The sequence below is a fragment of the Streptomyces sp. NPDC054872 genome, from assembly GCF_053610705.1.
In genome coordinates this window covers 1-57,671 of record NZ_JBSGYY010000046.1, presented here as the reverse complement: position 1 = coordinate 57,671, position 57,671 = coordinate 1, and the positions used below count along the sequence as shown (strand labels likewise).

Sequence of the window (57,671 nt, the reverse complement as noted above, 5' to 3'; positions counted from 1 at the left end):
GCGGAGAGGGCCCGGCGCGGGCTTCGCCCGGACATGCACCGTCAGCTCCACCGTCGGCACCCATCCGGAGATGCCCAGCTCGAAGGCGGTCGGCGGCAGCGCGTCCACCGCGAGCAGCAGCGACAGCGGATCCGCGTCCCGGCCGTCCGCGAGGCCGAACCAGGCGCGCATCTCCCCCTTGCCGGAGGGCTGGCCGAGGGCCCACCCCAGGGTGGAGGGGTCCAGCTTCAGGAAGAGCCGGTCACTGATCGCGGAGCTGCCGGGCACCGGCCGGTGGTCCGGAGCGTCCTGGGGGCCGAAGCACTGCTCGATCGGCGGCAGCGCGGGCGGCTTGGCCGTCGTACGGACGTCGTCGGGCAGCCCCGCCAGATCTCCGTACGAGGCGAGCACACGGATGCGTTCGACCTCGCGCCCCTCCTCGTCGTACTGGAAGAGCGAGGCCTGCCCGGTCGACAGGGTCCGCCCGGCACGTGCCGTGTCCGTGCGGATCACGGCGGGCCCGGGGTGGGACGCCGTCAGGTAGTGCGCGGAGACCGTGAAGGGGTCCGCGTGCGGCAGCGCGTCGGCGAGCGCGCGGCCGAGGACCGCGAGGAGATAGCCGCCGTTGACGGCGTTGATGATCGTCCAGCCCGCGGAGAGATCGATGTCGTAGACACCGGGCTCCCGCCGGGTGACCGCGGTGTCGCGATCGAACTCGCTGTCGCCGATGCTCGCGGGCACCGCTGCCGCTAGGGATGTTGCCTCTGCCATACCAGCAACGTACAACAAGTAATTACTGAGCGGTAGCTTTTTCTGCCGGACCGATGCTCCGACCCGCTGCCCGGTATCCCGGTACGCAGGCATCCCGTCCCGCTGTCCCGCTACCCCGCTTCCTCCACCTCGACCGCGGTGGACCGCCGGTGCCAGGCCCGGGGCGCCCGCCAGTGGTACCGCAGCGCGAGCAGCCGCAGGACGAAGGTCGTGATCACGGCGAGAGTGCTGGTGAAGGCGTTCACCATGTCGTAGTTGATGCAGAGCGCGACCATCGCGGATCCGACGATGGCGGGCACGGCGTACAGGTCACGGTCCCAGCGCACCAGCGAGGGCACCTCGTTGGCGATGATGTCGCGCAGCACACCACCGCCCACCGCGGTGGCGAGCCCAAGGGCCGCCGACGCGGTGAGGCCGAGGCCGTAGTCGTACGCCTTGGTCGTGCCGGTGACGCAGAAGAGGCCGAGGCCTGCCGCGTCGAAGACGTTCACCGCGAGCTGGGTGCGCTCCACCTCCGGGTGCAGGAAGAAGACCAGGGCGGCCGCGAACAGCGGCGTGATGAAGTAACCGAGGTCGACGAAGGCGGCGGGCGGCACCGCCCCGATGACCACGTCACGGAAGATCCCCCCGCCCAGCGCGGTGACCTCGGCGAGCACGACGATGCCGAAGACGTCGAAGTTCTTGCGTACGGCGAGCAGGGCGCCGGAGATCGCGAAAACGAAGATTCCGACGATGTCGAGCGCGTGCTGGACGGAGGGACTGAACAGATCCTGGATCACGCGACATTCTTACCTGCCCGCCGTCGCGGGCCTCACCAGGGCGGCACCGCGCGGCGGCAGCGCCGCGGGCGCCGCTACAGGGCGGGCTTGCCCTTCGTGAACAGCCACGTCTCGAACAGCGCGTCGAGCTGCTTTCCCGAGATCTTCTCGGCGAGCCGGATGAACTCGGCGGTCGTGGCGTTGCTGTAGCGCTGCTGCGCGGCCCAGGCGGGGAGCAGCTTGAAGAACGCCTTGTCGCCGATGCGCTCGCGCAGAACCTGGAGCGTCATCGCGCCGCGCTGGTAGACGGCGGAGGCGAACATCGTGTCGCGCTGCGGGTCGCCGACGGTGATCTGCCAGAAGGCCGAGTCGGCGGGGCGCGAGTTGTAGCCGGCGAGGAAGGCGTCACGGGCGGACTGGGTGCCCTTGTGCTCGCTCCACAGCCACTGGGAGTAGGTCGCGAAGCCTTCGTTGAGCCAGATGTCGTTCCACTTCGCGGGCGTCACGGAGTCGCCGAACCACTGGTGGGCGACCTCGTGCGCGATGGTCGACTCACTGCGGATCGCGGAGTAGACCGGCTTGGTCTGCGTCTCCAGGGAGAAGCCCGCCTGCGGCATGTCATCGACGATCGCGCCCGTCTCCTCGAAGGGGTAAGGACCGAAGATCTTCGACCAGTAGTCGGTGACCTCGGCCGTGACGCCGTACACGTCGACGTTGTTGCTGTTCTCGAGAACGGGGTCGATAGCGACGTAGATCGGGGTGCCCCCCGGGGTCCTGCCCTTCTTCACGTCGAACTTGCCGATGGTCGCGGTCGCGAGATACGTCGCCATGGGCTTGGACTCGCGCCAGTGGGCGACGGTCTGTCCGCCCTTGGTGTACGTGTCGACGAGCCGGCCGTTGGAGACCCCGGTCAGGCCCTTGGGCGCCTTGATGCGGATGTCGAAGGCGGCCTTGTCGGAGGGGTGGTCGCTGGAGGGGAACCACGTCGAGGCGGCGTTGGGCTCGCAGGCGACGAAGACGCCGTCGGTGGTCTTCATCCAGCCGTAGTCGGAGCCGAAGACGATGGGGCCGCTCAGCGGCTCGGGCACGCCGCCGTAGGTGACGGTAACGGTGAACGTCTTGTTCTTGCGCAGGCTGTCGCGCGGGCTGATGCGTATCTCGTCGCCGTTACGCGTGAACTTCGCGCGTCTGTCGTTCACCTCGATCTTCGTGACCTGCAGCTTCTGGAGGTCGAGGTCGAAGGAGGAGAGGTTCTGGGTGGCGCGCGCGGTGATCGTGGTGCGGCCGTCGAGGCGGTCGGTGTCGGGGTTGTACGCCACGTCGAGGCCGTAATGGCGTACGTCGAACCCGCCGTTGCCGAGCAGCGGAAAGTACGGGTCGCCGACGCCGGGCGAGCCGGGGTGCGGTGCGGGTGCGGCGGCGATCAAGCAGAAAGAGGCGGCGGCGGTGGCCAGTGCCCCCAGACGTGCCGAACGGGAGAGTGCCATGAGTCATCCCTTCGCGCGTGTTCCGATGAGACGGACACGCAGACTCTGCACTCTCCCGTATGGGCGTGTACATGACCTGGTGACTGATTTTTACCAAGTCATCAGGCGTTACTTGTCAGTTGACTCCTGACCCTTGGCTTCCGCTTCGGGGGCGTCCTTGTCGGGAGCACCCTTCGCGACGGTCTTCTTCGGGGCAGCGGCCTCCTCGGCCGTCTCCTCCGCCTTGCTCACCACCGACACCACGTCGATCGCCTCCTTGGCGACCTGCAGCAGCTTGGTGTCGCCCGGCTGCTGGTCCTCGGCGTTCTCCGGGTGGTGGCACGCCACCTGGTGACCGGAGGCGAGAGGGATCAGCGGCGGCTCGGTCTTCGCGCAGATCTCCGTCGCCTTCCAGCAGCGCGTGTGGAAACGGCAGCCGGTGGGCGGGTCGATCGGCGAGGGGACGTCACCGCGCAGCAGGATGCGCTCGCTCTTGGCGCCGCGCCGCCTGGGGTCGGGCACCGGCACCGCGGAGAGCAGCGCCTTGGTGTACGGGTGCATCGGCGTGGAGTAGAGGTCCTTGCGGTCCGCCAGCTCCACGATCTTGCCGAGGTACATCACCGCGATGCGGTCCGAGACGTGCCGGATGACCGAGAGGTCGTGCGCGATGATCACGTACGTGAGACCGAGCTCGTCCTGCAGGTCGTCCAGGAGGTTGACCACCTGCGCCTGGATGGACACGTCCAGGGCGGAGACGGGCTCGTCGGCCACGACCAGCTTCGGCCGCAGGGCGAGCGCACGCGCGATGCCGATGCGCTGGCGCTGACCGCCGGAGAACTCGTGCGGGTAGCGGTTGTAGTGCTCGGGGCTGAGCCCCACCCGCTCCAGCATCTCCTGCACGTGCTTCTTCAGGCCGCCCTCGGGCTTGACGCCCTGCAGCTTGAACGGCGCACCGACGATCGTGCCGATGGTGTGCCGTGGGTTCAGCGACGAGTACGGGTCCTGGAAGATCATCTGCACGTCGCGGCGCAGCGGCCGCATCTTGCCGGTGTTCAGGTGCGTGATGTCCACGCCCTCGAACTCCACGCGGCCCGCGGTCGGTTCGAGCAGACGGGTGATCAGGCGGCCCATCGTCGACTTGCCGCAGCCCGACTCGCCCACGACGCCCAGCGTCTCACCGGGACGCACGTCGAAGCTGAGCCCGTCGACGGCCTGGACGGCCGCCACCTGGCGCTTCAGCAGCCCCTTCTTGATGGGGAAGTGCTTCACCAGGCCTTCGACCTTGAGCAGCGGTTCGACCGAGCTCTTCGCCTGTGCCGGGATCGTCATCTCCTGGCCCTCCGCCTGGTCTTTCGTGTCGTCTTTCACAGGTTCGGCGCAATCTCTTCGGTCCAGATCCGGGTGCGCTCGTCCTGCGACATGTGGCAGGCGGTGAAGTGCCCGGGCTCGACCTCACGCAGGTCGGGGCGCTCACGGCGGGTGATCTGGTCCTTGGGGATGTCCGCGTACGGGCAGCGCGGGTTGAAGGCGCAGCCCGTAGGCAGGTTGATCAGGCTGGGCGGGGAGCCCTTCACCGGCACGAGACGGTCGGTCTGCTCACGGTCGATGCGCGGCATCGACCTCAACAGGCCCCAGGTGTAGGGGTGCTGGGGCTCGTAGAAGACCTTCTCCGCGGTGCCGCGCTCGACGCAGCGCCCGCCGTACATCACGAGCAGCTCGTCCGCCATCTCGGCGACCACGCCCAGGTCGTGCGTGATCATGATGACCGCGGAGCCGAACTCCTTCTGCAGATCGCGGATGAGGTCGAGGATCTGCGCCTGGACGGTGACGTCGAGGGCGGTCGTCGGCTCGTCCGCGATGAGCAGCTCGGGGTTGTTCACCAGGGCCATCGCGATCATCGCGCGCTGGCGCATGCCACCCGAGAACTCGTGCGGGTAGCTGTCGACGCGCTTGTCCGGCTGGGGGATGCCCACCCGGTCGAGCATCTCGACGGCACGCCTGCGGGCGACCTTCTTGTCCACCTTGTGGTGGACCCGGTACGCCTCGGTGATCTGCTGGCCGATGGAGTAGTACGGGTGCAGCGCGGACAGCGGATCCTGGAAGATCATCGCCATTTCGCGGCCGCGCAGCTTGCGCACCTCGTTCGGGTCCGCGCTGAGCAGCTCCGTGCCGTTCAGCCAGATCTCGCCGGAAAGACGCGGCTTGCGACTGCCGTACTGGCCGGCGGTGTGCAGGCCGAGGATGCCGAGCGAGGTGACCGACTTGCCGGAGCCGGACTCGCCGACGATGCCGAGGGTCTTGCCCTTCTCCAGCTTGAAGCTGAGCCCGTCGACGGACTTGACCAGGCCGTCGTCGGTCGGGAAGTGCACCTTGAGATCGCGTACTTCGAGGAAGGCGGTGGGAGCGACCGAGTCGGCTGTGACGTCGGTGGGTTCACCGACCGCCGCTCCGGTCTTGTGCAGTTCGGTCATCCCAGCCTCACTCGCGGGTCGATGACGGCGTACAGAAGGTCGACGACGAGGTTGGCCAGTGCGATCGCGAGCGACGCGCACAGGGTGACACCGAGGATCACCGGCAGGTCCTTGTTGCTGATGGCCTTGACCGCCTCCAGACCGAGCCCCGGCAGGTTGAACGTGGATTCGGTGAGGACGGCGCCGCCCATGAGCACACCGAGGTCCAGGCCGAAGACGGTGAGGATCGGCGTCATGGCGGAGCGCAGCGCGTGCCGCCTGATGACGACGGCCTCACCGAGGCCCTTGGCGCGCGCGGTGCGGATGTAGTCCTCGCCGAGGACTTCCAGCATGGTGGCGCGGGTGAGTCGCGCGTACATGGCGGCGTTGAGGAACGCGAGCACGATCCACGGCAGGATCAGGGTCTCAAACCAGATGTTGATCGGATCGTCCGTGGTGAGGGTGTCCTCGATCTCCACCCAGCCGAGGGTGTGGACGAAGAGCCCCATCGCGATCATGCCGGTGAAGAAGACCGGAAGCGAGACGCCACCGAGGGCGGTGATCATCGCGGAACGGTCCCAGATGGTGCCCCGCTTGAGTGCGGAGAGCACACCGGTGGCGACACCGGCGACCAGCCACAGCACACACGCGCCGGCGGCGAGCGCCGCGGTGACGGGCAGGGCGTCCTTGAGGGTCTCCCAGACGGGCGCCTCGGTACGGAAGGAGTATCCGAAGCAGGGGGCCGGGCAGTGGGTGACGTCGTTCCCGTTGGCGTAGTCACGCCCCATCGGGATGCCCTTGACGAAGTCCCAGAACTGGACGAGCAGAGGGTCGTCAAGACCCAGTTTGATCCGGATGCCCGCGAGCTGCTCGGCACCGGACGACTTCCCGGCGAAGAGGACGGCGATGTCCTGTCCCGCCCATTTGGGCAGCATGAAGAAGACGGTGAAGGTCGCGAGCAGTACGACCAGCACCATGATGACGACGGCGATCAGGCGCCGGATGAGATAAGCAAGCACTGTGCGCGGCCCGGCGGTGGCCGGAGCCCCCTCGTGAGGAGCTCCGGCCATCGCCCGGGGCCATCACCTGCCCTTCGGACTGGCGGGATTCGGCGGGTGGGACTGCCTTGCGGCGGGGACTACTTCTTGTCGTTCACACCGAGCGAGATGTAGTCGTAACGACCGCTGTACGCGGCGGACGAGTAGACGTTGGTCGCCCGCGAGGAACGCCAGGAGATGTTCTTCTCGTAGATGAAGGGCATCCAGTACGCCTTGTCGACGATCTCGTGGGCCAGATCGGTGTAGATCTCACCGGCCTTGTCGGGGTCGACCGTGCCGATCGCGTCGTCGAAGTACTTGTCGATCTTCGGCTCGTCGATCTGGGACTCGTTGTAGTTGCCGTTCTCAGCGATGAAGCGGCTGTCGAACAGCGGCTGGGCGTAGCCCTGGCCGGTCGGGAAGTCCGGACCCCAGCCCGCCATCGTCATGCCGATGCCGCGCTTCTTCACCACCGAGGGAGAGCCGGTGATGCTGGAGGAGTCGGCGCCGTCGATCTGGTCGACGTCGGCGTTGATGTTGACCTTCTTCAGCTGCTCCTGGAGCGCCGTGGCGGCGTCCACCTCGCCCGGCTGGTTGGTGCGCGCCGAGATCTTGGTCGAGAAGCCGCCCGGCTTGCCGCACTCCTTGAGCTGGGCCTTGGCCTTGGCGACGTCCGGCTTGCCCTTGCGCTCCTTGATGCCGTACGGGTCGTAGTCGTCGTGACCCTTGATCGACTTCGGGAAGACGTTGGTGGCGATCTCACCGGCGGCGAGCTCACCGCCACGGGTCTTCTGCAGGCTCGCGAAGTCCGTGGCGTAGAAGACGGCCTTACGGCAGGCCTCGTTGTCGAACGGCTTCGTCTTGGTCACCAGGGCGACGTAACGGACGAAGTCCGTCTGCATGTTGTCGACGTTGTCCTTGTGATCCTGAATGGCGGTGGTACGACCCGACTGGGTCATGCCCGTGCCATTCATGTCGATGTCGTAGTCGCCTTCCATCAGGCGCTTGTCGTTCTCTTCGAGGTTCGCCGAGATGGTGACCGAGATCTTGTCCGGCAGCGCGGGACGGACCGGGTCCGACGACTTCTTCCAGTTCTTGTTGCGGACGAGCGTGATGCTCTTGCCCGCGCTGTAGTTCTGGAACTTGTACGGGCCGGAGGAGAACGGGCGCTGGGTGTACTTGGCGCCGGTGTCCTCGGACTGCTTCACCGGGGTGCCCGACGGCATCGCGAGCATCTGCTCGAAGTCGCCGTTCTTCTTGGGCAGCTTGAAGATGATGGTGTTGTCGTCCGGCGTCTCGATCGCCTTCAGACCCAGCTTGTCCTTCGACTTGTCGTCGTAGGGGCCCTTGTACTCGCCCTTGGGGTCGAGCGTCGTCTTCAGGTACGAGGGACCACCGGTGATGACCTTGGTCGCCCAGATGCGCTCGATGCCGTACTTGATGTCCTTGGAGGTCAGCTTCGAGCCGTCCTCCCAGGTGAGACCGTCACGCAGCTTGTACGTGTAGGTCTTGCCGTCGTCGCTGATCTTCGCCGTGGACTCGGCGAGGTCGGGGACGAGCTTGTTGGACGCGGCGCCCGGCTTGGTGTCGTACGTGATCAGCGTGCGGGTGTAGTACCGCATGAAGTCCCACGTCATGCCGTAGTAGGCGCGCTGCGGGTCCGCCGAGTCCAGGTCCTGCTTGGCGATGAACTTGAGCGTTCCGCCCTTCTTCGTGGACTCGTTCGCGACCTTGCCGATGGCCGCGTTGTAGCCCGCGCCCTTGCTGTCGTCGTCGTCGCTGCCGCCGCCGCACGCCGTGGTGGTCACCAGCGCCGCCACGACGAGGGCCGCGCCTGCGGTCAACCGTCGTTTAGAGGAACCTGTGGGCATTTCTCGCATCCTCCGAGATTCGCGGTCCTAGGCTTTGACTGCCTTGAGAACCATGGGAAGAGCCACCTGACGCTGCGGCAGGGGCAAGCCAGTTGGAGCTGTTTAACGAGTTCCCTTGGGGTCCAGGGCGTCGCGCAGCCCATCACCGAAGAGGTTGAAGGCAAGCACGGTCACGAAGATCGCCAGGCCGGGGAAGACCATGAACATCGGATCGTGCTCGTACGTCGCGAGGGCGTCCCGGAGCATGCCGCCCCAGGAGGCCGTCGGCGGGCGTACACCTGCGCCGAGGAAGCTGAGTGCCGCTTCGGTGAGGATGTTGGTGGGGATCATGAGCGTCGCGTACACGGTGATCGGTGCGACCAGGTTCGGCAGCAACTCACGGAAGAGGATGTGCCGTTGGCCGCCGCCGAGGCTGCGGGCCGCCTCCACGTACTCGCGTTCGCGCAGGCTGAGGGTCTGGCCGCGGACGATGCGCCCGACGTAGGGCCAGCCGAAGAAGCCGATCACCAGGATCAGTACGGCGATGCGGACGCCGCTGCCGGTGAGGCCGAGCAGGTCGTCGGGGAGCACCGAGACCAGGGAGATCACGAAGAGCAGCTGCGGGAAGGCGAGCAGCACGTCCATGACACGGCTGATCGTCGCGTCGATCCAGCCGCCGAAGTAACCGGCGATGATGCCGAAGAAGGTGCCGAGCACCACGGCGACCACGGCGGCGAGGAACGCCACCAGGAGCGAGATGCGGGCTCCGTAGACGATGCGGCTGAAGACGTCGCGGCCCTTGTTCGGCTCCACCCCGAAGAGGAAGTCCCAACTCATGCCGCCGAACGCGCCCTTGGGCAGGTTCGTCAGGTCTTCCAGCTCTTCCTGATGGAACTCGTTGGGCGGGTGGCCCAGCAGGGAGACGATCAGGGGTGCGAAGACGGCGACAAAGACCAGGACGAGCACGGTGATGCCGCCGGCCAGAGCGACCTTGTCCCGCTTCAGGCGGTTCCAGGCAATCTGCTTGAGGGACCGCCCCTCGACCTTCTTCACCCCTGCATCAGCTGCGGGAGCGACGTCCGCTGTCGGGTCCGCGTCCGCAGGTGTGTCATGCAATGGTGCCGTCATCGTGGCAGGGACCCCTCTCAACCGGTGGTGACCGGCCCGCACTTGCCGCTGTAGCGACGTGATCAGTCCGTCGTACACAGGGGCGAAGCGCCCCTGGTGCGGGAGTCTTCATCGGTGTCGCGATCTGTTACCAGCCTTGACGGGGAAAGGATGCGCAACCGTGATGCTGATCGAGGTGTTCCGTTATCCGGACGCACGTGAACGAGGGGCGAACACGGGGCAGTTGGGTCGCAAGGTGCCACGGGAGCCCATAAACCCCCTCCGCCATCAGAACGGACATCTTGGCGGTCGGGGCAGGTATACGAGCCGCGGTGGCCGGTTCCCGGCCCTCCGGAGCGGGGCCGCGGCGCCGTTTCAGTACTGCGCGGGGTAGCCGTAACCGCCCGCGGGCGCCGGTGCGGGCTGGGCCTCGCGGTCGTAGAACGGGCGTGCGTTGGCGCGCAGCCACATGGCCACCGGGTCGTATCCGTCGGACATCGCGACCGTCGACACGGGCAGGCCGTCGGGGACCGCGGCGATCGACTGCTGCATCATCGTGCGCACCCCGTCGACCGACGCCGGCGAGGTGTCGTAGACGTCGAGGCCGATGGCCAGGTACGGGGCGCCGAGCGCGGGCTGCACCCAGGCGCGGCGCAGCGAGCGGACCGCGGGGGTGCGGTGGGCGTTCTGCGTGAGCAGGGCGTAGAACTGGGGGATCTCGATGGCCGGCTCGGTGAGTCTGAGCGGCCCCGCGGGCAGCAGGTCGAGGCCCGACGCGATGCGCCGCAGGTCGAGCCAGGGGATGCCGACGCCGCCACCGGGGGCGTGGGGGTTGAGCCAGAGGCCGTAGTGGTCGGGGAAGAGGGTGCGGGAGATGTCGAGACCGCCGACCACCTCGTACGAGCGGTTCCAGCCACTGGCGGAGAGCTCCTGGGCGGAGGTCACGCACGGCGCGTACCCGAGGCCCTCGACCTCCATGTTCCCGTACTGCGCGTCGGGGGATCCGGCCTGGCCGTGCCAGAGCAGCATCCACACCTGGTCGGCGGCGAGCGCCCGCAGGAGCGCCTCGTAGGCGTCGTAACGCCCCGGCGTCACCTGGCGCAGCATGTGCTCGACCTGCCCGGCCGCAGCCGTGCCCGACGCACTCACCCTTAACCGCCCCTTCGCGATGACCCGCTGACCCGGTGGAACTCCGGGTCATGAAACCAGCTTAAGCGGCGATCCTGACACCGACTTGACGTACGGCACCCTCACACACGTACCTGCACATGTCCTTACACATGTCCGTGCTCGTGTCCCGGAGTCCGGCCGAAGAAGGGACGGACCCGCTCGCGCATCCAGTCGGCGACCGGGTCCTGGGCCACGTCGAGCAGCACCAGGTTCACCGGCCAGGCCACCGGGGCCTGCCCCAGGGCACGGCCCACGGCCTCCATCGGGAGCTCGCGCGCGTTGCCCTCCCAGGAGGTCAGTTCGACGCCGACGAACAGCGAGGGGTCACCGCCCTCGACGCTCGCCAGGCAGCGGCGGGCGCTCAGGACGATCCCGGTGGCCTCGAACTCGCGCGCGGTGGCGGACAGGAAGTCCACCGGGTCCTCCTGCCAGTCCGGTTCGAAGAGGCGTACGCGGCCGCCGGTCGCGGGCCCGTCCAGCGGAGTGCGCCCGGCGCGGCAGAGCTCGGCGACGGCGGGCGGCGGCAGTGGCACACCGACCGTGCCGTCCGGGTTGACCGCGATACCGAGCTGCGGGGGCAGGCCGCGCGCGAACTCCACGGCGGGCGCCACCGTGCAGCCCATGCGCCCGCCGGTGGCCTGCTGGAACTGCTGCTCGGAGCTGAAGACGGGGACGTAGGCCTGGCCGTCGATCTCCAGCGTGGGCAGGTCGAGGGTGCCGCTGTCCGGTGCCCCGCCGTTCGGCAGCGGGACCCAGACGTGGCTGCGGCCGAGCACCTCGACGATGCGGGCCCCGGCGGACGCCCGGGGCGCGCCGGGAGTGCCCAGGGATGCCGCGAGCACCTCTTCGAGTTCGTTGCCCGGCCATCCTCCGTAGGGATGGGCGTGCGCCTGCGCCGGAATGTCCATCTCTTCTAACCCCTGATCGGTCCCGCTCTGCCTGCGGCACGACCCTAACGCGGCGGGCGGCTCAGCCCCCGAAGCCGATCCCCCGCAGCACCCCGGCCGCCGCCCGGTCGAGGAGCACCGCCGAGCCGCAGCCGCGCGGCAGGTCGCCGCGCTCGGCGGCGCCGACGAGCCGGCCTACCGTCCTGCGGTGCCGCGCGAACGCGTACCGCGACACGCCGCGCCCGCGCGCGAGCTGCCCCTCTATGGCGGTGTCCGGCGGCACGTCGAGCAGCAGCAGGTGCAGGGTCGTGCCGCGCCGCGCCGCCTCGCGGGCCAGCCAGCGGCGCACCCAGGTCTGGGTGCCGCAGTCGTGCACCACGATGCCCTCACCGGAGCGCAGGGCTCTGCGCAGGCCCGCGTAGTGCGCGATGCGGACCAGCGGGCGGTACACCGCGTACGGCAGCAGGCTCGGCATGCGCCCGGCCCAGCGGTCGCGGGTGTCCTGCGAGTCGATGCGCGGGCCCGCGACGGCCCTGCGCATCAGCGTGGACTTGCCGCTGCCCGGCAGACCGGAGACGACGATCAGGTCGCCCTCGCCGAACGTCAGTCGGTGCGGGCTGTGGCCCGTCCGCTGCCGCAGGTCGCGGACGACGGCCGCCGGCAGGGGGCCGCAGCTCTCCCTGGTGGGGGCGGCGGCCTGTTTGGGCAGGGCCACCCCCGTGTTGGTCGCGTAGACGCTCGTCCTGCGCACCGTGATCGGCCTCCCCTTAGCGGTCACGTACCTGCTTCCCGCAGCTTCCCCGGCAAGTGTAAAGAGAAGGTAATGCGGGACAACAGCATTACTGGACTGGCACTGCCCTGTGACGGAGGCGCGTGCAATGATGTGCGCGCAAACTCCATACAGGCCGTTTGAATCCGCGCGGGAGAGTTCCCGGTGGCCGTCGTAGGACGCACCGGGGCGCCGAAGGAGCAAGTCCCTCCCTTGAATCTCTCAGGCCCCGTACCGCGCGGGCGAGGCACATCTGAAAAGCGGGCCGCCTGTGCGGCTCCACCCAAGGTGCAAGTCATGACCCTCATACGTACGGGTCGTGGTGAACCTCTCAGGTTCCGATGACAGATGGGGAGGATCGACCTCGCCCGTCATGCCCCTGGGAGTTCCACGAATGAGCACTGCCCCCCGTCTGACCGCACTCGATGCCGTGCATCGTGCGCTCGGCGCGACCATGACCGACTTCGCGGGCTGGGACATGCCGCTGCGGTACGCGAGCGAGCGTGACGAGCACAACGCCGTGCGCACCAAGGCCGGTCTCTTCGACCTCTCCCACATGGGCGAGATCACGGTTTCCGGGCCCGAGGCCGTGGACCTCCTGAACTTCGCGCTCGTCGGCAACATCGGCTCCATCGGTGTCGGCCGCGCCCGCTACACGATGATCTGTGCCGAGGACGGCGGGATCCTGGACGACCTGATCGTCTACCGGCTCGGCGAGACCGAGGCCCCCGAGTACATGGTGGTCGCCAACGCCTCGAACGCACAGGTCGTGCTCGACGCGCTCACCGCCCGCGCCGAGGGCTTCGACGCCGAGGTCCGCGACGACCGCGACGCTTACGCGCTGCTCGCCGTCCAGGGCCCCGAGTCCCCCGCCATCCTGAAGTCCCTCACGGACGCCGACCTGGACGGCCTGAAGTACTACGCGGGGCTGCCCGGCACGGTCGCGGGCGTGCCCGCGCTCATCGCCCGCACGGGCTACACCGGCGAGGACGGCTTCGAGCTGTTCGTCGCCCCCGGTGACGCGGAGAAGCTGTGGGGCGCGCTGATGGAGGCGGGCACGCCCGTCGGCATGGTCCCGGCCGGCCTCTCCTGCCGCGACACGCTCCGCCTGGAGGCGGGCATGCCGCTGTACGGGCACGAGCTGACCGCGGAGCTGACGCCCTTCGACGCGGGCCTTGGCCGGGTCGTCAAGTTCGAGAAGACCTCGCAGTCCGACACCTTCGTGGGGCGCGCGGCGCTCGCGGCCGCCGCCGAGCGCGCCGAGGCCGCTCCCCCGCGCAAGCTGGTCGGTCTGGTCGCCGAGGGCCGCCGGGTCCCGCGCGCGGGCTTCTCGGTGGTCTCCGACGGCAAGGTCATCGGCGAGGTCACCTCGGGTGCCCCGTCCCCGACACTGGGCAAGCCGATCGCCATCGCGTACGTCGACGCGGCGCACGCCGCCCCCGGCACCGAGGGCGTGGGCGTGGACATCCGGGGCACGCACGAGCCGTACGAGGTCGTGGCGCTGCCGTTCTACAAGCGCCAGAAGTGACACCCCGCACAACAGCCTCGTCCATCAGCACTCCCCCGCGTACAGGAGAATTCAGGTCATGAGCAACCCCCAGCAGCTGCGTTACAGCAAGGAGCACGAGTGGCTCTCGGCCACCGAGGACGGTGTGGCGACGGTCGGCATCACGGAGCACGCGGCCAACGCGCTCGGTGACGTCGTCTACGCCGACCTGCCCGAGGCCGGTGCCGCGGTGACCGCGGGCGAGACGTGCGGCGAGCTCGAGTCGACCAAGTCGGTCAGCGACCTGTACTCGCCGGTGACCGGCGAGGTCGTCGAGTCGAACCAGGACGTCGTCGACGACCCGTCGAAGGTCAACTCCGCCCCGTTCGAGGGTGGTTGGCTCTTCAAGGTACGGATCTCGGAGGAGCCGAAGGACCTGCTCTCCGCGGACGAGTACACCGAGTTCTCCGGCAGCTGAAGCCCCCCGAAGACCCTTAGGGACCACCTGATGTCGCTTCTCAACACCCCTCTCCACGAGCTGGACCCGGACGTCGCCGCCGCCGTCGACGCCGAGCTCCACCGTCAGCAGTCCACCCTGGAAATGATCGCCTCGGAGAACTTCGCTCCGGTCGCCGTCATGGAGGCCCAGGGCACGGTCCTCACCAACAAGTACGCCGAGGGCTACCCCGGCCGCCGTTACTACGGCGGCTGCGAGCACGTCGACGTCACCGAGCAGATCGCGATCGACCGGATCAAGGACCTGTTCGGCGCCGAGTACGCCAACGTCCAGCCGCACTCCGGCGCCTCCGCCAACCAGGCCGCCCTCTTCGCGATCGCCCAGCCCGGCGACACGATCCTCGGCCTGGACCTGGCGCACGGCGGCCACCTCACCCACGGCATGCGCCTGAACTTCTCCGGCAAGCAGTTCAACGTGGTCGCGTACCACGTGGACGAGGCCGGTCTGGTCGACATGGCCGAGGTCGAGCGCCTGGCCAAGGAGAACAACCCGAAGGTGATCATCGCGGGCTGGTCCGCCTACCCGCGTCAGCTGGACTTCGCGGAGTTCCGCCGGATCGCCGACGAGGTCGGCGCGAAGCTGTGGGTCGACATGGCGCACTTCGCCGGGCTCGTCGCCGCCGGTCTGCACCCGAACCCGGTGCCGTACGCGGACGTGGTCACCTCCACCACGCACAAGACGCTCGGCGGCCCGCGTGGCGGCGTCATCCTGGCCCGCAACAAGGACTTCGCGAAGAAGCTGAACTCCGCGGTCTTCCCCGGCTTCCAGGGCGGCCCCCTCGAGCACGTGATCGCGGCCAAGGCCGTCTCCTTCAAGGTCGCGGCCTCGGAGGAATTCAAGGAGCGCCAGCAGCGCACCCTGGACGGCGCCCGCATCCTGGCCGAGCGCCTGGTGCAGGACGACGCGAAGGCCGTCGGCGTCGACGTCCTGTCCGGCGGCACGGACGTGCACCTGGTCCTGGTGGACCTGCGCAACTCCGAGCTCGACGGCCAGCAGGCCGAGGACCGCCTCCACGAGGTCGGCATCACGGTCAACCGCAACGCGATCCCGAACGACCCGCGCCCCCCGATGGTCACCTCGGGTCTGCGGATCGGTACGCCGGCGCTCGCGACCCGCGGCTTCCAGGAGGACGACTTCCGTGAGGTCGCCGACATCATCGCCGAGGCGCTGAAGCCGGGCTTCGACGCGGAATCCCTGAAGGCCCGCGTCTCCGCCTTGGCGGAAAAGCACCCGCTGTACCCCAACCTGTAGCATTTTCGTACGCTTTCTTTCGTACGAACCTTCGGGGCACCGCGCACACTGGGCAGTGAGGACAGTGAGTGCGGTGCCCCGGCCCATGCCCCGCTTTCACGCTTTCCCTCGCAGTTCCTTGCGTAGTTCTCTGCACCACCCCGGCAGACAACGGCGTCTACCAACCACCATTGGAGTTTCTCGTGGCCCTCTCGGTCTTCGACCTGTTCTCGATCGGCATCGGCCCGTCCAGCTCCCACACGGTCGGTCCCATGCGCGCCGCCCGCATCTTCGCGAGCCGCCTCAAGAACGAGGGCCTGATGGCCCACACCACCGCCATACGGGCCGAGCTCTACGGCTCGCTCGGCGCGACGGGACACGGCCACGGCACCCCGAAGGCGGTGCTGCTCGGCCTGGAGGGCGAGTCCCCGCGCTCGGTGGACGTCGAGTTCGCCGACGACCGCGTCGAGCAGATCAAGAGCACCGGACGCCTCAACCTCCTCGGCATGCACGAGATCGGCTTCGACTTCGACGAGGACCTGGTCCTGCACCGCCGCAAGGCCCTGCCCTACCACGCCAACGGCATGACGATCTTCGCGTACGACCATGACGGCGGCCTCGTCCTGGAGAAGACGTACTACTCCGTGGGCGGCGGCTTCGTGGTCGACGACGACGCCGTGGCCGGCGAGAACCCGATCGTGCCGGACGACACGGTCCTCAAGCACCCCTTCCGCACCGGCGACGAGCTGCTGCGCCTGGCCCACGAGACCGGCCTCTCCATCTCCTCGCTGATGCTGGAGAACGAGAAGGCCTGGCGCACCGAGGAGGAGATCCGCTCGGGTCTGCTCGACATCTGGGGCGTCATGCAGTCCTGCGTCTCGCGCGGCATGTCCCGCGAGGGCATCCTGCCGGGCGGCCTCAAGGTCCGCCGCCGCGCGGCCAACTCCGCGCGCCAGCTGCGCGCCGAGGGCGACCCGCTGGCCCGCTCCATGGAGTGGATCACCCTCTACGCGATGGCCGTGAACGAGGAGAACGCGGCGGGCGGCCGCGTCGTGACCGCCCCGACGAACGGCGCGGCGGGCATCATCCCGGCGGTCCTGCACTACTACATGAACTTCATCCCCGGGGCGGACGAGGACGGCGTGGTCCGCTTCCTGCTCGCGGCCGGCGCGATCGGCATGCTCTTCAAGGAGAACGCCTCGATCTCCGGCGCCGAGGTCGGCTGCCAGGGCGAGGTCGGCTCCGCCTGCTCGATGGCGGCCGGCGCCCTCGCCGAGGTGCTCGGCGGCAGCCCCGAGCAGGTCGAGAACGCGGCCGAGATCGGCATGGAGCACAACCTCGGCCTGACCTGCGACCCGGTCGGCGGCCTCGTCCAGATCCCGTGCATCGAGCGCAACGGCATGGCGGCGGTCAAGGCCGTGACCGCCGCGAAGATGGCGATGCGCGGCGACGGCAGCCACAAGGTGTCCCTCGACAAGGTCATCAAGACCATGAAGGACACGGGCGCCGACATGAGCGTCAAGTACAAGGAGACGGCGCGGGGCGGCCTCGCGGTGAACATCATCGAGTGCTGAGGCCCGCTGCCGGGGTGGAGGGCCGAGGCCCTCACCGCGCCACGAACAACGCCTCCGCGCCCACCGGCCGGTACCCCGCCGCCTGGAAGACCCGCACGCTGCGGGCGTTGCCCGGCGACTGCTGAGCCCACACGTGGGACGCGCCGGGCACCAGGTGCCGGGCGGCGAGGGCGAGCGCGCGGCCGAGGCCCCGGTGGCGTACGTCCTCGTCGACCTCCAGGGCCGCCTCCCAGCGCCCGGCGAGCCCCCGGCCGAGGACAAGGACACCGCCTCCGGCGGACGCCCACACCCGTACGTCGTCGCGACGCTTGCGGGCGCGGGCCACCCGGGGATGGTCGGGGTCGTCGATCTCGCGCAGGTCCAGCGCCGGGTCGGGGCCGCCCGGCAGGGCGTCGGCCACGGTCAGGAGGTCGGTGGTGTCCGTCGCGCGTCCGGTCCGCTCCAGGAAGGCGGCGAGGAACCGCGGGTTCATCGTGGCGGCCAGCGGATCGCAGTCGAGCGCGGCGAGGGTGGCGTGCACCCACCGCGGGTCCTCGTCCGTGAAGACCACCGAGTGCGCGGTGAAGGCGAGCACGCCCGCGTCGCGGTGACAGGGCTGTGGCACGACGGTGGTGGTGCCGTCGGGTGGCGGGAACCGCCCGTGGGCCGCCGCGTCGAGAATGGTGCCGAGCGTCGCAGGGGTGCTGGCCATGGGCGTACTCCTTGTGATCGCGGCCTCGGACGGCCGATACCCTAGCTCTCGTCAGCAGTGCACGAAGAAGGGGTGGATCCGGTGGCGGACATCGAGGAAGCGCGCAAGACGTTCGACCAGTTCGACGCGGACGGCGACGGCTTCATCACGGCGGCCGAATGGAAGTCGGCCATGGCGAAGATGGGGGACTTCTACGTCACCGAGACAGTGGCCGAGGCCGTGATCGGCACGAAGGACACCGACAAGGACAAGCGCCTCTCCTTCGACGAGTTCTGGGCGAGCCTGAACAAGAAGTAGCGGAACGCGACGCGGAAGGGGCCCGGCACACACGAGCGCCGGGCCCCTTCCGCGTACCTCAGCGGGCGCGCCGCGGCGCCCGCACGCTCCACCGTCCTTCCGTGCGCTCCAGCCGCACGGGGTGGTCGAAGCACTTGCTGATCTGGTCGCTCGTCAGTACGTCGTCCACGGCGCCGGAGGCGAGCGCGCGACCGTCACGCAGCAGCAGCGCGTGCGTCGTACCCGCCGGGAGCTCCTCCAGGTGGTGCGTGACCAGGACGGTGGCGAGCTCGGGATGCGTCTCGCGCAGGGTGTCCAGGCTTTCGAGGAGGCCTTCGCGGCCCGCGAGATCCAGCCCGGTGGCCGGTTCGTCGAGCAGGACGAGCCGCGGACGCGGCATCAGCGCGCGTGCGATCAGGGTCCGGCCGCGCTCCCCCTGGGAAAGTGTGGGCCAGCGCGCGTCCGTGCGGTGCGCGAGGCCGAGCATGGCGATCAGGCGGTCGGCCTGCTCCTCCTGCTCGGACGTGGGGCGCCAACGGGGCAGCGGTTCCACGCTGTTGGTGAGCCCGGTCAGGACGACGTCACGTACCCGCAGGGACGAGCGCAGTGGATGGCGCGGGTCCACATGCCCCACGTACGCCCGCAGTTCACGCAGGTCGACACTGCCGAGGCGGCGGCCGAGCACCTCGACCGTGCCGTGCGTGGGGTGGGTGACGGCTCCGCAGAGGCCGAGCAGGGTCGACTTGCCGGCGCCGTTCGCGCCGAGCAGTGCCCAGTGCTCGCCGGGGCGGACGGTGAGGGTGACCTCTTCGAGGATGGGGCGCCCTTCGCGGACGACGGTGACGGTGTCGGCGCGCAGGACGGGAGGCGGCGTCACCGGGTGGCCCCCGCCCTGTTCACGGCGGCGAGCACGGCCCGCACGGACGCGGTCAGGAGCGACGTGTCAAGACCTGCGCCCCAGCGGACGGCGTCGCCCACCCGGCACTCCGCGTACGCGACGGCCTCACTGCCGCCACCCTCCTCGACCGCGTGTTCGGAGTAGTCGAGGATGTCGACGGTAATCCCGGCGGCGGCGAGCGCCTCGACGAAGGCGGAGAGCGGACCGTTGCCCACGCCCTCGAAGTCCCCCGCACGGCCGCCGACCTGGAGGGTGCAGACGAACCGATGGGCGCCGTCCGGTGCCCGGTCGATGGTCCACGAGCTCAGCTCGACCTCGCCGCCATCCCCGCTGCCCTGCCCCGGCGCGACGTAGGTCGCGCGGAACAGCTCGTACAGCTCCTCGGCGCTCGCTTCCTGGCCGCTGTCGTCGGTGGCCTCCTGCACCACGCGCGAGAAGTCGGGCCGCATGCGCCGCGGCAGGTCGAGTCCGTGCCGGGTCTGCAGCAGATACGCCATGCCGCCCTTGCCGGACTGGGAGTTGACGCGGATGACGGCTTCGTAGCTGCGGCCGATGTCAGCCGGATCGATCGGCAGGTACGGCACGTCCCAGGGCGCCTGGCTCTCCCCGACCCCCGACTCGGCCGCCCGGCGCGCGTGATGGGCGAATCCCTTGCTGATGGCGTCCTGGTGGGTTCCGGAGAACGCGGTGTGCACGAGGTCGCCCGCATAGGGGTGGCGGGGGTGCACGGGCAGCCGGTTGCAGTGCTCGACGACGTCACGCACGGCGTCGATGTCCGAGAAGTCGACCATCGGGTCGACGCCTTGGACATACAGGTTGAGGGCCAGCGTCACCAGATCCACGTTGCCGGTGCGCTCGCCGTTGCCGAAGAGGCAGCCCTCGACGCGCTGGGCCCCGGCCAGGACGGCGAGCTCGGCGCAGGCGACGCCGGTGCCGCGGTCGTTGTGGGGGTGGACGGAGAGGATGACGGAGTCGCGCCGGGCGAGATGCCGGTGCAGATACTCGATCTGGTCGGCGTACACATTCGGGGTGGCGATCTCGACGGTCGCCGGCAGGTTGTGTGTGACGGGGCGTTCGGGGCTCGCGTCCCACAACTCGGTGAGCCCGTCGCAGAGTTCGAGTACGTAGTCGGGCTCGGTCAGGTTGAAGGTCTCCGGTGAGAACTGGAAACGGATGTCCGCGCCCGGCCGCGCGTCGGCCAGGCGGGCCATGTGGGCGGCGGCTTCCGTGACGACCTCGCGCAACTGGGCGCGCGACCGCCCGAGCACCACGTCGCGCCATACGGGCGAGGTGGGGATGTAGAGGTGCACGACGGCGCGGGGCAGTCCCTCGATCGACTCGAAGGTGCGGTCGATGAGTTCGGGCCTGGCGGGTGTGAAGACGACGATGCCGACGTCGTCGGGGATGCCGCCGCTCGCCGCGAGCGTGGCGAGGTCGCGCACGAAGTCGAAGTCCGCGCGGCTGGCCGACGGATAGCCGACCTCGATCTCCTTGAACCCCATCGAGACGAGCAGATCGAAGAAGCGCCGCTTGCGGGCGGGGTCCATCGGCTCAGCGAGGGCCTGATTGCCGTCGCGCAGGTCGACGGGGACCCAGAGGGGGGCGCGTTCGATGCGGGCGCTGGGCCAACTGCGTTCGTGCGAAGGGACGTTGACCCGGTCCTGGTAGGGGCGATAGCGGTGGTGCGGCATGGGACCTGGGCGCTGCGGGTTCCAGTCGTACGCGACGCCTGTGCGCGCGGGGGCGGCGGAGGCGGAGAGGTCGGTGGCGGCGGTTGCGCTCATGGGAAGCAGTGTTCCTTCTGCTCGCGGTCGGTTGCCGACCGGCAGCACGGCACCCCGCGGCGGGGTGCCGGTCGCTTCAGGCCCCGCCGCGGCAGCCGAGAAGAAGGAGACCGCAGAAGATCACGGGGCTACACTAGGCACACGTCAGCTCCTCAGACAAGTACTCCTCAGACAAGTACGCGGCACCGCTCAGAAGTACCCCTCGGACAACTCGACGGAAGGTCCCGGATGCCGCTCGGCTCCCTTCGCCCCAGCCCCCTGGTCGAACAGGCCACCGAGCGCCTGCGCGAACAGATCACCGGCGGCCAGTGGCCCATCGGCAGCAAACTCCCCGGCGAGACGACCCTGGCCAATGAGCTCGGCATCGGCCGCTCCACCGTCCGCGAGGCCCTGCGCTCCCTGGCCGGGGCCGGCCTCGTCAAGGCCCGGCAGGGCGCCGGGGTCTTCGTCGTCGCGACGGAGCCGGTCACGGACTGGCCGACGCGGCTGCGGCGGGCGGCGGTCTCGGACGTGTACGAGGTGCGGATGCTGGTCGAGGTGCAGGCGGCGCGGCTCGCGGCGATGCGGCGCACCGACGAGGACATCACCGCGATGCGCGCCGCGCTCGAAGGCCGCAGGGCCACGGCTTCGGCGAGCGACGCCACCTTCATCGACGCCGACATCGCGCTGCACGCGGCGGTCGTGGCGGCGGCCCGCAACCCCGTGCTCACGGACCTCTTCGCGGAGTTCGCCCCCGTTCTACGCGAGGGCCTGATCAATCTCCTCGACCTGATCGACGTGCGGACGGAGGAGACGAACCACGGCGACGAAGCCCACGCCGCGCTCGTACGGGCCGTAGAGGCGAGGGACGCGGAGGAGGCGGCACGCGTGGCGCAGGCCGAACTCCAGGACACCCTGGGCCGGTTGATGGCCCATCACTGAACGGCGGGACACCCCACTCCCCGGTCTTCTACCGTCCTCCGCCCCGCCCCGCGCCCTCGCCCCCGACGGGCCCGTCGGCCCCGTACAGGCGCGCCGACGCGTCCACATGTGCCATCCGTCGCATCGCGTTGAACACCGCCTCCCCCAGGACGGTGCCGATCACCACGCTCTCCACCACGTCCTCGACCGCCACGCGCCGGTCCACATAGCCGAGGTCGGCGCGGGCGACCATTTCGGCGGCGTCGGCGTACTCGTCGAGCAGTTCCGTGAACGCCCCGTGACCGACTCGGCCCATGGCGGCCAGGGCTCGTGACAGGTCGGCCGCGGCGGGGTTGGACTCGTGGGTCCGCCAGCCGCGGCGCGCGATCAACCCGGCGACCGCCTCCTGCGCGGTCGCGGCCTCGGCGTCATCGTCGGCCTCACCCGCCGAGCCGAGCCGGTCCGCGGCGGCACCGAGCACCTTGTGCAGCGGGCGGTCGGGATCCTCGACCGCGCCGAGCACCTCCGCGATCGCGGACACCTTCAGGCCGCCCACCTCGAGGAGCGCGCGAATGAGACGCAACCTGCGTTCGTGCGTCTCGCCGTACTGCGCCTGGTTGGGGCTACTCAACTCGCCCGACGGCAGCAGCCCTTCACGGACGTAGTACTTGATCGTCGGCACCGGCACACCGGTCCTGCGGCTCAACTCGCCAATACGCACGGCCTGCCCACTCTCGACTCTCCCGTTCGCGCTCCCGCCGCCACTCTGCCACCGGCCGCGCCCTTGCCTTTCCCGACCCCCATCATAGATAGTGACGCTATCGGATAGCGGACAGCTCCACTATCCATTCATCTGGGGGATTTCCATGCCTTTATGGCGTTCATGGCATCGACCACTCGTCCTGTTCTCCGCGTCCATGGCGATCCTGGCGGTCATATCCGGCGTCGGACTCGTCGTCGACGACCGCGTCCTGACAGGGGCCCGGATCTGGTTCAAGCCGTTCAAGTTCTCGGTCTCGTTCGTCGCCTACGGACTCTCGCTCGCCTGGATGCTGTCGTTGCTCGACCGCGGCCGGAAGGCGGGCTGGTGGGCGGGCACGGTCGTCGCCGTGTCGAGCCTCGTCGAGATGGTGATCATCACCGCACAGGTGGTGCGGGGAAAGCGCAGCCACTTCAACCACGCGACCCCGTTCGACGAGGCCCTCTTCAACGCGATGGCCGTCACCGTCGTCATCCTGTGGCTCGGCACCCTGCTCATCGCGATCCTGCTGCTGCGGGCCCGCATCGCCGACCGCGCGTCGGCCTGGGCGATGCGCTGCTCGGTCGCCATCGCGCTCGCCGGGGCGGCCATCGGGTTCCTGATGACGCAGCCCGCGCCCGGCCAGGAGCGGGGCAGCTCCCCGATCGTCGGCGCCCACAGCGTCGGCGTACCGGACGGCGGCCCCTCCATGCCGCTGACCGGCTGGTCGACCACGGGCGGTGATCTGCGCGTCCCGCACTTCGTCGGCATGCACGCACTGCAGTTGCTCCCGCTGCTCCTCATGGGCCTGACGGCCCTCGCGGCGCGCCCCCGCTTCGGCCGGCTCACGGACGGCCGGGTGCGGCTGCGGCTCGTGCTCATCGCCTCGGCCGCGTACGCCGCCGCCTTCGCCCTGGTCACCTGGCAGGCCCTGCGCGGCCAGCCCCTCATCCACCCGGACGGCGCGACACTGACGGCGGCCGGGGTGATCACCGCAGCCACGGCCGTCAGCGCGTACGGAGCTCTGCGCACCTCGACCAGACCCACCCGGCGCTCCGTTCAGGAAACCGGGAGCACGGAAACCCACGGCGACAAGGAGCTCGTGTCATGACCGGATTCCTCTTCGAACTCTCCTTCTGGCTGGCCGCTCCGGTCTGGCTGCTCATGATCTTCGCGCCCGGGTGGCGGACGACGGCCCGCATCGCCGCATCGCCCCTCACCGTCGTACCCGTGCTCGCCGTCTACGTCGCCATGGCACTGCCCGTCCTCCCCGAACTCTGGGCCGCCGTCAGCAGCCCGGACATCGACGGGTTCCGTGACCTGCTCGTCCTCGCCAACGGAGCGGGCGCGATCTGGGCCCAGGTCATCGCCTGGGACCTGCTGATCGGACAGTGGATGTACCACGAGGCGCGGCGCATAGGCATCCACCCGCTGGTGATGGGACCGCTCCTGGTCCTGACGATCCTCCTCTCGCCGTTCGGGCTGCTGCTGTTCCTGCTGCTGCGGTCGGTTCGGGTGGCCCGGGCGAACCGTGATCAGCCGCGGCCGGTGGTCGGCTCCGGCTTCATACCGCGCTGATCGACGACCGCGCGCTCCAGGACCGCGCTGCTGCCGTTGAAGACCTCGGGGTTCCCCGCCTTGCCCGGCTTGCCGCCCGGCTTGTGGTTCTTGGTCATGTAGCCGCGCGAACCCAGGTACGCGAAGGTCTTCTTGTCGAAGATCCATTCGCCGCGCGTGGCGAAAGCCGACTCCTCGATGGTGATGCCGATCCCGTGCCGGCCCGCCGCGTCCACCGCGTCGGGCACCTGCACCACGCCGGGGAGCTTGGCGGCCGCCTTGTAGAACGCGGCGGCGTTCTCCGGCGGCATGATCGTCCCGCCGACCAGGCCGCCGATCCGGTCGAAGACGGCCTGCGCCTTCGTCTCCCGCTCACCGGTCACCTTCGTCTCGGCGTACAGCTTCTTCAACAGGGCGTCGGGATCGGTGGGCAACGAGGCCAGCCAGTCGTACGTCGGCCGGTCGGGTCCCTCCGGAATGGCACCGGAGTCGTCGGAGCCGTCCACGGCGGACGCCTCGATGGGCAGATCCTGCCCGTCCATCGGAGCGCCCTTCCCGCTCGCGCGCGTCATGCCGATGTCCGTGACGGGGGCGGGGTTCTGGTTCAGCCAGACCTCCTCCGTGTACGGGGCGCCGATCTTCACCTCGCCGTCCAGCTCACCCTCGTTGGACCGGACGAGGCTGCGCACATAGACGAACTGGCTGTCCTTCACCCGCTGCGTGCCGGACTTCAGGGAGGCGTTCGCGATCCGGTCCAGCGTGACGGTCGCACCAGGAGTGGCGCCCCGGCCCGCACCCATGTCGCGGACACCCCCGGCGCCACCGGACGGCAGCGTGACGGCCACGATCCCGGCCACGGCGAGCGCGGCGGCGGCCGGCATCAGCACCGCGGGGCGCAGCAACCCACGGCGGGGGGAGGCGGGGGCCTTCCCTACGGGGGCAGGAGCCTTCTGCCCGGGGGCGGTGTCTCGGTCGATCTGCTGCATCAGGACGTCCTTGTGGTGAAGGTGACGCCCCGGCGGAAGTTCCCATTCGTTCTCGTCCGACTCCGGCAGCAGGCGGGCCAGTTCAGCGGCCTCGTCCTCTCCCCGGGACGGGGTGGCGGCGTTCATCGGAATTCCTCCCGCAGGGGCAGGGCCGCGAACGCGGCCTCACTCTCTACCTCTCCGCGGCCACGGAGAGGTTCCGTCACGTTCTTCACGTTCTTCACTTCCGGCACATCGGTCATGGCCGCCCCGTCCTCGCTCAGCCGCCGCAGCCGCGCCCGCGCCCGCGACAGCCGCGAACGCACCGTGCCGACCGGAACTCCGAGCGCCTCCGCCGCCTGCGCGTAGTCAAGGCCGGACCACACGCACAGCACGAGCACCTCACGCTCAGGGCGGCGCAGTCTGCGCAGCGCGCCGTGCACCGCCGCGAGCCGCCGCGCGTCGTCCATCCGACCCGCCGACTCCTCGGCGAAGTCCGCCACTTCGGGCGGCGGGGGCTGACGCGACAGAAAAGCGAGCCGACGCCTCAGACCGCGGTTGGCGTTCTGCGCCTTGTGCGTCGCGATGCCGAGCAGCCACGGCTTGAGCGAGCCGCCGTCCGGCTCGAGGCGGTCGCGGGTCCGCCAGGCCGCGAGGAAGGTCTCGGACATGACCTCCTCGGCGGTCGACCAGTCGCCGGTCAGCCGAAGGGCGTGGTTGTAGACCGTCCGCGCGTACGCCTCGTACAACTCACCGAACGCCGCCCGCTCCCCCGCCCGGATCCGCGCATGGATGCCGCCTCCCGCTTCTCCCACTTCAGTACGCCTCACACCACGTACCTCTCCGCGCCCTCCGACGAGTTCCTGTGCCCCTCGTCACATGCCGCCGCCCCGTGCCGACCACCCGGCGGCCCCCAGCCGCCGGTACTGGCCCGGCGCCACCCCGAACTCCCGCTTGAACGCCTTGGAGAAGGCGAACTCCGAGGTGTAGCCCGCCCGCTCGGCGACCTGCCGCAGCGGCAGATCGTCCGCACGCAGCAGGCGCCCGGCCGTCGTCATCCGCCACCACGTCAGGTACGCGAGCGGCGGCGTCCCCACGGTCGCCGTGAACCTGCGGGCGAACGCGGCGCGCGACAGACCCGCGAGCGCGCCGAGGTTCTCCACCGTCCACGGGTGCGCCGGGTCGCCGTGGACGGCCCGCAGCGCGGCGGCCACCGCCGGGTCGGCGAGCGCGGCCGCCCAACCGGTCGGGTACCCAGTGCCGTGCCGCTCCCTCAGCCACCACGCACGCAGGATGTAGAGCAGCATCGTGTCGAGCAGGGCGGGCACGACGGCGTCCGACCCCGGCTGCGCGTCGGCCAGTTCGGCGCCGAGGAGCTCGACCGCGGCGCGCACCGCGGCGTGCTCGCCGACCCTGGCCGGCAGATGCACCACCTCGGGCAGCTCGGCGAGCAACGGATGGGCGCGCGCCTTGTCGAGTTGATAGGCCCCGCAGAGCAGCACCGTGGTCGCGCCGTCGCCCGCGCTCTCCCACTCCCTCGGCCAGGTCCCGTCCGCTTCGAGGGCGAACTCCTCCAGGGGCGCGTCGGGCGCGCTCGCCAGGCCGTGTCCCCTCCCGTGCGCGAGGAAGACCACGTCACCGGGCCCCAGCGCCACCGGCTCCACCCCGTCCCCGGCCGTGAGCAGCCAGGCGGAGCCCTGGAGCACGACGTGGAACCCGGCGCCGTTCGACGGGGCGAACCGCAGGCCCCAGGGGGCGTGCTTGTACGTACGGGAGGAGTGCGGGCGCCCGGTCCGCATGGCGGCGATCGCGTCGCTGAGTACGTCCATGTCCGTACGGTAGCGCGGCACTCAAGAGACGAGACGAACGAACAGAATAACAAGATAGACAAGCATGGATCGTCTCCCTGACCCGGCCTAGCGTTGCCTTCATGACGACATCTCAGCCGACCGGCACAACCCACACGACGCACACGAGCGACGCGGCCCGCACATCCGCCACCACTCCCACCGTGCTCTTCGACAGGATCGGCGGGCCCGAGGTCCTGGGGATCCACGACGTGGAGCTGGCGGCCCCGGGTCCGGGTGAAGTCCTCGTCCGGGTCGAGGCATTGGGCCTCAACCGCGCCGAAGCCCTCTTCCGCTCGGGCGGCTACTACTACCAGCCGGCCCTCCCCGGCTCCCGGCTCGGCTACGAAGCGGCGGGCGTCATCGAGCGGACCGGCGAGGGAGTCAGCGAATTCGCCGTGGGCGACACGGTGTTCACCGGGCCCGGCATCGAGATGAGCGCACAAGGTGTGTACGCCGAGCGCGTCGTCCTGCCCGAGTCCGCGGTCGTCCCCCGCCCGGCGGAGGTGGACGCGATCACCGGCGCCGCCGCCTGGCTCACCTACACCACGGCGTACGGCGGCCTGGTCGAGACGGGCGGGCTCCGCCCCGGCGACCACGTCCTGATCACCGGCGCGTCCAGCGGGGTGGGGACGGCCGCCATCCAGGTCGCCCGGCGCCTCGGAGCCATCCCGATCGCCACCACCCGCACCGAGACGAAGCGGCAGCAACTCCTGGACCTGGGCGCGGCGGACGTCATCGTCACCGGAGGCAAGGACACCGAGGATGTCGTGAAGGAGGCCAGGCAGGCCACCCGCGGGCACGGCGTCGAGCTCATCTTCGACGCGATCGGCGGCCCCGGCTTCCGCACCCTGGCGCAGGCGCTCATCCCGGAGGGCGGCACCGTCGTCGCCTACGGCTGGCTCGACCCGCGCCCCGCGGAGCTCCCGTGGATGGCCGGCCTGAAGATCCACTTCTATGCCAACTCCACCCTGACCACCACACCGGAAGGCCGCCGCCGCTCCACGGCCTTCCTCAACCAGGGCCTGCGCGACGGCACCCTGCGCCCACAGGTCGCCGAGGTCTTCGACGGACTCGACCGCATCCAGGACGCGCACCGCCTGATGGAGTCCAATACGCACATCGGCAAGATCGTGGTGAAACTCTGAGGCAGGCCGCCTCCCTCTCCCGGCCCGGGGCCACCCGGCCCGGAATACTTCACCCGTACCGGAGGTTGGCTCCGCTACGACACCGGCGAATCAACCCCGGAAGGGTCAGTCATGAAGATCGGCATCATCGGCGCGGGCAACATCGGCGGCAACCTCACCCGCCGCCTCACGGCCATCGGCCACGACGTGTCCGTCGCCAACTCCCGCGGCCCGCACACCCTCACCGCTCTCGCCGAAGAGACCGGCGCCAAGGCAGTGACGGTCGAGGAGGCCGCACGCGGCGCAGAGGTCGTCGTGGTGACGATCCCCCTGAAGGCCGTACCGAACCTGCCGTCCGGCATCCTCGACGGCGCCGCCGAGAACGTCGCCGTCATCGACACCGGCAACTACTACCCCCAGCAGCGTGACGGGAAGATCGCCGAGATCGAAGAGGGTCTGACCGAGAGCCGCTGGACCGAGCGCCAGATCGGCCACCCGGTCATCAAGGCCTTCAACGGCACATACGCCCAGGACATCCTCGACAAGCCACAGCCCAAGGGCACCCCCGGCCGCGTCGCCCTCCCGGTCTCCGGCGACGACGAGGCCGCCAAGAAGGTCGTACGCGACCTCATCGACGAGATCGGCTTCGACACCGTCGACAACGGCGGCCAGGACAACTCCTGGCGCCAACAGCCCGGCACCCCGGTCTACGGCCTGGCCAAGGACACCGAAGCAGTAACCAAGGCACTGTCCGAAGCGACCCCGGAGCGCACGGCGGAGTGGCGCGCCTGACAGCCACCGGTCGAACTGGAGCGCCACGTCGGACCCGCCCAGAACCACCGCGGTGACCCACGCCCACCCGCTTCGTTGATCGATCCATGCGTATCTGTTCGGCCAATGGAGACGGGTGGGCGTGCGAGCGCACCTCCGACAAGTACCCCTTGACGAAAGGGCTGTGCCGGTATCACTACAGCCAACATCGGCGACGCAGGCCTCTTACCGCCATCAACCACCGTCGCTCAGCACCGGATGACTACCGAAGGTGCGGGTTCGATGGCTGCGAGAGGGCAGTGTCCGCCAAGGGGCTCTGCACGGGCCACTACGGTCAGCAGAGCTGCGGCAAGGCACTGGCACCGCTACGGAAGCGAAGAGACAGCGCGTCTTACCGGGCCATGATCGAAGGCGGGCTCGTCGAATGCCTCGCATGCGGCGAGAGCAAACCGGTCTCCGCGTATTCGGTGGTCAATAAGGCAGGTGCTCCTCGCCCCTACTGCAAGCCCTGCAACGCCGAACGCGTCCGGCTCAGCAACTACAGCGTGACCAAGGAATTCATCGACAGGCTCTGGAAATACCAGGGCGAGCGCTGCGCGATATGCGGGTCTGCCGAGGCAGCACGGACGCGGGCCCCGGACATTGATCACGACCATGCCTGCTGCAACGGCGGCAGGAGCTGCGGCACGTGCATCCGTGGCCTCGTCTGCTCGAACTGCAATGCTTACGGGCTTGCCTGGTACGAAGCCCTTCCGGCCCACCTGCGCAACTTCGGCCTGCTGGACACCTACATCGCCAATCCACCCGCGAAGCGGTTCCGGCAGGAACCGCTCGCGACAGAAGGGCTGTAGGCGAACAGTCAGTCAACCGTGGCCCAGTCCCGCATCGCCTGCTTGCTCTCGAAGTCCGCCACGTTCTTGTCCAGCGGCGACGACGTGTACTGGTGGATGCGCCACTTCGCCTTGATGCGTGGCTTGCCCGCCGTGACGTAGTCGGCGATCCAGAGGGCGTCGCCCGCGTACGACGTGGTGTCGTGGTTCAACCAGAAGTCGCGGTTCGTGTAGAGCACCGTCCTATGAGAAGGCCGCAGCCTCTTCACCTCGCGGATGAAGCGGTCCTTCTCCGCGTTGCTCGCTCGGGTGTGGTCGCCCGTCCACTCCCAGTCCACCGCGAGCAAGTCCCCTGACTTCTCAGGGGACTTGCTGACGAAGTACTCCGCCTGGGCCTTGATGTTCCCCGGCCACAGGAAGTGGTAGAAGCCGACCACGCAGCCGCCGTCCCGTGCCCGCTTCGTCTGTGCCGTCAGCCTTGGATTGACGTACGAGCGGCCTTCCGTCGATTTTATGATGACGAAGGAGATGCCGTCCGTGTCGAACGTGGACTGGTACGAGCTGACGTCGATGCCTTTGAGCACGGGCAGCCTCCTGAGCGGCAGAGGGGAGGTCGGCTGGATCTACCCTTGTGGTGCCCGGTGGCCGTGATGGTCAACCGTTGAACCGCTCAGCGGAAGATCCCCGTATGTCCGAGCGAGTAGCGGCCGGGCTGCGGGTAGACCGCGAGGCCGTGCGGGCCGCCGCCGACGGGGATGCGGGCGGTCTGGACTCCGGTGCGGGTGTCGATGGCGTACACCTCGGAGTCGTAACGCCCGGACAGCCAGAGGGTGTTGCCGTCCGCCGACACTCCACCCATGTCGGGGCTGCCGCCATCGGGAAGCTTCCACTTCTTGGTGAGCTTGTTCTTGGGGAAGTCGAAGACGGAGACGGTGCCCTCGCCGCGGTTGGACACGTACATCTCGCGTGAGTCCCGGCTGACGTACAGGCCGTGGGTGCCCTTGCCGGTCGGCAGGAGTTTCGGCTTGTCGAACTTGTCGCCGCTCAGGACCCACATGCCGTCGGCCATCATGTCGGCGACGTAGAAGGTCTTGCCGTCGGGCGAGATCTTCACGTCCTGCGGCATCGCGCCCTTGAAGGGCAGCTTCTGCTGGGCGACCACCTTCATCTTCTCCGTGTCGACCTTCAGGAGTTCGCCCGAGAACTCGCAGGAGACGATGAAGTAGCGTCCGTCGGCCGAGAAGTCGGCGTGGTTGACGCCGTAGCAGCTGACCGGTTCGGTCTTGACCTTCTTCATGGTGTGCGGGTCGCGGAAGACGAGCTCCCGGTCCATGGAGGCCATCACGATGGCGTGCTTGCCGTTGGGCGTGAAGTAGAGGTTGTACGGGTCGTGCACGTCGACCGGCTTTCCCGCCTTGCCGGTCTTGGGGTCGATGGGCGTGAGCGTATGGCCGCGGTTGTTGTTGACCCAGAGCGTCTTCAGGTCCCAGGAGGGGACCACGTGCTGCGGCTGGACCCCGACGTCGATCGTGTCGACCACTTCGTACGACTTGGGGTCGATGACGGAGACGGTGTTGGAGTTGGTGTTGGGGACGTAGATCCGGGAGGGGAAGTCCTTGACCACCGGGGAGAGTTTGCCCGGGCGGTCGGCCGCGTAGACGTCCTTGGGGTCGAGGACGGGCGGCATGCCCGGCAGTCCGTCCGCGGCCTTGGGTTTGGTGGTGGGTTTCCGGATGCCCTTGGTGCCGAGGGCTTCGTCCTCGCGGGGCTCGCCGCCGCATCCGGCGAGCGCGGCGGCGACGACGGCACCGGCGGCGACGACCGCTCCGGTGCGCCGGGTGAGGTTCAGGTGCAGGGTCATCAGGTCAGCAACTCCGTGGTCGTCACCGCGCGCGGGTCGCGGCGGTCCAGTTCTTGCAGGACGGCGGGGAGCGCGGCGACCGTGTCCGCGTACCCGGAGTGCGGGCTCACGACGGAGTCCGCGCGTACCTCTGTGGTGATCTTGCGGGTGACGACACAGCCGGCGAGGTCCGCGTAGGCAGCCCGCGGCGGCAAGGCCGGCGCCCGTGCGCGGGGCTCCACGGCGGTCGGTCTCGGTCACCCGACCATTTAATGGGTAAAGAAGGCAAAAGACGCTTATTGGCCGCGCGCGAGCCCCCGCGGTTCGGGCCCGGGAGCCGGGCGGCCACCTCGGCACCCCTTGCGGAACACCTGTCACAGCTGGAACTTAACCAGCGTTTACCAGGCAGGTGTCCCAGCTCACCAAGGATTCACCTTTGAACTGTCATAATTTGTCCCAGCGTGCCCGGATCGGGACTTTTGGATCGCTGGCCCCCGTCTGCCATAGTCGGAATCACGACCCCCATTGACCCGGGCTCAGGTCGTCATCGGCGTCCGCGGACCACACCCCTTTGTCCGCGGCGCCCCGCGCAGGCCCCCGCAGCGCCCCAACCGGCGACCGGGGGCTTTCGCGTATCGGCGACCGCCCCGCGACCGCCCAGCGACCGCCCCGGCGGGCGTCTCCTCAGCGGTCGGCGACCCGCATCTCGAACCAGGTCGTCTTGCCGCGCGGCAGCAGATCCACGCCCCAGCGGTCGGAGAGCTTGTCGACCAGGAAGAGGCCGCGGCCACTGAGGTCCATTTCCTGGACGGGCATCAGACAGGGCAGTCCGCGCGAGGGGTCGCGCACCTCGATCCTGATCCAGCCGCGCCGCCGCATCATCCGCAGCCCGAAGACACGGGCGCCGGTGTGCCGCACGGCGTTGCCGACGAGCTCGGAGGTGAGGAGCACCGCGTCCTCGGTGAGCTTCGGGGAGAGGCCCCAGTGCCGGAGCACCACGACCTGGGCGAGCCTGCGCGCGATGGCGGCGGACTCCGGACGCGACGGCAGCGGAACCTCCGCGTCCGTCGGATTGCCGAACAACTCGAGCGCCTTGAGCGCGTGTTCGTCCTCAACCGCCGGCGACCAGCGCGCCGCGGTCGCACTCCCGTGTCGCCGCGGCTGTTCGATACCCTCCAGCCCCGCCATGCCCCCCATCATGGCCGCAGACAGCGTGTTCCGGGGCCGTTCCGACGGAATAGGCCCCCCGGAACCAACCGTTCCGGGGGGCCGGGTGGGCATATGCCAGTGGCAGACGGGACCCTGCCATACCCCCTCTGACCTGCGATGACTGCCCGCTTACGGGTGATCACTTACGGCCTCGGAGCGCGCGGACTTAAGGTTCTCTTAACCCGCGCATAATCCGCTCCTTCGGGCGACACTTTGGCTGACGCGACCTCAGACGCGACCTCAGACGCGACCTCAACTGAGCGCGCTCCGGCGGAGTTTCAGAGGAACTTCGCCTTGCCGGGTCCCTCCTCGACGAAGCTGCGCATGCCGCGCTCACGGTCCTCGGTGGCGAACAGACCGGCGAACCAGGTGCGCTCGATCGCGAGCCCGGTGTCGATGTCCGTCTCGAGCCCCGCGTCCACGGACTCCTTGGCGGCGCGCAGCGCGAGCGCGGGGCCCTGCGCGAGGCGCGCGGCCCACTGGTGCGCCTGCTCGTACACCTCGGCGGCGGGCACGACCCGGTCCACCAGACCCATGGTGAGCGCCTCGTCGGCCTTGACCATGCGGCCGGTGAAGATGAGGTCCTTGGCCTTGGACGGGCCGACCAGCCGGGACAGCCGCTGGGTGCCGCCCGCGCCGGGGATCAGACCGAGCAGGATCTCGGGCTGGCCGAGCTTGGCGTTGTCGGCGGCGATGCGGAAGTCGGCGCAGAGCGCGAGCTCGCAGCCGCCGCCGAGCGCGTAGCCGGTGACGGCGGCGACGACGGGCTTGGGGATGCGGGCGACCGCGGTGAAGGAGTCCTGCAGGGCCCTGGACCGCACGACCATCGCCGCGTGGTCCATCGCCTGCATCTCCTTGATGTCCGCGCCCGCCGCGAACACCTTCTCGCCGCCGTAGATGATCACGGCGCGTACGTCGTCGCGCCGGGTCGCCTCTTCGGCCAGTTCCTTGAGCCGGTCCTGGAGGGCGATGTCGAGCGCGTTCATCGGGGGGCGGTCGAGGCGGATCGTGCCGACGCCCTCGGCGACTTCGAGATGCACAGATGTCATGCGAGGCACGTTAGCCGTGCCTCGCATGACGGGGACATGCGGCCGGGGTGTGATCCCGGCCGGGGTGTCAGGCCTTCCACTTCTCCCAGGACATGTTCCAGCCGTTGTAGCCGTTCTCGGGCTGGATCGTCTTGTCCGCGGAGTTCTTCACGACGACGACGTCGCCGATCAGGGAGTTGGCGAAGAACCATCCGGCGGGCGTCTTCTTGCTGTAGCCGCCGCGCACGTCGCTCAGGCCGATGCAGCCGTGGCTGGCGTTCGTGTTGCCGAACGCGCCGCCCGACCAGTAGTTGCCGTGGATGAACGTGCCCGAGGTGGACAGGCGCATCGCGTGCGGGACGTCCTTGATGTCGTACTCGCCGCCGAAGCCGACGGTCTCGCCGTTCATGCGCGTGACCGCGAGCTTCTCGCTGATGACCATCTGGCCGTTGTACGTCGTCGTGCCGGGGGCGCCCGCGGTGATCGGGATCTTCTTGATCTGCTTGCCGTCCCGGACGACCTTCATCTGGTGCGACTTGGCATCGACGGTGGAGACCTGGCTGCGGCCGATGGTGAACTTCAGGGTCTTGGCCTGCTCGCCGTAGACCCCGGGCCGGCCCTCGACACCGTCGAGGTTGAGGTTGACGGTGACCTTCGTCCCCGCCTTCCAGTACTTCTCGGGACGGAAGTCGATGCGGTCGTTGCCGAACCAGTGCGGCTCGACGTCGACGGCGGGCTCCGTCTTGATCCGGATGGCCTTCTCGACGTCCGCGGGCTCGGTGATGCCGCGGTTGAAGTGGACCGAGAACGGCATCCCCACGCCGACCTTCGAGCCGTCCTCCGGCGTGAACTGGCCGATGAAGGTGTTCTTCGGCGTCAGCGTCGTGAACGACGTGTCCTTGGCCGATTCACGTCCCTCGGAGTCCTTGGCTATCGCGTGGACCTTGTACTTCGTGGAGGCGGCGAGGTGATGCGCCGGCGTCCATGTGGCGCCGCCCTGGGCGATCTTGCCCGGGACCGGATTGCCCTTGCTGTCCTCGACCTTGACCTGCGAAAGCTTGCCCTTGTCGGCGGCTATCTTCAGTGCGCCGCTGGTCGCCACCGAGTCGGCGCCGTCCTTCGGGGCTATGTTCACCACCGCCGTCGACGGCGCGTTCTTGTCGGCCGCCTCGCCCTTGCCGTCGCCGCCCGCGTCCGAGCCGCCTCCCCCGCCGCATGCCGTGACCAACAGCAGCGTCACACCCGATGCCACCGCAAAGAGACCCTTGGTCCCCCGTCGTCGCGCACTCCCCCGCGCACCAACCGACGTCCCCGATATCGGTCGCCCGTTCAAGATGTGTCTCCCCTCGCACGGCCTGGTCAGGCCCGCACCCCAGTGCCTCAGCGCGCACAGACACGCGCCTGCGCTAGATAACCACACGGTCCTGATCGATGACTCCCCGCCAATGTCACCGTTCAGTCCCAACTGCGCATGGGGGCGGGCCTTGCCTCAGCGCCGGTCCGTGGGGGCGGCCTTCGGCTCCGGTCCGGGCTGCGCCGTCCAGTCCTTCCAGTCCATGTTCCAGCCACCGAGGCCGTTGTCAGGAGCGACTTTCTTGTCATCGCTGTTGACGACTTCGACCACGTCACCGATCAGGGTGCGGTCGAAGAACCACCCCGCCGGGGTCCGTGAGCCGCCGCCCTTCACGTCGCGCAGGCCGATGCAGCCGTGGCTGACATTCGTGTTGCCGGGGGCGTCAGGAGCCCAGTAGTTGCCGTGCAGGAAGGTGCCGGACGTCGTCAGGCGGATCGCGTGCGGGACGTCGGGGATGTTGTACTCGCCGCCGAAACCGACGGTGCGGCTGTTCATCCGGGTCACCTCCAGCATCTCCGTGACCACCATTTTCCCGTTGTACGTCGTGGTCTTGGGGGCGCCCGCGGTGATCGGGACGGTGGAGAGGAGCTCGCCGTCGCGGCGTACCTCCATGGTGTGCTCGGCGGCGTCGACCAAGGAGGTCTGGCTGCGGCCGACCGTGAACGAGAAGCTCTTGTCCTGGAGGCCGTAGACGCCGGGGGCGGCCTCGACGTCGCGCAGGCGCAGGCCGACGGTGACCTTCGTGCCGGGCTTCCAGTACTTCTCGGGGCGGAAGTCCACGCGGGTCTTGCCGAACCAGTGCGGCCGTACGTCGACGGCGGGCTCGGCGGTGACGCTGATGGCGCGCTGGACGGCCCGGAGGTTCTCGATCTCCTGGTTGAACTCCAGGGAGACGATCATGCCGGTGCCGACGGTGGAGCGGTTCTCCGGCGAGACGTAGGCGATGAACCGCTCGTCGGGGACGGCGGTCGTGAACGTCGTGTGCCGGGCCGAGCGGCGGCCGTGGCCGTCGAGGGCGACGGCGTCCACCGAGTACTTCGCGGCGAGCGCGAGGCCGCCCTCGTCCAGGGGCTTCCAGGTCATGCCGTCCTCGTCGATGCGGCCGGGCACGGTCTGCTCCCGCGCGTCCTGCACCCGGACGACCTTCACCGATTCGAGGCGTCCGTCGGGGACCTCGACCTGGAGCCTTTCGTCTCCCTTGACTCCCTTGCTGCCGTCGTCGGGCGTCACCCGGATCGCGTCGGCGGGCGACCGTGGCTTGCCCATCAGCCTGTCGATGCCGTCGCCGTCGCCGCTGCATCCCGCGGCCCCGGCAAGCAGTCCTGCCCATGTCACCACGGCGGCCAGCGCGGCCCCTGCGCGCCGAGCGCGCCTCGCTACCTGTCTCACGCCCGTCCCAACGACCGTCCCCCTCCTGGGGAAACGTGAGTGCGACGCACACGCTGGGCAGAACAGTGGAAAGGACGGCACGGACCCGCGGGTCCGCACGTGCCGTCCGGTCGGGTACGCCACCGCCGCCGGGACGCGGCAGGGGTCGAGCCGCAGGAGGCGAACGGGTGTCCAGCGCAGCCGAACAGGAAGCACTCCGGGGTGGGCGGCGCGGGACCGGCGCGGCCGCCGGGAACGGGGAGGCCGTTGCCGTGAACGGGACGTCCGCTCCGTCGCGCGCCGCGCCGCGGGCCGCGTCGCTGGCGCGCGCGGTGCCCGTGTGGCCGGGGGCGCCGACGCCGCTCGGCGCGCGGTTCAGGGTGGGGCCCGACGGTGTCGCGGGCACCAACTTCGCGCTGTGGGCGGGGGGTGCGGAGGCCGTGGAGCTCTGCCTCTTCGACGAGCGGGGCACCGAGACCCGCGCGCCGCTGACCGAGCTGACGCACGAGATATGGCACGGCTTCGTGCCGGGTGTCCGTCCGGGCCGGCGCTACGGCTACCGCGTGCACGGCCGCTGGGACCCCTGGACGGGCGCGCGCTGGAACCCGGCGAAGCTGCTCCTCGACCCGTACGCGCGCGCGGTGGACGGCGACTTCGCGACGCACGGGCTGCCGCCGGAGGTGTACGGGCACGTGCGGGACTGGCCGCAGCAGCACGTGGCGGACACCGTGCGGGACGACCGGGACTCGGCGCCGTACGTCCCCAAGGGTGTGGTCGTGCACGACGACGCGCCGGACGACGAGTGGGCGGACGACCGGCGCCCGAAGACGCCGTGGGCGGACTCGGTCATCTACGAGGTCCATGTGCGCGGCTTCACCAAGCTGCACCCGGGGATTCCGGAGGAACTGCGGGGTACGTACGCGGGGCTCGCGCATCCGGCGGCGATCGACCATCTCGTGCGGCTCGGTGTGACGGCGGTGGAGCTGCTTCCGGTGCACCAGTTCGCCCATGAGGACCATCTCCTGCAGCGGGGCCTGCGCAACTACTGGGGTTACAACTCGATCGGCTACTTCGCTCCGCACGCGGCGTACGCGGCGTCGGGGACGACGGGTGAGCAGGTCGGCGAGTTCAAGCGGATGGTGCGGGCGCTGCACGCGGCCGGGATCGAGGTGATCCTGGACGTGGTCTACAACCACACGGCGGAGGCGGGCGAGCTGGGCCCGATGTTCTCGCTCAAGGGCATCGACAACCGCGGCTACTACCGGCTTCAGCCGTCCGACGCGCGGCGGTACGCGGACTACACGGGCTGCGGGAACACGCTCCAGGTGGTGCAGCCGCACGTCCTTCGCCTGATCACGGACTCCTTGCGCTACTGGGTGACCGAGATGGGGGTGGACGGTTTCCGCTTCGATCTCGCGGCGGCGCTTGCCCGCTCGTTCCACGACGTCGACATGCTGTCCCCCTTCCTCGCGGTGATCGCGCAGGACCCGGTGCTCCGGCGGGTGAAGCTGATCGCCGAGCCGTGGGACGTGGGCTCCGGCGGCTACCAGGTGGGGGCCTTCCCTCCGCTGTGGACGGAGTGGAACGACCGCTACCGGGGTGCAGTGCGGGACTTCTGGCGGGGTGCGCTGCCCGATGTGCGGGATCTGGGGTACCGGCTCTCCGGGTCGAGCGATCTGTACGCGTGGGGCGGGCGCCGTCCGTACGCGTCGGTGAACTTCGTGACGGCGCACGACGGGTTCACGCTGCGGGACCTGGTGTCGTACGAGCGGAAGCACAACGAGGCGAACGGCGAGGGGAACAGGGACGGGTCGGACGACAACCGGGCCTGGAACTGCGGCGTCGAGGGCGAGACGACGGACGAGCGGGTGACGGAGCTGCGGCGGCGTCAGCTGCGCAATCTCCTGACGACGCTGCTGCTCTCGACGGGGGTGCCGATGCTCGTCGCCGGGGACGAGATGGGGCGTACGCAGGGGGGCAGCAACAACGCGTACTGCCAGGACAACGAGATCAGCTGGGTGGACTGGGGGCTCCTCGACGAGCCGGGTTGGGCGGCGCTCTTCGACCTGACGTCCCGGCTGATCGCCTTGCGCCACCGGCATCCCGTGCTGCGGCGGCGGGCCTTCTTCTCCGGGCGTGCGCATTCGGCGGACGGGCTGCGGGACCTGGCGTGGTTCACGGCGCGCGGTACGGAGATGACGGAGGGCGACTGGTACGCGCCGGCCGCGACGCTCGGCATGTATCTGTCCGGCCGTGACATCCCGGGGCGTGACGCCAGGGGTGCGCCGGTCGTCGACGACAGCTTCCTCGCGATTCTGCACGCGGCTGACCGTGCCGGGAGTTTCGTGCTGCCGGGGGCGCCGTGGGCACGGGAGTACGAGGTGGTGGTGGACACGTCCCTGGAGGAGCAGGGGGCCGCGCCCGGCACGGTCCTGCCGGCCGACGCGGCGGTCACGGTGGCCGGGCGGTCGGTGCTGTTGCTGCGCGTGCGGGAGGGAGGCGCGGGCGGTTGACGTGGGCCGGGGGCATTGGTCCGGACCTGACCATTGCCGCGGTCCGCCGCACGGGTCAAGCTCGGCGCATGGACCTGGAGTTGAGGCACCTCAAGACGATCCGGGCGATCGCCGACGCGGGCAGCCTGACCAAGGCCGCCACGGCGCTGGGGCTCGCGCAGCCCGCCCTGAGCGCGCAGCTGAAGCGGATCGAGCGTGCCTTGGGAGGGGAGCTCTTCGAGCGGGGGCGGCACGGGGTGCGGGCCACCGCGCTCGGGGAGTTCGTCCTTGCCCGCGCCCGCGTGGTGCTGCCCGCGGTCAGCGGGCTGCGGGAGGAGGCGCTGCGGTTCGGCACGGCCTGGCAGAGCGGCACCGGGTTCCGGCTCGGCGCGACGCACGGGCCGCTGCTCGGCGCCCTGGTGGACCGGCTCGCCGCCGCGCATCCGGGGGTGCCGGTGACGACTCACATCTCCTGGTCGGAGCGGGAGATCGCCTCCCGCACGGCCGACGGGCGCCTCGACTTCGCGCTGGTGGGAGCGTGCGGGGCGAGCGCGCCACCGGAGAGCGGGCTCCTGGTGTGGCGGGAGGTGGCCCGTGACCCGGTCTTCGTCATGCTGCCCACGGACCACCCGCTGGCAGGCCGCCGGGAGATCGACCTGGCGCTGCTCGCCGACGAGGCGTGGACGGACGTGCCGGGCGACGGCTGCTTCGCGGACTGCTTCACGGCGGCGTGCGCCCGCGCGGGTTTCACGCCGGCTTCCGTGTACGAGACGGACGTGGCGTCCTGCGTCCACCTGGTGCAGGTCGGGCGGGCGGTGGGGCTCTGCCGCGCGACGTTCCCGCCGACGCCGGGCGTGGTGACCCGCCCCCTGGCGGGAACGCCGCTGTACTGGCGCCACCTCCTGGGCTGGCACCCGGCGACCGGCGCCGACACCACGGCCCCCACCGTGTACGCCCAGACCCGCGCGGCCCACGCGGAGGCGACGGCGCGCAGCGAGAGCTACACGGCATGGCTGGCAGCACCTTCCGCACAGATGCCGTGACGATGCGCCCGCCTTCCGACACCACACGACACCGCACCCACGGGCCTTCGCCGCCGAACGCACCGGCCCACGCGGAAGTGACGGCGCGCAGCGAGAGCTACACGGCATGGCTGGCAGCACCTTCCGCACAGCTGCCGTGCCGATGCGCCCGCCTTCCGACACCACACGACACCGCACCCACAGGCTTCACCCCCGAACACACCGGCCCACGCGGAGGCGCCGGCGCAGCGAGAGCTACACGGCATGGCTCGCAGCACCTTCCGCACAGCTGCCGTGACGATGCGCCCGCCCTCCGACACCACACGACACCGCACCCACTGGCCTTCGCCGCCGAACGCACCGGCCCGCCCCCTTCCATAACGTCAGGGCCAGGGGTCAGCTGACAGCTACTGGTGGGCAGTTGAGGCTTCTACGGTGTGGGCGATCCGCTCGCCCTCGACACCGAGGAGATCCCCCGTGCTCCCCATCCATCGCAGACGTGCCGCGGCCGCCGCCCTCGCCGCCGCGGGCGCCCTGGCTCTCGCCGGGCTGCCCGGCACCGCGAACGCCCAGGCCGATGCCGCCGCGTCCTCTTCGCCCTCCCCCGCCGAGACCGCCGCCGTCGACAGGACATCGCCCGAGGTCCTGAAGGCCATGCAGCGGGATCTCGGCCTCACGCCGGCGCAGGCGAAGGCCCGGCTGGTCAACGAGGCCGACGCCGGTGCCGTCGCGGGAGCCCTGCAAGCCGCACTCGGCCGTGACTTCGCGGGCGCCTGGGTGCACGGCGCCACCTCGGCGCGGCTCACCGTGGCGACCACCGACGCCTCCGACGTCCGCGCGATCGAGGCCCGCGGTGCGCGGGCCGAGGTCGTGTCGCACTCGGTGGGTCAACTGAACGCCGCCAAGCAGAAGTTGGATCGCGCCGCGAAGAAGGCGGCCACGCGCGACGCTCCCGTCTGGTACGTCGACGTGCGGTCCAACTCGGTCGTGGTGCGTGCCGTACAGGTCCCCGCCGCGAAGTCCCTCGTCGCCGCCGCGGGGGTCGACTCCTCCCTCGTACGCGTCGAGAAGGCCAAGGAACGGCCGCGCCCGCTGTACGACCTCGTGGGCGGGGACGCGTACTACATGGGCGGCCGGTGTTCCATCGGCTTCCCGATCACCAAGGGCACGCAGCAGGGCTTCGCGACGGCGGGGCACTGCGGGCGTGCGGGGACCGCGACCAGCGGCTACAACCAGGTGGCTCAGGGCACGTTCCAGGCGTCCGTCTTCCCCGGCAGGGACATGGCCTGGGTCGCCACCAACTCCCAGTGGACCGCCACCCCGTACGTGAAGGGCCAGGGCGGGCAACGGGTCGGCGTCGGGGGCTCCACGCAGTCCCCGGTGGGTGCGTCGATCTGCCGTTCCGGCTCCACTACGGGGTGGCACTGCGGCACGATCCAGCAGCACAACACCAGCGTCACCTACCCCGAGGGCACCATCAGCGGCGTGACGCGTACGACGGTCTGCGCGGAGCCCGGCGACTCCGGCGGCTCCTACATATCCGGCAGCCAGGCGCAGGGCGTCACCTCGGGCGGCTCGGGTGACTGCCGCAGCGGCGGCACCACCTTCCATCAGCCGATCAATCCGCTGCTCCAGCAGTTCGGCCTGACGCTCAAGACCACCGGGGGCGGCCCCGGCCCCGGTGACCCCGAGCCGGGCGGAACGTGGGCCGCGGGCAAGGTGTACGCGGCGGGTGACTCGGTCACGTACGGCGGTTCGACCTACCGCTGCCTCCAGGGTCACCAGGCTCAGCCCGGCTGGGAGCCGCCGAACACGCCCGCGCTGTGGCAGCGGGCGTAGAAGCAACCCCCAGCCCAGGATTCCCCGGGCGCTCGCCGTGGCCACGGCGGGCGCCCGGTCGTTGACTCCCAACTGGCCGCGGATGTACGTGTTTCACGCGCCCTCAGTGCTTAGTTGCCGCCGGGCGGCCGGGCGGCCGGTCCTAGGACCAGCGGATGAACGTGGACGGGCCAAAACTCGGTGGGTTCTGTCAGTGGCCATCCGTAGGCTCGCTCCTGATGCCGAAACCAGATGCAGCGACCAAGGAAGCAGCGGATCCAGCGGGCGGAAAGTCCGCCGTACGGACGCTGCTGCGCCTGTGGCCGTACGTACGCCCGGTCCGAACTCGCCTGTTCAGCGCGGCATTTGTCGCCGTCATCGCCTCCTGTACGGGCCTGGTCTTCCCCCTCGTGCTGAAGTGGCTCGTGGACGGCCCGGTGGCGGACAGGGACCTCGCGGGGGTGTGGCTCGGCGCGCTGCTCCTGCTGCTGCTCGGTGTCGCGGAGGCGCTGCTCTTCGGTCTGCGGCGGTGGCTGGTGGCGCGGCCGCTCGCCTCGGTGGAGGCGTCGATGCGGGCGGATCTCTACCGCCATCTGCAGCGGCTCCCGGTGGCCTTCCACGACCGCTGGGCCTCGGGCCAGTTGCTGTCGCGCGGCACCACGGACCTGATGCTGCTGCGGATGTTCCTCGCCTTCCCGCTGACGTTCCTGGTCGTGAACGGAGCGACGATCGTGGTCGGCATGGCGATCCTCCTGTCACAGGACTGGGCGCTCGGCCTCGTGCTGCTGACCCCGCTGGTGCCGCTGATGATCGTCGGCGCGTACTTCGAGGGCCGGTACATGGCCGTGGCCCGGCGGGCGCAGGACCAGGTCGGCGATCTGACGACGGTCGTCGAGGAGAGCGTGCTCGGCATCCGCATCATCAAGGGCTTCGGCCGGCACCGCAGTCAGGCGCGGGCGTTCCGCGAGCTGTCCCACACGCTGCGGGGCACGGAGCTCGCCAAGGCCCGGCTGCTCGCCGCGATCAACGCGGTGATCATGACGCTGCCCGAGATCGCGATCGGTGCGGCGCTCGTCCTGGGGACGGTGCAGGTGGCGGACGGCGGCCTGTCGACGGGCACGCTGGTCGCGTTCCTCTCGACGGCGCTGGCACTGCGCTGGCCGGTGGAGTCGATCGGGTTCCTGCTCGCGATGAGCCAGGAGTCGGCGACGGCCACGGAGCGGTACTTCGAGGTGATGGACGCGGAACCGGAGTCGTCCACGGAGGCCGCCGCCCCTCCCGCGAGTGGCTCCGCCGCGACCGGAATCCGCTTCCACGGCGTGGAGTTCCGCTACCCGGACGCGCCTGCCGGGGCACCGCCCGCGCTCGACCGGATCGACCTGCACATCCGCCCCGGCGAGACGCTCGCGCTCGTCGGGGCGACGGGCAGCGGCAAGACGACGCTGACGGCGCTGGTGCCGCGGCTGCACGAGGTGAGCGGGGGCCGCATCACGCTGGACGGCGAGGACATCGCGGAGATGGACCGTGAGCGGCTGCGCACACTGGTGGCGGTCGCCTTCGAGGAGCCGACGCTGTTCTCCGCGACGGTGGGTGAGAACGTCCTGATGGGGGCCGAAGACGCGGCGGGCGAGACGGAGTTGGAGCGCGCGCTCGATGTCGCCCAGGCCAAGTTCGTGCACGCGCTGCCGCAGGGCACGGCCACCCAGGTCGGCGAGCAGGGCCTGAGCCTCTCCGGCGGCCAGCGCCAACGCCTTGCGCTGGCCCGCGCGGTGGTGGGCCGCCCCCGCTTCCTGGTCCTGGACGACCCGCTCTCGGCACTGGACGTCCACACGGAGGCTCTGGTGGAAGCGGCCCTGCGTCGCGTCCTGCGGGACACGACGGCCCTGGTGGTGGCCCACCGCCCCTCCACGGTCCTGCTCGCCGACCGGGTCGCCCTGCTCTCCGCGGGCAGGATCACCGCGGTGGGCACCCACCAGGAACTGCTGCGGAACAACGCGGAGTACGCGTGGCTGATGTCGGGGGCGGGGGGCGCTCCCGCGACGGGGGTTGCGGACTCGGCCTTCGTGGACGGGCGGGCGGGGGTGCGGGGTGCTGCCCCCGCAGGGGATACGGGCCACGCCCCCACACCCGAGCAGACGGCAGGCATCGCTCCCGCGCCAGGGGTTACGGGCTCGACCCCCGTGGACGGCACGACGGAGGGCATCGCTCCCCCGGCAGAGAGCGCGGACTCGGCTGCCGTGGGCGACGGGCAGGCCCAAGCAGGGGACGGGTGTGCGGATGTGCAGGGGGAGAACGGCGGCGGGGCCGCGGAAGGGGAGGGGTCGCGATGAGTGCGTCCACGCCTGCGTCACGTACCAGCGGGCCGGAAGAGAAGGAGCGTCCCGGAGAGCGGGAGCAGTGGGGCGCCGAGGCGCCTGAGCGGGAGGGCGGAGGCCCGCCGCCGGAGAGTTCCGCCGACCCCTCCGTGCCCGGTGAGCGCACCTCTCCCGGCGGATCCGACTCCCCCGCCGACGACTTCGACAAGGACACTCTGCCCGCACCCCCCGGCGCCACCTCCACCCTGCTGCGTTCGCTGCTCTCGCCCCTGCGAGGACGCGTCGCCCTCGCGACCGTGCTGCTGCTCCTGCAGCAGGCCGCCGTGCAGGGCGGGCCGTTGCTCGTCGCGTACGCCATCGACCGCGGCGTGCCCGCGGTCCGCGCCGACGACTACGGGCCCCTCGTCGCCATCGGCATCGGCTATCTGCTCTGCGCGCTCGCGTCCGGCGGATTCCAGTACGCGTTCATCGTGGCCTCCGCCCGCGTCAACCAGGACGTGCTGCTCGACCTGCGCGGACGCATCTTCCGGCACGCGCAGGCCCTCAGCGTGGACTTCCACGAGCGGTACACCTCGGGGCGGCTCATCTCCCGGTCCACCACCGACGTGGAATCCCTGCGGGAACTCCTCAGCGAAGGGCTGCAGGAGCTGATCACCGTCATCCTGTCCTTCGTCTACATCTCGGCGATGCTGCTCTGGCTCGACCTGAGCCTCGGCGCCGCGGCCGTCGCGTCCTTCGTGCCGCTCTACCTCCTCGTACGCCGCTATCAGCGCCGCGCGGGCCCCCTCTTCGGGATGCGGTCCACGACGATCGCCTCCGTCATCGTGAAGTTCGCCGAGACGATGAACGGCATCCGTCCGGTCCGCGCGTTCCGGCGCGAGCGCGCCAACGAGGCGGAGTTCGCCGTGCTGAACCACCGCCACGAGCGGGCGAACGGCGACGCCATGCTGGAGATGGCCCAATATGTGGTCGGCTCGCGGCTCGTCGCCAACACCGCGGTCGCCGGCATCGTCCTGTGGGGCGCCTACCGCGTCACCGACGGCACCCTCGCACTCGGCGTCCTCGCCGCGGCCGTGCTGTACCTGCGGCGCCTGTACGACCCGATCGACCGGCTCGGGATGTTCCTGAACTCCTACCAGTCGGCCGCCGCGTCCCTGGAGAAGGTCGCCGGGCTGCTCGCCCAGGCCCCCTCCGTGCCCGAGCCGCACCCGGATCACGCCCGGCCGCTGCCCGCCCTCGCCTCCGAACACCCCGGCCGCGAGGTCGACTTCGACGGCGTACGGTTCGCCTACCGGACCGGCGGTGAGGTCCTGCCCCGCTTCGACCTGACGCTGCCCGCCGGGCAGACCGTCGCCGTCGTCGGCTCCACCGGCGCGGGCAAGTCGACGCTCGCCAAGCTCCTTGCCCGCTTCTACGACCCCACGGACGGCCGGGTCCTGCTCGACGGCGTCGATCTGCGCGACCTCGGCAACGCCGAGCTGCGGCGCGGCGTGGTGATGGTGACGCAGGAGGCGTTCCTCTTCTCCGGGACCGTCGCCGAGAACATCGCCATCGGCCGCCCCGACGCCACCCGCGAGGAGATCGAGCAGGCGGCGAAGGCCATCGGCGCGCACGACTTCATCGCGTCCCTGCCCGACGGCTACGACACGGACGTACGCAAGAGGGGTGGCCGTATCTCCGCCGGTCAGCGGCAGTTGGTCGCCTTCGCGCGGGCGCTGCTCGCCAACCCGGCGGTGCTGATCCTCGACGAGGCGACCAGCTCGCTCGACATCCCGGGTGAGCGGGCCGTGCAGCGCGCCATGCACACGGTGCTGCGCGGGCGGACCGCCGTGGTGATCGCCCACCGGCTCTCCACGGTGGAGATCGCCGACCGGGTGCTCGTGATGGAGCACGGGCGCATCGTGGAGGACGGCACCCCGGCCGAGCTCATCGAGGGCAGCGGGACGTTCGCGGACCTGCACCGGGCGTGGCGGGACAGCGTGGTGGGGTAGCCGCACACTTCAGGCCGCCTCGCACGCCCAGCCGACTCACGCGCCCGGCCGACTCACGCGCCCGGCCGGGGGTGCGGAATCAGCCACACCGCTCCGGGCCGGTGGTGCGGGGCCCTCATCGAACAATCGGGAGCCCCCCACCTCGGGCGACCCCTCCGTATATCGAACGTGAGCCACCGGGCAGCGGACCAGTTCCGGCCAACTCTTGACGCACCCCTGACAAACACTGCGCACCGGTGCCACTCTTCCCCTCGATTCCCAGCGACACCTCGCTCCACCCCGCTCGACCCCTGCATTCCAGCTCCACGTTCTGCCTTGTTCTGCCCGGACGGCACGACCGCGCCGACCGGTCCCCCTGGCCGCTCATCCCGCGGCCACGCAGAAGGAGTCCGTGTTGAGAAGCACCTCTCACAGACCTGCCTCCCACAGACGCGCCACCGCCGCGGGCGCCCTGACCGCCGTCGCCGCACTCATCGCGGTGGCTTTCCAGACGGGCCCGGCATCCGCCGACGACCCCGCGATATCGCAGTCCAAAGCCCCGGCCGCCGCGAAAATAGGCAAGGCCGACCCCGGTGCCCTGCCCGTGAAACTCACCCCCGCCCAGCGTGCGGCGCTCCTCAAGGACGCCAACGCCACCAAGGCGGAGACGGCCAAGGACCTGGGGCTCGGCGCCAAGGAGAAGCTCGTCGTACGTGACGTCACCAAGGACGGCGACGGCACGACGCACACCCGCTACGAGCGCACGTACGACGGACTCCCCGTACTCGGCGGCGACCTGGTGGTCGACGAGGCGAAGTCGGGGAAGACCGAGGGCGTCACCAAGGCCGCGAAGGCGCAGCTCAAGGGCGTCGACATGAGCGCCGAGGTAAAGGCGGCGACCGCCGAGAAGCAGGCGCTCGGCGCGGCGAAGGCCGAGGGGTCGAAGAAGACCGACGCGGACCGCGAGCCGCGCAAGGTCGTCTGGATGGCCCAGGGCGAGCCGACGCTCGCGTACGAGACGGTGGTCGGCGGGCTGCAGCACGACGGCACCCCGAACGAGCTGCACGTCATCACGGACGCGGCCACCGGCAAGAAGCTCTTCCAGTGGCAGGGCATCGAGAACGGCACGGGCAACACCCAGTACAGCGGTCAAGTCACGCTGGGAACGGCACAGTCGGGGTCCAACTACACCCTGACCGACACCGGCCGCGGCAACCACAAGACGTACAACCTGAACCGCGGCACGTCCGGCACCGGCACGCTCTTCTCGGGCCCGGACGACGTGTGGGGCAACGGCCAGGCGTCCAACCTGGAGACGGCAGGCGCGGACGCCCACTACGGGGCGGCGCTGACCTGGGACTACTACAAGAACGTGCACGGCCGCTCCGGTATCCGGGGTGACGGCGTCGGCGCGTACTCGCGGGTCCACTACGGCAACAACTACGTCAACGCGTTCTGGTCCGACGCCTGCTTCTGCATGACGTACGGCGACGGCGCGAACAACGCCAAGCCCCTGACGTCCATCGACGTGGCGGCCCACGAGATGACGCACGGCGTGACGGCGGCCACCGGCAACATGACGTACAGCGGTGAGTCCGGCGGCCTGAACGAGGCGACGTCCGACATCTTCGCGGCGGCCGTGGAGTTCCACGCCAACAACCCGCAGGACGTGGGCGACTACAACGTCGGCGAGAAGATCGACATCCGCGGCAACGGCACCCCGCTGCGCTACATGGACAAGCCGAGCAAGGACGGCTCGTCCAAGGACTCCTGGTACTCGGGCATCGGCAGCATCGACGTCCACTACTCGTCCGGTGTCGCCAACCACTTCTACTACATGCTGAGCGAGGGCAGCGGCGCCAAGGTGATCAACGGCGTCTCGTACGACTCGCCCACCTCCGACGGCCTGCCCGTGACCGGAATTGGTCGTGACAAGGCGTCGCTCATCTGGTTCAAGGCGCTGACGACGAAGTTCACCACGACCACCAACTACGCGGCGGCCCGCACCGGGACCCTCGCGGTCGCCGGTGAGCTGTACGGCACCAGCAGCCCCGAGTACAACGCGGTGGCCCACGCGTGGGCCGGCGTCAACGTCGGCGCGCGTCCCGGTGGCGGCGGTGGCACCGACTTCGAGAACACCACCGACGTCGCCATCCCGGACAACGGAGCGGCCGTCACTTCGTCGGTCAACGTCACCGGCCGCACGGGCAACGCGCCCGCCGCCCTGAAGGTCGGCGTCGACATCGTCCACACCTGGCGCGGGGACCTGGTCGTCGACCTGGTGGCCCCGGACGGCTCCACGTATCGCCTGAAGAACTCCAGTTCGTCGGACTCGGCGGACAACATCCAGGCGACCTACACGGTCAACGCCTCGTCCGAGGTGGCCAACGGCACCTGGAAGCTGAAGGTCCAGGACGTGGCCGCGCAGGACGTCGGCCGCATCAACAGCTGGAAGCTGACGTTCCCGTAGGCCTCTGAGCCCTGTCCGGGCTCGGGCTCAAGGGCACATGCAGACTGCGCCGCTCCGGGTGGATCCACTCCCCGGAGCGGCGCACCCATGTGCGCGCCCGCGGGCCCCGGTTGAAGGGCCGCCCCCGTAACGCGCCGTTCGCATTGCGTACATGGACCATCGCTCAACGGACGATTTCCGGCCAACCTGCGATCAGGTACCTGACATGCACCTGGCCCAACTGGCACTCTTCCCTCGCACGACACAACAGAACATCTGTACACCGCACCGCATCTTTCAGCCCGGGCAGCTCCCCAACGCCGCCCGGGCCCCCCACAGAAGGAGCATGCGTGACCCCCCACATATCCCGGAAGCGCTCCACGCTGGCCATCGCCACCGCCGTCGCCGCCGGAGCACTCCTCGCCGGCGGTCTTACCACCGGAGCCTCCGCGCAGCCCGACCGGGCCGCGTCCCCTTCCGGCGCGCCCGTCGCGCTCTCCTCCACCGCCCGCGCCGGCCTGCTGCAGGACGCGAACGCGGACAAGGCCGCCACCGCCGAGAAGATCGGCCTCGGCGCCAAGGAGAAGCTCGTCGTACGCGACGTCGTCAAGGACCGTGACGGCACCACGCACACCCGCTACGAGCGCACCTACGACGGTCTGCCCGTCCTCGGCGGCGACCTGGTCGTCCACACCGCCAAGAGCGGCTCGGTCAAGAGCGTGACCAAGGCGGCCAAGGCCACCATCAAGGTCGCCTCCACCTCCGCGAAGGTCGGGGCGAAGTCGGCCGCGAAGTCCGCCGAGTCGACCGCCGCCAAGAGCGGCGACACCAAGAAGGCCGACGCGCGGACCCCGCGCAAGGTCGTCTGGGCCGCGTCCGGCAAGCCGGTCCTGGCCCACGAGACCGTCGTCACCGGCGTCCAGAAGGACGGCACGCCCAGCAAGCTGCACGTCATCACCGACGCAGCCACGGGCAAGAAGCTCTTCCAGTACCAGGCCATCGAGAACGGCGCCGGCCACAGCCAGTACAGCGGCGACGTCGAGGTCGGCTCCAAGAAGGGGTCGAACGGCTTCGACCTGACCGACGACGCGCGCGGCGGTCACTCGACGTACGACCTGGCCCACGCCCAGAGCGGCGAGGGCAAGCTCGTCACGGACGACGACGACACCTGGGGCACCGGAAAGCCGGACGACGCCCAGACCGCCGCCGTCGACGCCGCCTACGGGGCCCAGTTGACCTGGGACTACTACAAGGGCGTGCACGGCCGCGAGGGCATCAAGGGCGACGGCAAGGGCGCTACCTCGCGGGTCCACTACGGCAACGCGTACGTCAACGCCTTCTGGGACGACAGCTGCTTCTGCATGACGTACGGCGACGGCGAGGGCGACAAGAAGCCGCTCACGTCGATGGACGTCGCGGCGCACGAGATGACGCACGGCGTCACGGCGGCGACCGCCAACATGGAGTACAGCGGCGAGTCGGGCGGCCTCAACGAGGCCACGTCGGACATCTTCGCGGCCGCGGTCGAGTTCAACGCCAAGAACGCCGAGGACGTGCCCGACTACATGGTCGGCGAGAAGATCGACATCAACGGCGACGGATCGCCGCTCCGCTACATGGACAAGCCCTCCAAGGACGGCAACTCCCTGGACAACTGGAGCGCCGACGCGGGCAACGTGGACGTCCACTACTCCTCCGGCATCGCCAACCACTTCTTCTACCTGCTGTCCGAGGGCAGCGGCGCGAAGGAGATCAACGGCGTCAAGTACGACTCCCCGACCGCCGACGGCTCCAAGGTCGAGGGCATCGGGCGCGACAAGGCCGAGAAGATCTGGTTCAAGGCCCTGACGTCTTACTTCACGACGACGACGGACTACAAGGCGGCTCGCGAGGGCACGCTGAGCGCCGCGAAGGACCTGTACGGCGCGGACTCCGCCGAGTACAAGGGCGTGGACGCGGCCTGGGCCGGCGTCAACGTCAAGTAGTACCCCGCAGCACCGGACGGGCTGGAGTCCTCCAGCCCGTCCGGCGTTTTTGGGCTCCGGCGCCGCAGCTACCGCAGCAACACCCCGGCGGCCTCCCCCGTCCCCTCCGACGGCACCGCGACCAGGCCGAGCTCGGCGCCGCTTGCCAGCAGTCGGTGGGCCGGAAGAATCCGCACCGTGTAGCCGAACGGCCCCGTGCGGTCCAGGGACAGCGGGCCCTCGTAGAGGCGGCGGCCCTCCGCGTCGGGCCCGCCCACCGGCTTCAGCGGAACCGGACTCGCCTCGGCGATGACGTCCTCGGGGTCGACGCGGCCCGAGATCGTCTGCACCTCCACGTCGTCCGGGGTCAGATCGCCCAGATGCACGCGGACCCGCAACGAGAGCGTGGCCCCCAGTTCGGCGGTGGCTCCCGACGCCGAGGCCTCCACATGGTCGACGGCGACCCGCGGCCAGGCGGCACGCACCCGCGCCTTCCAGTCGGCAAGATCCACCGCGGCGTCCGCGTCCAGCGTGCGATGCGCACGGGCGGCGGGAACGTACAACTGCTCCACGTAGTCCCGCACCATCCGCCCGGCGAGCACCTTCGGCCCGAGCCGGGTCAGCGTCCGGCGCACCATCTCGATCCACCGGTCGGGCAGGCCTCCCGGCCCCCGCTCGTAGAAGCGGGGCGTGATCCTGCGCTCGAGGAGGTCGTACAGCGCCGCGGCCTCCAGGTCGTCCCGGCGGTCGTCGTCCGTGGCCGCCCCGTCCGCCGTGGGAATCGCCCAGCCGAAGTCCGGCTCGAACCACTCGTCCCACCAGCCGTCGAGGACCGACAGGTTGAGGCAGCCGTTCAGCGCCGCCTTCATCCCGCTGGTCCCGCACGCCTCGAGCGGACGCAGGGGGTTGTTCAGCCAGACGTCGCACCCCGGATACAGCTTCTGCGCCATCGCCATGCCGTAGTCCGGCAGGAAGACGATCCGATTGCGGACCCGCGGATCATCCGTGAAGCGCACCAGCTCCTGGATGAGGCGCTTGCCCCCGTCGTCCGCCGGGTGCGCCTTGCCCGCCACCACGATCTGGATCGGCCGTTCGGGATGGGTGAGCAGTTCCATCAGCCGGTCGCGGTCCCGCAGCATCAGCGTCAGGCGCTTGTACGAGGGGACCCGGCGCGCGAAACCGATCGTCATGACGTCCGGGTGGAATACGTCGTCGATCCACCCCAACTCAGCACTCGCTGCACCCCGTTGCCGCCAAGACGCATAGAGCCGCCGCCTGACCTCCGTCACCAGCTGGCCCCGCAGCTCGCGGCGCAGCTCCCAGATGTCCGCGTCCTGGATCTCGGCGACCGCGTCCCACCGGTCGGAGCCGCCCACCGACAGCGCGTCCTCCGTGCGCTGCGCGCCGATCTGCCGTGCGCCGAGGCGGAACACCTCGGGAGCGACCCAGGTCGGGGCGTGCACGCCGTTCGTGACGGAGGCGATCGGCACCTCCTCGGCGTCGAATCCCGGCCACAGGCCCGCGAACATCTCACGGCTCACCTTGCCGTGCAGGGTGGAGACGCCGTTGGCGCGGCGCCCGAGCCGCAGGCCCATCACCGCCATGTTGAAGAGGTTGGGCTCGCCGCCGGGATACGTCTCCATGCCGAGTCGCAGTATGCGTTCCACGTCGATGCGCGGCAGTTCGGCGTCCGGGCCGAAGTGCCGGGCCACCAGCTCGCGGTCGAAGCGGTCGATCCCGGCGGGTACGGGGGTGTGGGTGGTGAAGACGGTCCCGGCGCGGACGGCTTCCAGGGACGCGTCGAACTCGACGCCCTTGCGGGAGAGTTCATGGATCCGCTCAAGTCCGAGGAATCCCGCGTGGCCCTCGTTCGTGTGGAAGACCTCGGGCTCGGCGTGCCCGCTCAGCCGGCAGTACGTCCTGATGGCGCGCACCCCGCCGATGCCGAGCAGCATCTCCTGGAGCAGCCGGTGCTCGCTGCCGCCGCCGTAGAGCCGGTCGGTCACCTCGCGGGCGCCGGCGTCGTTCTCCTCGACGTCCGAGTCGAGCATGAGGAGCGGTACGCGCCCGACGCTCGCCTGCCATACGTGCGCACGCAGCGAGCGTCCGCCGGGAAGGGCGATCGCGACCAGGCTCGGCGTGCCGTCCGCCTCGCGCAGGAGGGTGAGCGGCAGCTCGTTCGGGTCGAGCACCGGGTAGGTCTCCTGCTGCCAGCCGTCACGGGACAGGGACTGGTGGAAGTAGCCGTGCCGGTAGAGCAGTCCGACCCCGATGAGCGGAAGCCCGAGGTCGCTCGCCGCCTTCAGGTGGTCGCCCGCGAGGATGCCGAGCCCTCCCGAGTACTGCGGCAGGGCGGCGGTGATGCCGAACTCCGGCGAGAAGTAGGCGACGGCGCGCGGGAGCTCACCCCCACGGTCGGCTGCCTGCTCCTGATACCAGCGCGCCCCGGTGACGTACTCCCGAAGCCCCTCCGAGGCCTCGGCCAGGCGGCGCAGGAAGGGCCCGTCCTCCGCAAGCTGCGCGAGACGGGCGGGCGACACGCCGCCGAGCAGGCGCACGGGGTCGCACCCGGACGCGGCCCACTGCTCGGGGTCGACGGACTCGAACAGTTCACGGGTTTCCGTGTGCCAGGACCAGCGCAGATTGCGCGCCAGCTCCGAGAGCGGGGTGAGGGGTTCGGGAAGGGCGGGACGTACGGTGAATCGACGGATGGCCTTCACAGCGACTCCACCTCTGCGGGGGATGCGTTACCTATCGACCTACGCGTAGACGGTAGCGGTGCCCGCCCCTTCGCAACTACGGCGCACGGACGCGCACGGCGGAGGGACCTGAATCGGGCCGGGGTCGGGCCGGGGCCGGGGCGGCGGAAAACGGACGTCGGGCTACCGGCGGTCACCCCGTGGTCCCGCGCCTGACGGAGGCATCCCGAATCCGGCCGGAAATCGGCGCAACCCTCACAGCACCCCCACCGGCGGTATGGCCGATTCCCCCACGCCGTGTGGTCTTGTAGGCCCTCACGCCACACGAGAGGCTGCCAAGTGGCGCTCGTGGAGGATACGGGGAATTCGGCACAGACCGCTCCAACTCCACGAGACGCACGTCAAGTTGGGGAGGGAAACCAGCGTATGACTCTTTCGCGCACGAAGCGTCTGCGGTGGGCCGGGGCCGTCACCGCCGCCACCACGGCGGTGGTACTTTCGGCCAGCACGCTGCCCGCACACGCCGATCCCGCCGATCCCCCGCTCGGGGAGATACTCGGCGCCGGTGAGCCCGGTTCCATCAGCGGGAGTTACATCGTCACGCTCAAGGGCGGGACCACGGCCCCGTCACAGGCGGGCAAGGGCCTCGCCGCGAAGTACGGGGCGAAGATACGTCACACCTACGGCACGGCGCTCAACGGCTACGCGGTGCGGGCCGGTTCGGCGCAGGCCAAGAGGCTCGCGGGTGACCCCCGGGTCGCCTCCGTCTTCCAGGACAGCACCGTGTCCCTGGACCGGACCCAGCAGGACCCGCCCTCCTGGGGCCTCGACCGGATCGACCAACGGAATCTGCCGCTCGACACGTCCTACACCTCGCCCAAGTCGGCGGGGCAGGGCGTGACGGCGTACGTCATCGACACCGGAATCCGCGCCTCGCACGAGGACTTCGGCGGCCGGGCGAGCAGCGGCTGGGACTTCATCGACAACGACGCCACGGCCCAGGACGGCAACGGCCACGGCACGCATGTCTCGGCGACCGTAGCGGGCGAGAGCCACGGCGTCGCCAAGAAGGCGGACGTCGTGGGCGTCCGGGTGCTCGACGACGCGGGGTCGGGGACGACCGCGCAGGTGATCGCGGGCATCGACTGGGTGACGAAGAACGCGCGGAAACCCGCCGTCGCCAACCTCAGCCTCGGGGGCACGGCCAACGCCCAACTGGACGCCGCCGTACGCAACTCGATCGCGTCCGGGGTCACCTACACGGTCGCGGCGGGCAACGACGGGCTCCCCGCGTTCCTGTTCTCACCGGCCCGCGTGAAGGAGGCGATCACGGTCGGCGCGACCGACGTCAAGGACGCCAAGGCGAGCTTCTCCAACTGGGGCGGCAGCCTGGACCTGTTCGCGCCGGGCGTCGGCATCACCTCCGCGTGGAACACGGACGACGGCGCCACGGACACCATCTCGGGGACCTCCATGGCCTCGCCGCACGCGGCGGGCGCGGCGGCGCTCCACCTCGCCGATCACCCGTCGGACACCCCGGCCGAGGTGAGCAAGGCACTGACCGACCAGGCGGTGCCGGGCAAGGTGACGGGCGCCGGTCTCGGCTCCCCGAACAAGTTGCTGCAGGTCAACAACCCGTAGAGCACGACGCAGCACAGGACCGGCCCCGCCGAACCCGGCGGGGCCGGTTCTGTGTGTGCGGGTGCGGCCTTGCCTCTTGCGCGATCCCGAAGCACCCTCGATAGGACGCCGGTCTTCTTAACGGGGCCTACGCACCAGTAGCTGGCAAAGCGCCGGATTTCCCACCCGGAGTTGGTGGGAAGGCTCCCCCGGTACGCACACGGCTCAGTACGGTCAGTCACGACTCGGTACGGCAGTCATGGCTCAAGTACGGCAGTCACGGCTCAAGTACGGCCACAAGCGCGGCACGCAGTCGCTGAACCCCTCCAGAACCCCGTATCCGCCCCACTCATGTAACGCGGACAGGAGCGGTAATGCCCTCAACTCGCCCGTCGGCGACGCCCTCGGGAAAAGCCTCGGGAAAGGCCTCCACAAGAGTGCCCGCACCCCCGGCACCGCAGCAGGACACGCGGGCTCAGCAGAACCCGCCGGACACACAGGATCCACCCCCCTCCCCCGCCCGGTCCGGCACCCTCACCGGCCGCATACCCGTCCTCGACATCGCACCGCTCGTCCACGGCGGGCGGCGGCCCGCCAAAGCCGTGGTGGGCGAGACCTTCCAGGTCACCGCCACCGTCTTCCGCGAAGGGCACGAGGCGGTCGCCGCCAATGTCGTCCTGCGCGACCCGCGCGGGCGCCCCGGGCCATGGACGCCGATGCGCGAACTGGCCCCCGGCACCGACCGGTGGGGCGCGGACGTCACCCCGGACGCGGAGGGACACTGGACGTACACCGTGGAGGCGTGGGGCGATCCCCTCACCCAGTGGCGCCACCACGCGCACATCAAGATTCCTGCGGGCATCGACACCGAACTCGTCCTTGAGGAAGGCGCCCGCCTCCACGAACGCGCCGCGGCCGCGCCCTCGGTGAGCAAGGCCCACCGCGCCACCCTCGGCACCGCCGCCGAGGCCCTGCGCGACACGGGACGCCCCGCCACGGCCCGCCTCGCAGCCGCCCTCACCCCGGAGGTGGACGCGGTCCTCGCCGAGCATCCACTGCGCGAACTCGTCACGGAATCGGAGCGGTTGCCGCTGCTCGTGGAGCGGGAGCGGGCGCTGTTCGGGTCCTGGTACGAGTTCTTCCCGCGCTCGGAGGGCGCCGTCGTGCGCGAGGGACAGCCGCCGACATCGGGCACCTTCCGTACCGCGGCCGAGCGCCTGGAAGCCGTCGCCGCGATGGGCTTCGACGTCGTCTACCTGCCCCCCATCCACCCCATCGGCACCACCTACCGCAAGGGCCCCAACAACTCCCTGTCCCCCGGACCCCACGACGTCGGCGTGCCCTGGGCCATCGGCTCCCCCGAAGGCGGCCACGACGCGATCCACCCCGACCTGGGCACCCTGGAGGACTTCGACGCCTTCGTGCGCCGCGCCCGCGACCTGCACCTCGAAGTCGCCCTCGACTTCGCCCTGCAGTGCTCCCCCGACCACCCCTGGGTCGACAAACACCCCGAGTGGTTCCAGCACCGCGCCGACGGCAGCATCGCCTACGCCGAAAACCCGCCCAAGAAATACCAGGACATCTACCCCCTGGCCTTCGACCGCGACATGCCCGGCCTGATCACCGAGACCGTACGCCTGCTGCGGTTCTGGATGGACCACGGCGTACGCATCTTCCGCGTCGACAACCCGCACACCAAGCCCGTCACCTTCTGGGAACAGGTCCTCGGCGACATCAACGCCACCGACCCCGACGTCATCTTCCTCGCCGAGGCCTTCACCCGCCCCGCCATGATGCGCACCCTGGCCGCCATCGGCTTCCAGCAGTCCTACACCTACTTCACCTGGCGCAATGCCAAGGATGAACTGACGGATTACGCGCGGGAGTTGGCGGGTGAGACCGCCCACTACCTCCGGCCGAACTTCTTCGTCAACACCCCGGACATCCTGCACGCCTACCTGCAGAACGGCGGCCGCCCCGCCTTCGAGGCCCGGGCGGTGCTCGCCGCGACCCTCGCCCCGACCTGGGGCGTCTACAGCGGGTACGAACTCTGCGAGAACGCCCCGGCGCGGGCGGGCAGCGAGGAGTACCTGGACTCGGAGAAGTACCAACTGCGCCCGCGTGACTGGGAATCCGCCGAGCGCACCGGCTCCACCATCGCGCCCCTCATCACCACGCTGAACCGCGTACGGCGCTCCAACCCCGCCCTGCGGCAGCTGCGTGGCCTGCACTTCCACCCCACGGACCAGGAAGCGGTGATCGCGTACTCGAAGACGGCCGGCGGCAAGGACGGATCGAACACGGTTCTGGTGGTCGTGAACCTCGACGCCCACCACACCCAGGAGGCCACGGTCTCGTTGGACATGCCGGAACTCGGCCTCCACTGGCACGAGACCGTGCCGGTGCGCGACGAGCTCACCGGCAACACCTATCACTGGGGCAGGGCCAACTACGTGCGCCTCGGTCCGGGCGGCGCGCATGTGTTGCTCGTCGGCCGGGGGCCCGGGGATTTCTCCCCGGATGAGCACGACCGGGCTCTGCGACCGTCCTCACCGTTGATCGGAGGGTCACCCACATCATGATCATCAACGAGCCCGTCCAGGACACATTCGAGGACACGCCCGCCAAGGACCGCGACCCCGAGTGGTTCAAGCGCGCGGTCTTCTACGAGGTCCTGGTCCGCTCCTTCCAGGACAGCAACGGCGACGGCATCGGCGACCTCAAGGGCATCACCGCCAAGCTGGACTATCTGCAGTGGCTGGGCGTGGACTGCCTGTGGCTGCCGCCGTTCTTCAAGTCGCCGTTGCGGGACGGCGGTTACGACGTGTCGGACTACACCGCGGTCCTTCCGGAGTTCGGCGATCTCGCCGACTTCGTGGAGTTCGTGGACTCCGCGCATCAGCGGGGCATGCGCGTGATCATCGACTTCGTGATGAACCACACCAGCGACCAGCACCCGTGGTTCCAGGCCTCCCGCACCGACCCCGAAGGCCCCTACGGCGACTACTACGTCTGGGCCGACGACGACAAACAGTACGCCGACGCCCGCATCATCTTCGTCGACACCGAAGCCTCCAACTGGACCTT

Annotated in this window: 45 protein-coding genes, 2 pseudogenes and 2 riboswitches (1 of these 49 running past the window's edge); of the genes and pseudogenes, 21 read left to right on the top strand and 26 right to left on the bottom strand. The window is 70.0% G+C overall.

Annotation, left to right across the window (positions count from 1 at the left end; genetic code table 11):
- From ACWGIH_RS37555 to ACWGIH_RS37505, 11 genes are all read right to left on the bottom strand, one after another.
- Positions 1-750, bottom strand: the 5' portion of a protein-coding gene (locus ACWGIH_RS37555) for a thioesterase family protein (protein WP_453450139.1). The gene continues 120 nt to the left of window position 1, outside the view; 750 of the gene's 870 nt are visible here — the first part of the coding sequence; its start codon is at positions 748-750; its stop codon lies beyond the left edge, outside the window.
- Positions 751-860: 110 nt separating this feature from the next.
- Positions 861-1,529: a trimeric intracellular cation channel family protein gene (locus ACWGIH_RS37550; protein ID WP_453450140.1), complete on the bottom strand. Its 669-nt coding sequence runs from the start codon at positions 1,527-1,529 to the stop codon at positions 861-863.
- Positions 1,530-1,603: 74 nt separating this feature from the next.
- The gene (locus ACWGIH_RS37545) at positions 1,604-2,995 is read right to left on the bottom strand and encodes a M1 family metallopeptidase (RefSeq protein WP_453450141.1); all 1,392 of its coding nucleotides are present in this window, start codon (positions 2,993-2,995) and stop codon (positions 1,604-1,606) included.
- 108 nt (positions 2,996-3,103) lie between these two features.
- Positions 3,104-4,303 (bottom strand): ABC transporter ATP-binding protein, encoded by a 1,200-nt coding sequence (locus ACWGIH_RS37540; RefSeq protein ID WP_453450142.1) that lies wholly within the window; start codon positions 4,301-4,303, stop codon positions 3,104-3,106.
- Between the two features lie 35 nt (positions 4,304-4,338).
- Positions 4,339-5,445: an ABC transporter ATP-binding protein gene (locus tag ACWGIH_RS37535; RefSeq protein WP_453450143.1), complete on the bottom strand. Its 1,107-nt coding sequence runs from the start codon at positions 5,443-5,445 to the stop codon at positions 4,339-4,341.
- Positions 5,442-6,443: an ABC transporter permease gene (locus ACWGIH_RS37530; RefSeq protein WP_453450180.1), complete on the bottom strand. Its 1,002-nt coding sequence runs from the start codon at positions 6,441-6,443 to the stop codon at positions 5,442-5,444. The genes ACWGIH_RS37535 and ACWGIH_RS37530 overlap by 4 nt, the downstream gene beginning before the upstream one ends.
- A 119-nt stretch (positions 6,444-6,562) precedes the next feature.
- Complete coding sequence (locus tag ACWGIH_RS37525) at positions 6,563-8,332, bottom strand: ABC transporter substrate-binding protein (protein ID WP_453450144.1); 1,770 nt, start codon at positions 8,330-8,332, stop codon at positions 6,563-6,565.
- A 102-nt stretch (positions 8,333-8,434) separates the two neighbouring features.
- On the bottom strand, positions 8,435-9,439 hold the full coding sequence (locus ACWGIH_RS37520) for an ABC transporter permease (protein ID WP_453450145.1): 1,005 nt from the start codon (positions 9,437-9,439) through the stop codon (positions 8,435-8,437).
- 354 nt (positions 9,440-9,793) lie between these two features.
- On the bottom strand, positions 9,794-10,567 hold the full coding sequence (locus ACWGIH_RS37515; RefSeq protein WP_453450146.1) for an enhanced serine sensitivity protein SseB C-terminal domain-containing protein: 774 nt from the start codon (positions 10,565-10,567) through the stop codon (positions 9,794-9,796).
- Positions 10,568-10,692: 125 nt separating this feature from the next.
- Complete coding sequence (locus ACWGIH_RS37510) at positions 10,693-11,496, bottom strand: enhanced serine sensitivity protein SseB (RefSeq protein WP_453450147.1); 804 nt, start codon at positions 11,494-11,496, stop codon at positions 10,693-10,695.
- Positions 11,497-11,557: 61 nt separating this feature from the next.
- On the bottom strand, positions 11,558-12,232 hold the full coding sequence (locus tag ACWGIH_RS37505) for an AAA family ATPase (RefSeq protein WP_453450181.1): 675 nt from the start codon (positions 12,230-12,232) through the stop codon (positions 11,558-11,560).
- A 153-nt stretch (positions 12,233-12,385) separates the two neighbouring features.
- Positions 12,386-12,491, top strand: a riboswitch (glycine riboswitch).
- A riboswitch (glycine riboswitch) is annotated at positions 12,492-12,602 on the top strand.
- A 36-nt stretch (positions 12,603-12,638) separates the two neighbouring features.
- Here ACWGIH_RS37505 and gcvT point away from each other — a divergent pair.
- The 4 genes from gcvT (at position 12,639) to ACWGIH_RS37485 (ending at position 17,051) form a co-directional block, all read left to right on the top strand.
- Complete coding sequence (gene gcvT / locus ACWGIH_RS37500) at positions 12,639-13,772, top strand: glycine cleavage system aminomethyltransferase GcvT (protein WP_453450148.1); 1,134 nt, start codon at positions 12,639-12,641, stop codon at positions 13,770-13,772.
- Between the two features lie 58 nt (positions 13,773-13,830).
- Entirely contained in the window at positions 13,831-14,208 is a 378-nt protein-coding gene (gene gcvH, locus ACWGIH_RS37495; protein WP_453450149.1) for a glycine cleavage system protein GcvH, read from the top strand.
- Positions 14,209-14,238: 30 nt separating this feature from the next.
- Positions 14,239-15,498, top strand: coding sequence for a serine hydroxymethyltransferase (gene glyA, locus ACWGIH_RS37490; RefSeq protein ID WP_453450150.1), 1,260 nt, complete (start codon positions 14,239-14,241; stop codon positions 15,496-15,498).
- A gap of 182 nt (positions 15,499-15,680) precedes the next feature.
- Positions 15,681-17,051, top strand: coding sequence for an L-serine ammonia-lyase (locus ACWGIH_RS37485; RefSeq protein ID WP_453450182.1), 1,371 nt, complete (start codon positions 15,681-15,683; stop codon positions 17,049-17,051).
- A 31-nt stretch (positions 17,052-17,082) separates the two neighbouring features.
- Here ACWGIH_RS37485 and ACWGIH_RS37480 read toward each other — a convergent pair whose 3' ends face one another.
- Positions 17,083-17,742: a GNAT family N-acetyltransferase gene (locus ACWGIH_RS37480; protein WP_453450151.1), complete on the bottom strand. Its 660-nt coding sequence runs from the start codon at positions 17,740-17,742 to the stop codon at positions 17,083-17,085.
- Between the two features lie 81 nt (positions 17,743-17,823).
- Between ACWGIH_RS37480 and ACWGIH_RS37475 the strand changes: the two genes are divergently transcribed.
- A complete protein-coding gene (locus tag ACWGIH_RS37475; protein WP_363212409.1) occupies positions 17,824-18,039 on the top strand; it encodes an EF-hand domain-containing protein in 216 nt (71 codons plus the stop codon).
- Between the two features lie 58 nt (positions 18,040-18,097).
- Here the strand turns inward: ACWGIH_RS37475 and ACWGIH_RS37470 are convergent, their stop codons facing one another.
- On the bottom strand, positions 18,098-18,895 hold the full coding sequence (locus tag ACWGIH_RS37470; RefSeq protein ID WP_453450152.1) for an ABC transporter ATP-binding protein: 798 nt from the start codon (positions 18,893-18,895) through the stop codon (positions 18,098-18,100).
- On the bottom strand, positions 18,892-20,700 hold the full coding sequence (leuA, locus tag ACWGIH_RS37465) for a 2-isopropylmalate synthase (protein WP_453450153.1): 1,809 nt from the start codon (positions 20,698-20,700) through the stop codon (positions 18,892-18,894). Before leuA ends, ACWGIH_RS37470 begins: the two co-directional genes overlap by 4 nt.
- A gap of 228 nt (positions 20,701-20,928) precedes the next feature.
- On the opposite strand from leuA, the gene ACWGIH_RS37460 reads away from it, so the two are divergent.
- On the top strand, positions 20,929-21,621 hold the full coding sequence (locus ACWGIH_RS37460) for a FadR/GntR family transcriptional regulator (RefSeq protein ID WP_453450154.1): 693 nt from the start codon (positions 20,929-20,931) through the stop codon (positions 21,619-21,621).
- A 28-nt stretch (positions 21,622-21,649) separates the two neighbouring features.
- On the opposite strand, the gene ACWGIH_RS37455 is transcribed toward ACWGIH_RS37460, so the two are convergent.
- Positions 21,650-22,321, bottom strand: coding sequence for a MerR family transcriptional regulator (locus ACWGIH_RS37455; protein WP_453450155.1), 672 nt, complete (start codon positions 22,319-22,321; stop codon positions 21,650-21,652).
- A 196-nt stretch (positions 22,322-22,517) separates the two neighbouring features.
- On the opposite strand from ACWGIH_RS37455, the gene ACWGIH_RS37450 reads away from it, so the two are divergent.
- A complete protein-coding gene (locus ACWGIH_RS37450) occupies positions 22,518-23,450 on the top strand; it encodes a hypothetical protein (RefSeq protein WP_453450156.1) in 933 nt (310 codons plus the stop codon).
- Positions 23,447-23,917 carry an ABA4-like family protein gene (locus ACWGIH_RS37445; protein ID WP_453450157.1) on the top strand — a complete coding sequence of 157 codons (471 nt, stop codon included), beginning with the start codon at positions 23,447-23,449 and terminating at the stop codon, positions 23,915-23,917. The genes ACWGIH_RS37450 and ACWGIH_RS37445 overlap by 4 nt, the downstream gene beginning before the upstream one ends.
- On the opposite strand, the gene ACWGIH_RS37440 is transcribed toward ACWGIH_RS37445, so the two are convergent.
- Genes ACWGIH_RS37440 through ACWGIH_RS37430 form a run of 3 tightly spaced genes read right to left on the bottom strand, consistent with a single transcriptional unit; the run spans position 23,875 to position 26,690 of the window.
- The gene (locus ACWGIH_RS37440; protein WP_453450158.1) at positions 23,875-25,008 is read right to left on the bottom strand and encodes a CU044_5270 family protein; all 1,134 of its coding nucleotides are present in this window, start codon (positions 25,006-25,008) and stop codon (positions 23,875-23,877) included. The two genes, ACWGIH_RS37445 and ACWGIH_RS37440, sit on opposite strands and share 43 nt — an antisense overlap.
- Positions 25,005-25,676, bottom strand: a complete 672-nt coding sequence (locus ACWGIH_RS37435; RefSeq protein ID WP_453450159.1) for an RNA polymerase sigma factor — start codon at positions 25,674-25,676, stop codon at positions 25,005-25,007. The genes ACWGIH_RS37440 and ACWGIH_RS37435 overlap by 4 nt, the downstream gene beginning before the upstream one ends.
- Positions 25,677-25,736: 60 nt before the next feature.
- The gene (locus ACWGIH_RS37430; protein ID WP_453450160.1) at positions 25,737-26,690 is read right to left on the bottom strand and encodes an AraC family transcriptional regulator; all 954 of its coding nucleotides are present in this window, start codon (positions 26,688-26,690) and stop codon (positions 25,737-25,739) included.
- Between the two features lie 101 nt (positions 26,691-26,791).
- Here ACWGIH_RS37430 and ACWGIH_RS37425 point away from each other — a divergent pair, with 101 nt between their 5' ends.
- From ACWGIH_RS37425 to ACWGIH_RS37415, 3 genes and pseudogenes are all read left to right on the top strand, one after another.
- Positions 26,792-27,856, top strand: coding sequence for a zinc-dependent alcohol dehydrogenase family protein (locus ACWGIH_RS37425; protein WP_453450161.1), 1,065 nt, complete (start codon positions 26,792-26,794; stop codon positions 27,854-27,856).
- A 63-nt stretch (positions 27,857-27,919) separates the two neighbouring features.
- Positions 27,920-28,627, top strand: a pseudogene (locus ACWGIH_RS37420) (NADPH-dependent F420 reductase); the annotation flags it as partial.
- Positions 28,628-29,007: 380 nt separating this feature from the next.
- A complete protein-coding gene (locus tag ACWGIH_RS37415; RefSeq protein ID WP_453450162.1) occupies positions 29,008-29,457 on the top strand; it encodes an endonuclease domain-containing protein in 450 nt (149 codons plus the stop codon).
- 8 nt (positions 29,458-29,465) lie between these two features.
- On the opposite strand, the gene ACWGIH_RS37410 is transcribed toward ACWGIH_RS37415, so the two are convergent.
- The 7 genes and pseudogenes from ACWGIH_RS37410 to ACWGIH_RS37380 all read right to left on the bottom strand — a co-directional run bounded on the left by ACWGIH_RS37410 (position 29,466) and on the right by ACWGIH_RS37380 (position 36,202).
- On the bottom strand, positions 29,466-30,020 hold the full coding sequence (locus tag ACWGIH_RS37410) for a glycoside hydrolase family 25 protein (RefSeq protein WP_453450163.1): 555 nt from the start codon (positions 30,018-30,020) through the stop codon (positions 29,466-29,468).
- A gap of 86 nt (positions 30,021-30,106) precedes the next feature.
- On the bottom strand, positions 30,107-31,297 hold the full coding sequence (locus tag ACWGIH_RS37405; RefSeq protein ID WP_453450164.1) for a YncE family protein: 1,191 nt from the start codon (positions 31,295-31,297) through the stop codon (positions 30,107-30,109).
- A pseudogene (locus ACWGIH_RS37400) lies at positions 31,297-31,449 on the bottom strand (polysaccharide deacetylase family protein); the annotation flags it as partial. The gene ACWGIH_RS37405 and the pseudogene ACWGIH_RS37400, both read right to left, overlap by 1 nt.
- A gap of 511 nt (positions 31,450-31,960) precedes the next feature.
- Positions 31,961-32,464, bottom strand: a complete 504-nt coding sequence (locus tag ACWGIH_RS37395) for an ATP-binding protein (protein ID WP_363212399.1) — start codon at positions 32,462-32,464, stop codon at positions 31,961-31,963.
- Between the two features lie 299 nt (positions 32,465-32,763).
- A complete protein-coding gene (locus ACWGIH_RS37390) occupies positions 32,764-33,534 on the bottom strand; it encodes an enoyl-CoA hydratase/isomerase family protein (protein WP_453450165.1) in 771 nt (256 codons plus the stop codon).
- Positions 33,535-33,601: 67 nt separating this feature from the next.
- On the bottom strand, positions 33,602-34,846 hold the full coding sequence (locus ACWGIH_RS37385) for a L,D-transpeptidase (protein WP_453450166.1): 1,245 nt from the start codon (positions 34,844-34,846) through the stop codon (positions 33,602-33,604).
- Between the two features lie 156 nt (positions 34,847-35,002).
- A complete protein-coding gene (locus tag ACWGIH_RS37380) occupies positions 35,003-36,202 on the bottom strand; it encodes an Ig-like domain-containing protein (protein WP_453450183.1) in 1,200 nt (399 codons plus the stop codon).
- A 221-nt stretch (positions 36,203-36,423) separates the two neighbouring features.
- On the opposite strand from ACWGIH_RS37380, the gene glgX reads away from it, so the two are divergent.
- The 7 genes from glgX to ACWGIH_RS37345 all read left to right on the top strand — a co-directional run bounded on the left by glgX (position 36,424) and on the right by ACWGIH_RS37345 (position 50,286).
- Positions 36,424-38,748, top strand: coding sequence for a glycogen debranching protein GlgX (gene glgX, locus ACWGIH_RS37375; RefSeq protein WP_453450167.1), 2,325 nt, complete (start codon positions 36,424-36,426; stop codon positions 38,746-38,748).
- A gap of 68 nt (positions 38,749-38,816) precedes the next feature.
- Positions 38,817-39,770, top strand: a complete 954-nt coding sequence (locus ACWGIH_RS37370; RefSeq protein ID WP_453450168.1) for a LysR substrate-binding domain-containing protein — start codon at positions 38,817-38,819, stop codon at positions 39,768-39,770.
- A gap of 456 nt (positions 39,771-40,226) precedes the next feature.
- Positions 40,227-41,588 (top strand): carbohydrate-binding protein, encoded by a 1,362-nt coding sequence (locus ACWGIH_RS37365; protein ID WP_453450169.1) that lies wholly within the window; start codon positions 40,227-40,229, stop codon positions 41,586-41,588.
- A gap of 218 nt (positions 41,589-41,806) precedes the next feature.
- Positions 41,807-43,897, top strand: a complete 2,091-nt coding sequence (locus ACWGIH_RS37360) for an ABC transporter ATP-binding protein (protein ID WP_453450170.1) — start codon at positions 41,807-41,809, stop codon at positions 43,895-43,897.
- Positions 43,894-45,873 carry an ABC transporter ATP-binding protein gene (locus tag ACWGIH_RS37355; RefSeq protein ID WP_453450171.1) on the top strand — a complete coding sequence of 660 codons (1,980 nt, stop codon included), beginning with the start codon at positions 43,894-43,896 and terminating at the stop codon, positions 45,871-45,873. The genes ACWGIH_RS37360 and ACWGIH_RS37355 overlap by 4 nt, the downstream gene beginning before the upstream one ends.
- Positions 45,874-46,264: 391 nt before the next feature.
- Positions 46,265-48,322 (top strand): M4 family metallopeptidase, encoded by a 2,058-nt coding sequence (locus ACWGIH_RS37350; protein WP_453450172.1) that lies wholly within the window; start codon positions 46,265-46,267, stop codon positions 48,320-48,322.
- A gap of 329 nt (positions 48,323-48,651) precedes the next feature.
- Positions 48,652-50,286 carry a M4 family metallopeptidase gene (locus ACWGIH_RS37345; protein ID WP_453450173.1) on the top strand — a complete coding sequence of 545 codons (1,635 nt, stop codon included), beginning with the start codon at positions 48,652-48,654 and terminating at the stop codon, positions 50,284-50,286.
- 68 nt (positions 50,287-50,354) lie between these two features.
- On the opposite strand, the gene glgP is transcribed toward ACWGIH_RS37345, so the two are convergent.
- On the bottom strand, positions 50,355-52,985 hold the full coding sequence (glgP, locus tag ACWGIH_RS37340; RefSeq protein ID WP_453450175.1) for an alpha-glucan family phosphorylase: 2,631 nt from the start codon (positions 52,983-52,985) through the stop codon (positions 50,355-50,357).
- A gap of 405 nt (positions 52,986-53,390) precedes the next feature.
- Here glgP and ACWGIH_RS37335 point away from each other — a divergent pair, with 405 nt between their 5' ends.
- The 3 genes from ACWGIH_RS37335 to ACWGIH_RS37325 form a co-directional block, all read left to right on the top strand.
- Entirely contained in the window at positions 53,391-54,605 is a 1,215-nt protein-coding gene (locus tag ACWGIH_RS37335) for a S8 family peptidase (RefSeq protein ID WP_453450177.1), read from the top strand.
- A 353-nt stretch (positions 54,606-54,958) separates the two neighbouring features.
- The gene (locus ACWGIH_RS37330; RefSeq protein ID WP_453691755.1) at positions 54,959-57,166 is read left to right on the top strand and encodes an alpha-1,4-glucan--maltose-1-phosphate maltosyltransferase; all 2,208 of its coding nucleotides are present in this window, start codon (positions 54,959-54,961) and stop codon (positions 57,164-57,166) included.
- Positions 57,163-57,671: alpha-amylase family glycosyl hydrolase (locus ACWGIH_RS37325; RefSeq protein WP_453452846.1), on the top strand; the 509-nt coding region annotated here is incomplete at its 3' end. The genes ACWGIH_RS37330 and ACWGIH_RS37325, both read left to right, overlap by 4 nt.

Excerpts from the sequence above, each read along its gene's own strand:
- ACWGIH_RS37545 (WP_453450141.1), bottom strand. The coding sequence starts at position 2,995 with ATGGCACTCTCCCGTTCGGCACGTCTGGGGGCACTGGCCACCGCCGCC.
- ACWGIH_RS37540 (WP_453450142.1), bottom strand. The coding sequence starts at position 4,303 with ATGACGATCCCGGCACAGGCGAAGAGCTCGGTCGAACCGCTGCTCAAG.
- ACWGIH_RS37535 (WP_453450143.1), bottom strand. The coding sequence starts at position 5,445 with ATGACCGAACTGCACAAGACCGGAGCGGCGGTCGGTGAACCCACCGAC.
- ACWGIH_RS37525 (WP_453450144.1), bottom strand. The coding sequence starts at position 8,332 with ATGCCCACAGGTTCCTCTAAACGACGGTTGACCGCAGGCGCGGCCCTC.
- ACWGIH_RS37520 (WP_453450145.1), bottom strand. The coding sequence starts at position 9,439 with ATGACGGCACCATTGCATGACACACCTGCGGACGCGGACCCGACAGCG.
- ACWGIH_RS37510 (WP_453450147.1), bottom strand. The coding sequence starts at position 11,496 with ATGGACATTCCGGCGCAGGCGCACGCCCATCCCTACGGAGGATGGCCG.
- gcvT (WP_453450148.1), top strand. The coding sequence starts at position 12,639 with ATGAGCACTGCCCCCCGTCTGACCGCACTCGATGCCGTGCATCGTGCG.
- gcvH (WP_453450149.1), top strand. The coding sequence starts at position 13,831 with ATGAGCAACCCCCAGCAGCTGCGTTACAGCAAGGAGCACGAGTGGCTC.
- glyA (WP_453450150.1), top strand. The coding sequence starts at position 14,239 with ATGTCGCTTCTCAACACCCCTCTCCACGAGCTGGACCCGGACGTCGCC.
- ACWGIH_RS37480 (WP_453450151.1), bottom strand. The coding sequence starts at position 17,742 with ATGGCCAGCACCCCTGCGACGCTCGGCACCATTCTCGACGCGGCGGCC.
- leuA (WP_453450153.1), bottom strand. The coding sequence starts at position 20,700 with ATGAGCGCAACCGCCGCCACCGACCTCTCCGCCTCCGCCGCCCCCGCG.
- ACWGIH_RS37460 (WP_453450154.1), top strand. The coding sequence starts at position 20,929 with ATGCCGCTCGGCTCCCTTCGCCCCAGCCCCCTGGTCGAACAGGCCACC.
- ACWGIH_RS37450 (WP_453450156.1), top strand. The coding sequence starts at position 22,518 with ATGGCGATCCTGGCGGTCATATCCGGCGTCGGACTCGTCGTCGACGAC.
- ACWGIH_RS37445 (WP_453450157.1), top strand. The coding sequence starts at position 23,447 with ATGACCGGATTCCTCTTCGAACTCTCCTTCTGGCTGGCCGCTCCGGTC.
- ACWGIH_RS37440 (WP_453450158.1), bottom strand. The coding sequence starts at position 25,008 with ATGAACGCCGCCACCCCGTCCCGGGGAGAGGACGAGGCCGCTGAACTG.
- ACWGIH_RS37430 (WP_453450160.1), bottom strand. The coding sequence starts at position 26,690 with ATGGACGTACTCAGCGACGCGATCGCCGCCATGCGGACCGGGCGCCCG.
- ACWGIH_RS37425 (WP_453450161.1), top strand. The coding sequence starts at position 26,792 with ATGACGACATCTCAGCCGACCGGCACAACCCACACGACGCACACGAGC.
- ACWGIH_RS37415 (WP_453450162.1), top strand. The coding sequence starts at position 29,008 with ATGATCGAAGGCGGGCTCGTCGAATGCCTCGCATGCGGCGAGAGCAAA.
- ACWGIH_RS37405 (WP_453450164.1), bottom strand. The coding sequence starts at position 31,297 with ATGACCCTGCACCTGAACCTCACCCGGCGCACCGGAGCGGTCGTCGCC.
- ACWGIH_RS37395 (WP_363212399.1), bottom strand. The coding sequence starts at position 32,464 with ATGGCGGGGCTGGAGGGTATCGAACAGCCGCGGCGACACGGGAGTGCG.
- ACWGIH_RS37390 (WP_453450165.1), bottom strand. The coding sequence starts at position 33,534 with ATGACATCTGTGCATCTCGAAGTCGCCGAGGGCGTCGGCACGATCCGC.
- ACWGIH_RS37370 (WP_453450168.1), top strand. The coding sequence starts at position 38,817 with ATGGACCTGGAGTTGAGGCACCTCAAGACGATCCGGGCGATCGCCGAC.
- ACWGIH_RS37360 (WP_453450170.1), top strand. The coding sequence starts at position 41,807 with ATGCCGAAACCAGATGCAGCGACCAAGGAAGCAGCGGATCCAGCGGGC.
- ACWGIH_RS37355 (WP_453450171.1), top strand. The coding sequence starts at position 43,894 with ATGAGTGCGTCCACGCCTGCGTCACGTACCAGCGGGCCGGAAGAGAAG.
- ACWGIH_RS37335 (WP_453450177.1), top strand. The coding sequence starts at position 53,391 with ATGACTCTTTCGCGCACGAAGCGTCTGCGGTGGGCCGGGGCCGTCACC.
- ACWGIH_RS37330 (WP_453691755.1), top strand. The coding sequence starts at position 54,959 with ATGCCCTCAACTCGCCCGTCGGCGACGCCCTCGGGAAAAGCCTCGGGA.